Here is a 57,671-nt window from a genome sequence, read left to right as displayed (position 1 = left end):
TGGGCGGCGACGCGGTCGTGATCCCGAACGGTGTGGACGTCGACTTCTTCGCCAGGGCCGAGCCCGAGCCCGAGTGGCAGGGGGACACGATCGGCTTCATAGGGCGCATCGACGAACCGCGCAAAGGCCTGCCGGTGCTCATGAAGGCCCTGCCGAGGATCCTCGCCGCCCGCCCGCGGACACGCCTGCTGGTCGCGGGCCGGGGCGACGAGGAGGAGGCGGTCGAGACCCTCCCCGCCGAGCTGCGCCCGCGTGTGGAGTTCCTCGGCATGATCAGCGACCAGGACAAGGCCCGCCTGCTGCGCAGCGTCGACCTGTACGTGGCGCCCAACACGGGCGGCGAGAGCTTCGGCATCGTCCTCGTCGAGGCCATGTCGGCGGGCGCCCCGGTCCTCGCCTCCGACCTGGACGCCTTCGCACAGGTCCTCGACGGGGGAGCGGCCGGGGAACTGTTCGCCAACGAGGACGCCGACGCCCTCGCCGACGCGGCGGTACGCCTGCTGGCCGACCCGGACCGCCGAGCCGTACTGCGCGCGCGGGGAAGCGTCCACGTACGGCGCTTCGACTGGTCGACGGTCGGCGCGGACATCCTGTCCGTCTACGAAACGGTCACGGCGGGCGCGGCGGCGGTGGCGGCCGATGACCGGGCCACGGGGCTGCGGGCCCGGCTGGGGCTGGCGCGGGACTGAAACACGCCTGTCCGGCGATCGAGGACGAGGCCGTTCAGGCCGAAGCGGGGGTCCGGGGGCGGCAGCCCCAGCGACGGCCACGCGACCGGCGACCACGGCGGAGACAAGCACCGCGCAGCACCCCGGCGGACCCGGTCGAGCGCCCCGGTAGCCTTGCCGCCCGTGACCGCAACCCTCATCTGGATCCTCGTCGCCCTCCTCGCGATCGGCCTCTATCTGAGCTGGACCGCGGGACGGCTCGACCGGCTGCACTCCCGGATCGACGCGGCGCGCGCCGCGCTCGACGCCCAGCTGCTGCGACGCGCCTCGGTCACGCAGGAGCTGGCCACCTCGGGGGTACTCGACCCGGCCGCGTCGATCGTCCTGTACGAGGCCGCGCACGAGGCCCGGCAGGCCGAGGAGGAGCAGCGGGAGGTCGCCGAGAGCGAGCTGAGCCAGGCGCTGCGGGCCGTCTTCGCGGAGGCGCAGCAGGTCGACGCGGTGCGCCAGGCACCGGGCGGGGAGGCGGCGGCACAGGAGCTGACCGAGGCGGTGCGCCGGGTGCCGATGGCCCGCCGCTTCCACAACGACGCCGTACGCGCCGCGCGGGCGTTGCGGCGGCACCGCAAGGTGCGCTGGTTCCGCCTCGCCGGGCACGCCCCGTCTCCCCTGGCGTTCGAAATGGACGACGAGCCCCCGGCGGCGCTGACGGACCGTTCGGCGGCCTGAGGACACGGACGGCCGGAGACGGTGTCGTTCCCCGCCGCGACGCAGAACGATCCACCGGCTCTCCATTGGCCCTTGCGGTGGCCTGCACCCGTCCCGTTTCCTCGGTCCAGCAGAAATCCGTCTTTTCCCCAGTGAGGTCGAAACCCGTGTCCAGCGAGCTCTCCACCCCCCAGACCCCCGAGACCGGCACCGCCCGCGTCAAGCGCGGCATGGCCGAGCAGCTCAAGGGCGGCGTGATCATGGACGTCGTCACGCCGGAGCAGGCGAAGATCGCCGAGGACGCGGGCGCCGTCGCCGTCATGGCCCTGGAGCGGGTCCCGGCCGACATCCGCAAGGACGGCGGTGTGGCCCGCATGTCCGACCCGGACATGATCGAGGGCATCATCGACGCCGTCTCCATCCCGGTCATGGCGAAGTCCAGGATCGGCCACTTCGTCGAGGCCCAGGTCCTGCAGTCCCTCGGCGTCGACTACATCGACGAGTCCGAGGTCCTCACCCCGGCCGACGAGGTCAACCACTCCGACAAGTGGGCGTTCACCACGCCGTTCGTCTGTGGCGCCACCAACCTCGGTGAGGCGCTGCGCCGCATCGCCGAGGGCGCTGCGATGATCCGCTCCAAGGGCGAGGCCGGTACCGGCAACGTCGTCGAGGCCGTCCGCCACCTGCGCCAGATCAAGGGCGACATCGCCCGTCTGCGCGGCCTGGACAACCACGAGCTCTACGCCGCCGCCAAGGAGCTGCGCGCCCCCTACGAGCTGGTCAAGGAGGTCGCCGAGCTGGGCAAGCTCCCGGTCGTGCTGTTCTCCGCCGGCGGTGTCGCCACCCCCGCCGACGCCGCGCTGATGCGCCAGCTCGGCGCCGAGGGCGTCTTCGTCGGCTCCGGCATCTTCAAGTCCGGCGACCCGGCCAAGCGTGCCGCCGCCATCGTGAAGGCCACCACCTTCTACGACGACCCCAAGATCATCGCGGAGGCGTCCCGGAACCTCGGCGAGGCCATGGTCGGCATCAACTGCGACACCCTCCCCGAGTCCGAGCGCTACGCCACCCGCGGCTGGTGAGTCACCGCAGAGACAGCACGAGGACTGCACGAACACATGACTGACGCACCCGTCATAGGCGTCCTGGCCCTCCAGGGCGACGTACGGGAGCATCTCATCGCCCTGGCCGCGGCCGACGCCGTGGCCAGGCCGGTGCGGCGCCCCGAAGAGCTCGCCGAGGTCGACGGCCTCGTCCTCCCCGGCGGCGAGTCCACCACCATCTCCAAGCTGGCCGTCCTCTTCGGCGTGATGGAACCCCTCCGCGCGCGCGTGCGCGGCGGCATGCCCGTATACGGCACCTGCGCGGGCATGATCATGCTCGCCGACAAGATCCTCGACCCGCGCTCCGGCCAGGAGACCGTCGGCGGCATCGACATGATCGTGCGCCGCAACGCCTTCGGACGGCAGAACGAGTCCTTCGAGGCGGCCGTCGACGTCAGGGGCATCGAGGGCGATCCCGTGGAGGGCGTCTTCATCCGCGCCCCCTGGGTCGAGTCGGTCGGGGCCGGTGCCGAGGTGCTCGCCGAGCACGACGGCCACATCGTCGCCGTACGCCAGGGCAGCGCTCTCGCCACGTCCTTCCACCCGGAGCTGACCGGCGACCATCGTGTGCACGCCCTGTTCGTCGACATGGTGCGCGCCGACCGGGCACCGGACTCCTTGTAGGATCTCCAGGGGTCCCTCCAGCCGTTAAGGTCTGGGGGAGTTCGTTGCAGAGATGGGTTACGCGAAGGAGACAGGCAGATGTCCGGCCACTCTAAATGGGCCACGACGAAGCACAAGAAGGCCGTGATCGACGCCAAGCGCGGCAAGCTCTTCGCGAAGCTGATCAAGAACATCGAGGTCGCGGCCCGGACGGGCGGCGCCGACCCTGACGGCAACCCGACTCTCTACGACGCCATCCAGAAGGCGAAGAAGCAGTCGGTCCCGAACAAGAACATCGACTCCGCCGTAAAGCGCGGCGCGGGCCTGGAGGCCGGCGGCGCCGACTACGAGACGATCATGTACGAGGGCTATGGTCCGAACGGTGTCGCGGTGCTCATCGAGTGCCTCACCGACAACCGCAACCGCGCCGCCTCCGACGTCCGCGTGGCCATGACCCGCAACGGCGGCTCCATGGCCGACCCCGGCTCCGTCGCGTACCTGTTCAACCGCAAGGGCGTCGTGATCGTCCCCAAGGGCGAGCTGAGCGAGGACGACGTCCTGGGGGCCGTGCTCGACGCGGGTGCCGAGGAGGTCAACGACCTCGGCGAGAACTTCGAGGTCATCAGCGAGGCGACCGACCTGGTGGCGGTCCGCACCGCCCTCCAGGAGGCCGGGATCGACTACGACTCCGCCGAGGCCGACTTCGTCCCGACCATGCAGGTCCAGCTGGACGAGGAGGGCGCCAAGAAGATCTTCAAGCTGATCGACGCGCTCGAGGACAGCGACGACGTGCAGAACGTCTTCGCGAACTTCGACGTCAGCGACGAGATCATGGAGAAGGTCGACGCGTAACGCTGCCGCTGGGCTCGACGGGCCGACGGGGACACTCCCGTCGGCCCGTCGCTTTGCCGGTTGTTGTCGGTGGCACCCGATAGCCTGCACGAACTGGGGGTACCGCCCAGCGGTTGCTGGGGGAGAGCGAAGGGAGGGCCGCGTGCGCGTGCTGGGGGTGGACCCGGGGCTGACGCGATGCGGTGTCGGAGTGGTGGAGGGCGTGCCCGGGCGCACGCTGACCATGCTCGGCGTCGGCGTCGTGCGGACGCCCGTGGACGCCGGCCTCGGCCACCGGCTCGTCGCCGTCGAGCAGGGCATCGAACAGTGGCTGGACGAGCACCGGCCCGAGTTCGTCGCCGTCGAGCGCGTCTTCAGTCAGCACAACGTGCGGACGGTGATGGGCACCGCCCAGGCCAGTGCCGTCGCCATGCTGTGCGCGGCCCGCCGCGGCATCCCCGTCGCCCTGCACACCCCCAGCGAGGTCAAAGCGGCCGTCACCGGCACCGGGCGCGCCGACAAGGCCCAGGTCGGCGCGATGGTCACCCGGCTGCTGCGGCTGGACGCCCCGCCCAAGCCCGCCGACGCCGCCGACGCCCTCGCCCTCGCCATCTGCCACATCTGGCGCGCGCCCGCGCAGAACCGACTCCAGCAGGCCGTCGCCCTGCACGCCTCGAAGCACGTCACGAAAGGCCGTACCGCATGATCGCCTTCGTCAGCGGCCCGGTCGCCGCCCTCGCCCCGGACTCCGCGGTGGTCGAGGTGGGCGGCATGGGCATCGCCGTCCAGTGCACGCCGAACACACTCTCCGCACTCCGGGTCGGCCGGCAGGCGAAGCTCGCGACCTCCCTGGTCGTCCGGGAGGACTCACTGACCCTGTACGGCTTCGCGGACGACGACGAGCGCCAGGCCTTCGAGCTGCTGCAGACCGCGAGCGGCGTCGGCCCGCGCCTGGCGCAGTCGATGCTGGCGGTGCACTCGCCGGACGCCCTGCGCCGCGCCGTGGCGACGGGGGACGAGAAGGCGCTCACCGCCGTCCCCGGGATCGGCAAGAAGGGTGCCCAGAAGCTGCTCCTGGAGCTGAAGGACCGCCTGGGCGAGCCGGTCGGTGCGCCCGCGGCCGCCGCAGCGGCCGCCTCCGGCTGGCGCGACCAGCTGCACGCCGCCCTGGTCGGCCTCGGGTACGCGAACCGGGAGGCCGAGGAGGCGGTCGCCGCGGTCGCCCCGCAGGCCGAGGCCGCAGGAGGCACGCCCCAGGTCGGTGCCCTCCTCAAGGCGGCCCTGCAGACCCTGAACCGAGCCCGCTGAGCCAGCCAGGAGACGTCAAGTGAACTGGGACGACACGACCGACACCCCCGCTCCCGAGCGGCTGGTGGGCTCTGTCGCCGACGGTGAGGACCAGGCCGTCGAGGCCGCCCTGCGCCCCAAGGACCTGGACGAGTTCATCGGCCAGGAGAAGGTCCGCGAGCAGCTCGACCTGGTGCTGCGCGCCGCACGCGCGCGGGGCGCCACCGCCGACCACGTGCTCCTGTCCGGCGCCCCCGGACTCGGCAAGACGACCCTGTCGATGATCATCGCGGCCGAGATGGGTGCCCCCATCCGCATCACCAGCGGCCCCGCCATCCAGCACGCCGGCGACCTCGCCGCGATCCTCTCCTCCCTGCAGGAGGGCGAGGTCCTCTTCCTCGACGAGATCCACCGCATGTCGAGGCCCGCCGAGGAGATGCTCTACATGGCGATGGAGGACTTCCGCGTCGACGTGATCGTCGGCAAGGGCCCCGGGGCCACCGCCATCCCGCTGGAGCTGCCGCCGTTCACGCTGGTCGGCGCGACCACGCGCGCAGGCCTGCTGCCGCCTCCGCTGCGCGACCGCTTCGGCTTCACCGCACACATGGAGTTCTACGAGCCGGCCGAGCTGGAGCGCGTCATCCACCGCTCGGCGGGCCTGCTCGATGTGGAGATCGACCCCGAGGGCGCCGCGGAGATCGCCGGCCGCTCCCGCGGCACCCCCCGTATCGCCAACCGGTTGCTGCGCCGGGTTCGGGACTATGCCCAGGTCAAGGCCGACGGAGCCATCACCCGTGAGATCGCGGCGGCGGCCCTCGCCGTCTACGAGGTCGACGCGCGCGGCCTCGACCGCCTCGACCGCGCCGTCCTCGAGGCCCTGCTCAAACTGTTCGGCGGCGGCCCCGTCGGCCTGTCCACGCTCGCCGTCGCCGTGGGGGAGGAGCGGGAGACGGTGGAGGAGGTCGCCGAGCCCTTCCTGGTCAGGGAAGGACTGCTCGCCCGCACCCCCCGCGGACGGGTGGCGACACCGGCCGCCTGGGCGCACCTCGGGCTGACCGCACCACGCGGAGCGACCGGCGGAAACGGACAACAGGACCTGTTCAGGGCGTGACGGCGCGGGACTCGCACCGGCAGGAACCCGGGTGCCATGCTGAGCGTTGTTCCTTGCGTGCGGACTCGCTTAGACTCCGCCGATGCCGCCTCAGTGGGCGGCGCCCCATCACACCCCCATCCACCAGGCCGCCGTTCCAGCGGTCGTGCGAAGGAAACTCCGTCCCGTGAATATCGTGACCCTCCTCCCGTTCATCGTGCTCATCGGGGCCATGTTCCTGATGACCCGCTCGGCCAAGCGCAAGCAGCAGCAGGCAGCGGACATGCGCAATCAGCTGCAGCCCGGCAGCGGCGTCCGCACCATTGGGGGGATGTACGCGACGGTCAAGGAGGTCAACGACGACACCGTCCTCCTTGACGCGGGCCCTGGCGTGGAGCTGCTCTTCGCGAAGAACGCGATCGGCTCCGTCCTGAGCGACGACGAGTACAACCGCATCGTCCACGGCATCGAGCACGACCTGAAGGCCGACGGCGCCGTCGTGCCGGACGACGCCTCCTCCCTCACCGAGACCGACGAGACCGACGAGCCCGCCGCCGAGGCCTCTTCGGGCCCTGCCGACGACAAGGTCGACCTCGGCAAGAAGGACGCGGACGCCGCGACCGACGCGAAGGCCGACGAAGCAGAGCCGACGAAGACCGACGGCGAGTCCGACGCGAAGTGACCGCACCCCGGGCCAGGGCGCGCGATCGGCGCGTCCGGGCCCGGGCTGTGCGGTTTTCTCGCGGAATCCCGACACAATGGCATGGCCGCCCGTGCGCTGACCTCGCGCGCGGCGGCTCGAGAGGGAGTACGAGAAGGTGGCAGCACCGAAGAAGGGCCGAAGCGCGAGCGCCCAGAACAGGCCAGGGCGCTCGCTGGCCCTCATCCTGATCGCCATCGCGGCGCTCACCGGGGGAATGTTCGCCTCCGGGCACACCACTCCGCGTCTCGGCATCGACCTCGCCGGCGGCACCAGCATCACGCTGACGGCGATCAACGAGCCCGGTCAGCCCAACACGATCAACAAGACCAACATGGACACCGCGGTCGAGATCATGAACCGACGGGTCAACGGTCTGGGCGTGTCCGAGGCGGAGGTCCAGACCCAGGGCGACCGCAACATCATCGTCAACATTCCCCGGGGCACGAACTCCAAGGAGGCCCGGGAACAGGTCGGCACCACCGCCAAGCTGTACTTCCGTCCGGTCCTGCAGCGTGAGGCCTCCGGCCCCGCCGCCTCGGCGAGCCCGAGCCCCGGCTCCAGCGCGGGCGGCAGTGCCTCGCCCAGCCCGTCGAGCCCGGTGAGCAAGAGCAAGGTCACGTCCGGCTCCACGAGCCCGACGTCCTCCACCACATCGCAGGGCCGCCCCGTCACCGACGCGCTGAAGGCGACGTCCACCCCGTCCGTGAGCGCCTCCGCCAAGCCCTCCGCGAGCGCCAAGCCCTCCGCGAGCGCCAAGCCCTCCGCGAGCGCCTCGCCGTCCGCGAGCGCCGGCTCCGCCTCCGGTGGCGCGGCGAAGCTCCAGGCCCAGTACGCCACCCTCGACTGCTCCAAGCCCGACCAGCGCGCCACGGCCGGCAAGGGCGCCCAGAAGGGCGAGCCCACCGTCGCCTGCGGCAAGGACGGCAAGGTGTGGAACAAGTTCCTGCTCGGCCCGGTCGCGGTCGACGGCACGGAGGTCAAGAAGGCCCAGGCCGTCTACGACACGCAGGGTGCCGCCGGCTGGCAGGTCCAGATGACCTTCAACTCCAGCGGCGCGAAGAAGTTCGCCGACATCACCGGCCAGCTCTCGCAGAAGACGACCCCGCAGAACGAGTTCGCGATCGTCCTGGACGACGAGGTCGTCTCCCACCCGTACGTCCAGACCGCCATCACCGGCGGCAACGCGGAGATCTCCGGCAGCTTCACCCAGCAGGACGCCCAGAGCCTGTCCAACATGCTGTCCTACGGTGCGCTCCCGCTGTCCTTCAAGGAGTCGAGCGTCACCACGGTGACCGCCGCGCTCGGCGGTGAGCAGCTGCACGCCGGTCTGATCGCCGGCGCCATCGGCCTGGCCCTGGTCGTGATCTACCTGGTCGTCTACTACCGCGGCCTCGCGGCCATCGCCGTCGCGTCCCTCGCGGTGTCCGCGGTCCTCACCTACGTGATCATGTCGCTGCTCGGCCCGACCATCGGCTTCGCGCTGAACCTGCCCGCCGTGTGCGGCGCCATCGTCGCGATCGGCATCACCGCGGACTCGTTCATCGTGTACTTCGAACGCGTCCGGGACGAGATCCGCGAGGGCCGCTCCCTGCGCCCCGCCGTCGAACGCGGCTGGCCGCGCGCCCGGCGCACCATCCTGGTGTCCGACTTCGTGTCCTTCCTCGCCGCCGCGGTGCTCTTCATCGTCACCGTCGGCAAGGTCCAGGGCTTCGCGTTCACGCTCGGCCTGACGACCCTGCTCGACGTCGTGGTGGTCTTCCTGTTCACCAAGCCGCTGCTGACGATCCTGGCGCGCCGGCCGTTCTTCGCGAACGGCCACAGCTGGTCCGGCCTCGACCCCAAGCGCCTCGGCGCCAAGCCGCCCCTGCGGCGCACCCGTCGTCCCTCCGCCCCCGTCGACCCGAAGGAGGCGTGAGAGATGTCGAAGCTCGGCAACCTCGGCGCCCGGCTCCACCGAGGCGAGGTCGGTTACGACTTCGTCGGCAACCGCAAGATCTGGTACGGCATCTCGATCCTGATCACCATCACGGCCATCGTCGGCCTGGCGGTGCGCGGCCTGAACATGGGCATCGAGTTCCAGGGCGGAGCGGTCTTCACCACCCCGAAGACGAGTGTCTCGGTGGCCCAGGCCGAGACCTACGCCCACGACGCCTCCGGTCATCCCGCCGTGGTGCAGAAGCTCGGCACGGGCGGCCTGCGCATCCAGGTCGCCGGCATCGACACCGGCAAGTCCGACCAGATCAAGGACACCCTGGCCAAGGACCTGAGCGTCCCCACGGAGCAGATCAACGCCGACCTGGTCGGCCCCAGCTGGGGTGAGCAGATCGCCGGCAAGGCCTGGGAGGGCCTGGCGATCTTCATGGTGCTGGTCGTGATCTACCTGGCGATCGCCTTCGAGTGGCGCATGGCCCTGGCCGCGTTCGTCGCACTGATCCACGACATCACCATCACCACCGGCATCTACGCGCTCGTCGGCTTCGAGGTCACGTCCGGCACGGTGATCGGTCTGCTGACGATCCTCGGTTACTCGCTCTACGACACGGTCGTCGTCTTCGACAGCCTCAAGGAGCAGACGAAGGACATCACCAAGCAGACCCGCTGGACCTTCAGCGACGTCGCCAACAGCTCGATCAACAGCACCCTGGTGCGTTCCATCAACACCACGGTGGTGGCGCTGCTGCCGGTGGCGGGTCTGCTGTTCATCGGCGGCGGCTTCCTCGGCGCGGGCACGCTCAACGACATCTCGCTGTCGCTGTTCGTCGGCCTCGCGGCCGGTGCCTACTCCTCGATCTTCATCGCCACGCCGCTCGTCGCCGACCTCAAGGAGCGCGAGCCGCAGATGAAGGCCCTCAAGCGCCGCGTCCTCGCCAAGCGCGCGCAGGCCGCCGAGGCGGAGCCCGCCCGAGCGACGGCCGAGGACGACTCCCACACCGAAGAGCCGCAGGACGCCGCCCCGGCGGTCGTCGGCCAGCGCAGCCAGCCCGCGTCCCGCAACCGCGGTCGCGGCCGGCCCTCCGGGAAGCGCCGATGACCGAGACGACCGGCATACAGACACTCCTGCTCAGCCGTATCCGGGACGTGCCCGACCATCCGGAGCCGGGGGTGATGTTCAAGGACATCACCCCGCTGCTCGCGGACCCCGCGGCCTTCACCGCGCTCACCGACGCGCTGGCGGAGCTGACCGTGCGGCACGGCGCGACGAAGATCGTCGGCCTGGAGGCGCGCGGGTTCATCCTCGGCGCCCCGGTCGCCGTCCGTGCGGGCGTCGGCTTCGTCCCCGTGCGCAAGGCGGGCAAGCTGCCCGGAGCCACCCTGCGGCAGGCCTACGACCTGGAGTACGGCTCGGCGGAGATCGAGGTGCACGCCGAGGACCTGTCGGCGTCCGACCGCGTGATGGTCGTCGACGACGTCCTCGCCACCGGCGGCACCGCCGAGGCGTCCCTCCGGCTCATCCGCCGGGCGGGTGCCGAGGTCGCGGGTGTCTCCGTCCTCATGGAACTGGGCTTCCTCGGCGGCCGCGCCCGCCTGGAGCCGGCCCTGGCCGGGGCCCCGCTGGAGGCACTGCTCCAGGTCTGAGTTCCGCGCCGCACTCCCGGGGTGGAGGCCCCGGTCCGGCGGCAGCACACGGTGAGGCGGGCCCCGGAGGAATCCCGGGCCCGCCTCGTGCGTTGATCCGACAGCAGGCCGTCTCGCGGCCTGGGGGCGAGCCCGGAGCCCGGGATCGCTACCATGGGTGCTCCGGAGCCTGACCGGGGGACCCGGATCGCGCACGAGGAGCCCTCTTGCCAGACGAGGTCCAGCCACTGACCGCCGCCAAGCCCGACCCCGCGTCGAAGGCGGAGGCCACCCCCGCGCGCAGCGCGAAGAACGCCCCGCACGGGACGGTGGAGCACGCCCAGTCCGCGCCCGCCGACCAGGCGGCCGAGCAGCCGCGTCCCAAGCCGGCCCCTTCCGAGCGCACCCCGGCCGTCCGCCCGACGCCGCCCCCGCCCGTCCGCACCGGCTCCTCCAACCGCGTCCGGGCCCGGCTCGCCCGGCTCGGTGTGCAGCGCGCCAACCCGTACAACCCGGTCCTGGAGCCGCTGCTGCGGATAGTGCGCAGCAACGATCCGAAGATCGAGAACTCGACACTGCGCCAGATCGAGCGCGCCTACCAGGTCGCCGAGCGCTGGCACCGCGGCCAGAAGCGCAAGAGCGGCGACCCGTACATCACGCATCCGCTCGCGGTCACCACCATCCTCGCCGAACTCGGCATGGACCCGGCCACCCTGATGGCGGGCCTGCTGCACGACACGGTCGAGGACACCGAGTACGGCCTGGACCAGCTGCGCCGCGACTTCGGCGACACCGTCGCCCTGCTCGTCGACGGCGTCACCAAGCTGGACAAGGTCAAGTTCGGCGAGGCCGCACAGGCCGAGACCGTGCGCAAGATGGTCGTCGCCATGGCCAAGGACCCGCGCGTCCTGGTCATCAAGCTCGCCGACCGCCTGCACAACATGCGCACCATGCGCTACCTCAAGCGCGAGAAGCAGGAGAAGAAGGCGCGGGAGACCCTGGAGATCTACGCGCCGCTCGCCCACCGACTGGGCATGAACACCATCAAGTGGGAGCTGGAGGACCTCGCGTTCGCGATCCTCTACCCCAAGATGTACGACGAGATCGTCCGCCTGGTCGCCGAGCGTGCCCCCAAGCGCGACGAGTACCTGGCGATCGTCACCGACGAGGTCCAGGCCGACCTGCGCGCCGCCCGCATCAAGGCGACCGTGACCGGCCGCCCCAAGCACTACTACAGCGTCTACCAGAAGATGATCGTCCGCGGCCGTGACTTCGCGGAGATCTACGACCTGGTGGGCATCCGCGTCCTCGTCGACACCGTCCGCGACTGCTATGCGGCACTGGGCACGGTCCACGCCCGCTGGAACCCGGTTCCGGGGCGGTTCAAGGACTACATCGCGATGCCCAAGTTCAACATGTACCAGTCGCTGCACACCACGGTGATCGGCCCCAACGGCAAGCCGGTCGAACTGCAGATCCGCACGTTCGACATGCACCGCCGCGCCGAGTACGGCATCGCCGCGCACTGGAAGTACAAGCAGGAGGCCGTCGCCGGCGCCTCCAAGGTCCGTACCGACACGCCGCGTTCGAGCGCCAAGGACAAGGACGCCATCAACGACATGGCGTGGCTGCGGCAGTTGCTGGACTGGCAGAAGGAGACCGAGGACCCGAGCGAGTTCCTGGAGTCGCTGCGCTTCGACCTGTCCCGCAACGAGGTCTTCGTCTTCACCCCGAAGGGCGATGTGATAGCGCTGCCGGCCGGTGCCACCCCGGTCGACTTCGCCTACGCGGTCCACACGGAGGTCGGCCACCGGACGATAGGAGCCCGGGTCAACGGGCGCCTCGTCCCGCTGGAATCCACCCTGGACAACGGCGACCTGGTGGAGGTCTTCACCTCCAAGGCGCCCGGCGCGGGACCCTCCCGCGACTGGCTCGGCTTCGTGAAGTCGCCGCGTGCCCGCAACAAGATCCGGGCGTGGTTCTCCAAGGAGCGGCGCGACGAGGCGATCGAGCAGGGCAAGGACGCGATCGCGCGGGCGATGCGCAAGCAGAACCTGCCGATCCAGCGCATCCTGACCGGCGACTCGCTGGTCACCCTCGCCCATGAGATGCGCTACCCGGACATCTCGTCCCTGTACGCGGCGATCGGCGAGGGCCATGTCGCGGCCCAGAACGTCGTGCAGAAGCTGGTGCAGGCGCTCGGTGGCGAGGAGGCGGCCACCGAGGAGATCGACGAGGCCGTTCCGCCGTCGCGGGGCCGTGGCCGCAAGCGGCGCGCGAGCACCGATCCGGGTGTGGTCGTCAAGGGCGTCGAGGACGTCTGGGTCAAACTGGCCCGCTGCTGTACGCCCGTTCCCGGCGACCCGATCATCGGCTTCGTCACCCGTGGTAATGGCGTATCGGTTCACCGCAGTGACTGCGTCAACGTGGAGTCACTGTCGCGCGAGCCGGAGCGCATCCTCGACGTGGAGTGGGCACCCACCCAGTCGTCCGTATTCCTGGTCGCCATCCAGGTGGAGGCGCTGGACCGCTCGCGGCTGCTCTCGGACGTCACCCGGGTCCTGTCGGACCAGCACGTCAACATCCTCTCGGCGGCCGTCCAGACGTCCCGCGACCGCGTCGCGACCTCCCGCTTCACCTTCGAGATGGGCGACCCGAAGCACCTGGGCCATGTCCTGAAGGCGGTACGGGGTGTGGAGGGCGTCTACGACGTCTACCGCGTCACCTCGGCGCGTCGGCCGTAGCCGGACGCCACAGCGCACGAAACGGGCTCCCGTACCGGTGTACGAGAGCCCGTTTCGGCTTTTCCGCCGGTTGTGCCGGCCTGTCAGCCGCCGAACTCCTGCAGGCCCTTCAGAGCCTGGTCCAGGAGCGCCTGGCGACCCTCCAGCTCCCTCTCCAGCTTCTCGGCCTTCGCGGTGTTCCCCGCCGTCCGGGCCTGCTCGATCTGCGCCCGCAGCTTGTCCACGGCCGCCTGCAGCTGACCGGTCAGACCCGCCGCACGGGCCCGCGCCTCGGGGTTCGTGCGCCGCCACTCGGCCTCCTCGGCCTCCTGGATGGCCCGGTCGACGGCGTGCATCCGGCCCTCGACCCGCCCCCGGGCGTCCCGCGGCACATGCCCGATGGCCTCCCAGCGTTCGTTGATCGAGCGGAAGGCGGCCCGCGCGGCCTTCAGGTCCGTGATCGGCAGCAGCTTCTCCGCCTCCTCGGCCAGCTCCTCCTTCAGCTTGAGGTTCTCGGCCTGCTCGGCGTCCCGCTCCGCGAAGACCGAGCTGCGTGCGGCGAAGAACACGTCCTGGGCACCGCGGAACCGGTTCCACAGGTCGTCCTCGTGCTCCCGCTGCGCACGGCCCGCGGCCTTCCACTCGGCCATCAGCTCCCGGTAGCGGGCCGCCGTCGGCCCCCAGTCCGTCGAACCCGACAGCGCCTCGGCCTCGGCGACCAGCCTCTCCTTGGTCTTGCGGGCCTCCTCGCGCTGCGCGTCCAGCTGGGCGAAGTGCGCCTTGCGGCGCTTGGAGAACGCCGACCGGGCGTGCGAGAAGCGGTGCCACAGCTCGTCGTCCGACTTCCGGTCCAGCCGCGGCAGCCCCTTCCAGGTGTCCACCAGCGCCCGCAGCCGCTCACCGGCCGCCCGCCACTGGTCGGACTGCGCCAGCTGCTCCGCCTCCGCGACCAGCGCCTCCTTGGCGTGCCGGGCCTCGTCGGACTGCCGGGCCCGCTGCGCCTTGCGCTCCTCACGCCGCGCCTCGACGATCTCCACGAGCTTGTCCAGGCGGACGCGCAGCGCGGCCAGGTCGCCGACCGCGTGATGGGCGTCCACCTGCTCGCGCAGGTGGTCGATGGCGGCCATGGCGTCCTTCGCCGACAGGTCGGTGGTCTTCACTCGCTTCTCGAGGAGGCCGATCTCGACCACCAGGCCCTCGTACTTGCGCTCGAAGTAGGCCAGCGCCTCCTCCGGGGAGCCGGCCTGCCAGGAACCGACGACCTGCTCGCCATCGGCCGTCCGCACGTACACGGTCCCCGTCTCGTCGACGCGGCCCCATGGGTCGCTGCTCACAGCGCCTCCTCCACATGATGCCTGCGGGGAGCCTCAGCGCCCCCGGGCATCGTCCACAGTTTCGTCACGGCCAACATAGGCGACCGGCGGGGCGGCTGTCCGCATCCCGCGCGACCGAAATTCCGCTGTTGACGTTCAGGATTTCGTCACCGTCGCCTTGTTGATCACGACGGTCGCGTTCGGTGCCCCGTCGCCCTGACCCGTGCTCTCGCCGGCGGCTGCGATTTTCTTCAGCACCTTGATGCCGGCGGCGTCGATGGTGCCGAACGGTGTGTAGTTGGGCGGCAACTGGCTGTCCTGGTAGACGAGGAAGAACTGGCTGCCGCCGGAGTTGCGGCCCTGGTTGGTCGAGGCGTTGTACTGGTTGGCCATGGCCACGGTGCCCGCCGGATACACGTTGCCCTTCAGGCTCTTGTCCTTCAGGTTCTCGTCCGGGATCGTGTAGCCGGGGCCGCCCGTCCCGGTGCCCTGGGGGTCGCCGCACTGCAGCACGTAGATGCCGTTGGTGGTGAGCCGGTGGCACTTGGTGTGGTCGAAGAAGCCCTGCCCCGCGAGGAAGTTGAACGAGTTGACGGTGTGCGGGGCCGCCGCCGTCTTCAGTGCGATGTCGATGTCACCGCACGTCGTCGCCAGCTTCATCGTGTACTTCGCCGACGTGTCGATGGTCATCGCCGGCTCCTTCTTCCAGCTCAGCGACTTGACCTTGCCCGGGGCGGGCTTCGCGCAGGGGTCCGGCGCCTTGCCGGGCGGGGTGGCGCTCGGGGACACCTCGGCGCCCGCGTTGGCCTTCTTGCCGTCGTTCTTGAAGACCCCGGCCGTGTACGACACCACGCTGCCCACCAGCAACACGCCGAGGGCCGATGCGATCACGGAATTGCGCATCCGTGCCTTGCGCCGCGCCTCCGTACGCCGCTGCTGCTGCCGCAAGAACTTCTCCCGGGCGAGCTGTCGCCGCCGCTGTTCCTGGCTGACCACGGGGTTTTCTCCTCATGCCTCTCGTCCGCCGACCGGTACGCGTGCGTCCGGTGTGCCGACCGCATGCGTGTGCCCCGTACCGTATATGGGTTCGCTGAGGAATCGGCAGCGCCGGTAGGCTCTGACCCACAGCCAGTGACGCCCGAACGACACAACGAAGGACGATCGTGCTGATTGCCGGGTTCCCCGCCGGGGCCTGGGGGACCAACTGTTACCTGGTCGCCCCCGCCGCGGGTGAGGAGTGCGTGATCATCGACCCCGGCCACCAGGCCGCTCAGGGAGTCGAGGACGCGCTGAGGAAGCATCGGCTGAGGCCCGTCGCGGTCGTCCTCACCCACGGTCACATCGACCACGTGGCCTCGGTCGTCCCGGTGTGCGGGGCGCACGACGTGCCGGCGTGGATCCACCCCGACGACCGGTACATGATGAGCGATCCGGAGAAGGCGCTCGGGCGTTCCGTCGGGATGCCGCTGATGGGCGAGCTGACCGTGGGGGAGCCGGACGACGTCAGGGAACTGACCGACGGAGCGAAGCTCGAACTGGCGGGGCTCGAGCTGTCCGTCGCGCACGCGCCCGGCCATACCAAGGGGTCGGTGACCTTCGGCGTGCCCGAGGCGGCGGACGTCCCGCCGATCCTCTTCTCGGGCGACCTGCTGTTCGCCGGCTCCATCGGACGCACCGACCTGCCCGGCGGTGACATGGCCGAGATGCTCGATTCGCTGGCCCGCGTGTGCCTGCCGCTCGACGACTCGACCGTGGTGCTGTCCGGCCACGGCCCCCAGACGACCATCGGCCGCGAGCGCGCCACCAACCCGTATCTGCGGCAGGTGGCCGCCGGCCAGGGAGCCCAGGAGGCTCCCCGACGAGGAATGTGACGAGAGACCTTCCGTGAGCACCTTCAAGGCCCCCAAGGGCACGTACGACCTGATCCCGCCGGACTCAGCCACGTACCTGGCCGTCCGCGAGGCGATCGCGGCGCCGCTGCGCAACTCCGGCTACGGCTACATCGAGACGCCGGGCTTCGAGAACGTGGAGCTGTTCGCGCGCGGCGTGGGCGAGTCCACGGACATCGTGACGAAGGAGATGTACGCCTTCGAGACGAAGGGCGGCGACAAGCTGGCCCTGCGGCCCGAGGGCACGGCGTCCGTACTGCGTGCCGCCCTCGAGGCCAACCTGCACAAGGCGGGCAACCTGCCGGTGAAGCTCTGGTACTCGGGTTCGTACTACCGCTACGAGCGCCCGCAGAAGGGCCGCTACCGCCACTTCTCGCAGGTGGGCGCGGAGGCGATCGGCGCGGAGGACCCGGCGCTGGACGCCGAACTGATCATTCTGGCGGACCAGGCATACCGCTCGCTGGGCCTGCGGAACTTCCGCATCCTCCTGAACAGCCTGGGCGACAAGGAGTGCCGCCCGGTGTACCGCTCCGCGCTCCAGGACTTCCTGCGCGGCCTGGACCTGGACGAGGACACGCGCCGCCGTATCGAGATCAACCCGCTGCGGGTGCTGGACGACAAGCGCGAGTCGGTCCAGAAGCAGCTGGACGGTGCGCCGCTTCTGCGTGACTACCTGTGCGACGCGTGCAAGGCGTACCACGAGGAGGTCCGCGAGCTGATCACCGCGGCGGGCGTGGCCTTCGAGGACGACGCCAAGCTGGTGCGCGGTCTGGACTACTACACGCGTACGACGTTCGAGTTCGTCCACGACGGGCTGGGCTCGCAGTCCGCGGTGGGCGGCGGCGGACGCTACGACGGCCTCTCCGAGATGATCGGCGGTCCCGCGCTGCCGTCGGTGGGCTGGGCGCTGGGCGTCGACCGTACGGTGCTGGCACTGGAGGCCGAGGGCATCGAGCTGCAACTCCCGGCAAGCACCAGTGTGTTCGCGGTCCCGCTGGGCGAGGAGGCCCGCCGCGTTCTCTTCGCCAAGATCACGGAGCTGCGCAAGCTGGGTATCGCGGCGGACTTCGCCTACGGCGGCAAGGGACTGAAGGGCGCGATGAAGAACGCCAACCGCAGCGGCGCCCGCTACACGATCGTGGCCGGCGAGCGCGACCTCGCGGAGGGCGTGGTCCAGCTGAAGGACATGGAGACCGGGGACCAGGTCGCGGTCGCCGTCAACGAGATCGTGGCGGAACTGGAGTCCCGCCTGGGCTGACCCTCCGGGGGCGCAGCCCGTGTGGGCTCGCCCCCGCCGCCCCTGCCCCTCCCGTCCCCGGGGCTGCCGCCCCTGAGGCCTGTCCGCCTCGCGGCCCGGTCCTCAAGCGCCGCACGCCCTGAATCATGGCGGCCGGCGGCGTAGAGGTCAGCCCCTTCGGCGGTCGCCACAGGTCATCCCTCCGGCGTTTGAAACACTGCGGGATCAGCGCGAACGACACCAGCCGCATCCCGTCGGCCAGGATCGCCGACGGCAGGAACAGCGCCATCGCCCCGCCGAGGTACACAAGGGCCCGGCGCTCATCGGGCGGATCCTCCCGGAGCAGCCCGCGCCCCAGCACCACGTACCAGGGCACGAGCGCCGCCACCAACCCGCGGGGTGCCCTCGGCGACCATCCGGCCCCGGGCGACGACCGCCAGCCGGTGCGCCAGAGCCTCCGCCTCCTCCAGGTAGTGCGTGGTGAGCAGGATCGTGGTGCCCTCGTCCGCGAGCAGACGGATCAGCTCCCAGAACCGGCGCCGGGCCGCCGGGTCGAAACCGGTCGTCGGCTCGTCCAGGAGCAGCAGCTCGGGGTCGCCGATCACACCGAGGGCCACGTCGAGGCGGCGGCGCTGGCCGCCGGAGAGCGCCTTGATCCGGCTGCTCGCCTTCGCCTCGAGGCCCACCAGCGCGATGACCTGCTCCGGGTCGCGCGGACGCGGGTAGTAGCGCGCGAAGTGCCGCACCGTCTCGCGGACCGTCAACTCCGCGGGCGCCGATTCGTCCTGCCAGACGATTCCCACTTTCGAGCGCCACGCGCGCGTGCCCCCCCGCCGGGTCCACCCCGAGCACGGACACCTCGCCCCCGTCCCGGTCGCGGTTGCCCTGGAGGATCTCCACGGTGGTGGTCTTGCCCGCGCCGTTGGGCCCGAGCAGGCCGAACACCTCGCCGCGCCGGATTCCCAGATCGATTCCGTCGACCGCGGTCACGTCCCCGTACTGCTTGCGCAGCCCCCGTACGTCCACCGCGAGCCCGTTCGCTTGTGTGGTCATACGGCGAGCCTCGGCCGGAACCGAGCGTTCCGGGACGACCGTGCGTACTTCCTTATGTCCATCGAACGGTGGACACACGCGTGCGTGCGGCACAATGAGCCCAACCCCGCAGGTTCACCTCTCGAGCATCGGAAGCGGCGTGATGAGCAAGACGACGGTCAAGGACGTCTCCACCGGATCCACCGAGCCGGCGAGCACCCGGTCGTCCGGAACAGTGGGCGGCAGTCGCGCGTTCGCCCTGCTGCTGGTGATCACCGGTGCGGCCGGTCTGCTCGCCGCGTGGGTCATCACGATCGACAAGGTCAAGATCCTCGAGGGCAAGGTGAGCGGTAAGACGTTCACCCCCAGCTGCAGCATCAACCCGATCGTGTCCTGCGGCAGTGTCATGGAGAGCAAGCAGGCCTCCGTCTTCGGCTTCCCCAACCCGATGCTCGGCCTGGTCTGCTACGGCATCGTCATCTGCGTCGGTATGAGCCTGCTCGCCCGCGCCCGCTTCCCCCGCTGGTACTGGCTGACGTTCAACTTCGGCACGCTCTTCGGCGTCTGCTTCGTCACCTGGCTGCAGTTCCAGTCGCTGTACCGGATCAACGCACTGTGCCTGTGGTGCTCGCTGGCCTGGGTCGCCACGATCACCATGTTCTGGTACGTGACCTCGTTCAACGTCCGCAACGACTTCCTGCCCGCCCCCCGCCCGATCAAGAACTTCCTCGGCGAGTTCACCTGGGTCCTGCCTGTCACGCACTGCGGTGTCATCGCCATGCTGATCCTGACCCGGTGGGGCAGCCAGCTCTGGGCGTGAGCCCCGGCCCGGGGGCGTTGTCGGTGCCGTGACTTAGGGTTTCCTCGTGGAGCCCGACCTGTTCACCGCCGCCGCAGAAGAACGCCAGGAGAAGGACCCGAGCACCAGCCCCCTGGCGGTCCGCATGCGCCCGCGCACCCTCGACGAGGTGGTGGGCCAGCAGCACCTGCTCAAGCCCGGATCACCACTGCGCAGACTGGTCGGCGAGGGCGGCGGCGGCCCCGCCGGGCCCTCCTCGGTGATCCTGTGGGGCCCGCCCGGCACCGGCAAGACGACGCTCGCGTACGTCGTCTCCAAGGCCACCAACAAGCGGTTCGTGGAGCTGTCGGCGATCACGGCGGGTGTGAAGGAGGTCCGCGCGGTCATCGACGGCGCCCGTCGCGCCAGCGGAGGCTTCGGCAAGGAGACCGTCCTCTTCCTGGACGAGATCCACCGCTTCAGCAAGGCCCAGCAGGACTCCCTGCTCCCCGCCGTCGAGAACCGCTGGGTGACCCTGATCGCCGCGACCACCGAGAACCCGTACTTCTCGGTCATCTCCCCGCTGCTGTCCCGCTCCCTCCTGCTCACCCTCGAACCGCTCACGGACGACGACGTGCGCGGCCTGATCCGCCGCGCGCTGACCGACGAGCGCGGCCTCAAGGGTGCCGTCACCCTCCCCGAGGACACCGAGAACCACCTGCTGCGGATCGCCGGCGGCGACGCCCGGCGGGCCCTGACCGCCCTGGAGGCCGCCGCCGGAGCCGCCCTGGACAAGGGCGAGACGGTGATCGGCCTCACGACGCTGGAGGAGACCGTCGACCGGGCCGCCGTCACCTACGACCGCGACGGCGACCAGCACTACGACGTGGCCAGCGCCCTCATCAAGTCGATCCGGGGCTCGGACGTCGACGCGGCCCTGCACTACCTGGCCCGGATGATCGAGGCCGGGGAGGACCCCCGCTTCATCGCCCGCCGCCTGATGATCTCCGCCAGCGAGGACATCGGCCTCGCCGACCCGAACGCGCTGCCGATCGCCGTCGCCGCCGCCCAGGCCGTCGCCATGATCGGTTTCCCGGAGGCCGCGCTCACCCTCAGCCACGCCACCATCGCCCTCGCCCTGGCCCCGAAGTCGAACGCGGCGACCACGGCGATAGGCGCGGCCCTGGAGGACGTTCGTAAGGGACTGGCCGGACCCGTGCCCGCGCACCTGCGCGACGGCCACTACAAGGGCGCGGCCAAGCTCGGCCACGCCCAGGGGTACGTCTACCCGCACGACCTGCCGGAGGGCATCGCCGCCCAGCAGTACGCCCCGGACGCGCTGAAGGACCGCGAGTACTACACCCCGACCCGGCACGGCGCCGAGGCGCGGTACGCGGACGCGGTCGAGTGGACCCGCAAGCACCTCGGTCGCAGGCAGTTCTAGTGGGCCTGTAGACTGAGCCGAAGTGCTGAGTTCCGCGCAGTCAGAGCGGGACACCCAGCCGGAGTCCGGTCCATGCGGATGGACTCCAGGAGCGTCGCGCACCGTCGAACGGTGTCGCGGGCAGCCCACCACCGCCCAGAGCTCTGGGAGAGGTAGGTGGGCCACTCGCGTGCTGCACGTATGTGCCCAGACCAGGGGAGCGGCTGCCCGGCAGGTCCCATGCGGACCCGGCGGGATTCCCCGGCTGCGGATGCGACCTCCCCCGACTCTGACAAGCCGGAAAACCAGGAAAGAGACAAAGACAGTGGCGAACCAGTCCCGCCCCAAGGTCAAGAAGTCGCGTGCCCTCGGCATCGCGCTGACCCCGAAGGCCGTCAAGTACTTCGAGGCCCGCCCCTACCCGCCGGGTGAGCACGGTCGCGGCCGCAAGCAGAACTCGGACTACAAGGTCCGTCTGCTGGAGAAGCAGCGTCTGCGCGCGCAGTACGACGTGTCCGAGCGCCAGCTCGTCCGCGCCTACGAGCGTGCCTCCAAGGTTCAGGGCAAGACCGGTGAGGCCCTGATCATCGAGCTCGAGCGCCGTCTCGACGCGCTGGTCCTGCGTTCGGGCATCGCCCGCACCATCTACCAGGCCCGCCAGATGGTCGTCCACGGCCACATCGAGGTCAACGGCCACAAGGTCGACAAGCCGTCGTACCGCGTCCGTCCCGACGACGTCGTGATGGTCCGCGAGCGCAGCCGTGACAAGGCGCTCTTCCAGGTCGCCCGCGAGGGTGGCTTCGCCCCCGACGGCGAGACCCCGCGCTACCTCCAGGTGAACCTCAAGGCTCTTGCGTTCCGCCTGGACCGCGACCCGAACCGCAAGGAGATCCCGGTGATCTGCGACGAGCAGCTCGTCGTCGAGTACTACGCCCGCTGATCACTTTCCGGCGGACGTAGCACCCCACCTCGCGAGCCCGTCGTCCTCCCGCCCCTCCCGGCGGAAGGACGACGGGCTTTCGCGTCGGCTCCGCCCGAGCCCGTCGTCCGCCGCCCCCTTCGGGTCCGGCCCCAATCCGGTACGGAGCGGCCGCCCGGGCGCGATAGGCTCGGGGAACCGACTTTTCGATGTTCAGGCACGTTCCAGGGAGCGGGTGGCGCAACGGTGTCCGGTGGAGAGGTGGCCGGGATCCTGGTGGCCGTCTTCTGGGCGATCCTGGTCTCCTTCCTCGCCGTCGCGCTGGCGAGGCTGGCCCAGACGCTCAAGGCGGCCACCAAGCTGGTGGCGGACGTGACCGACCAGGCCGTCCCGCTGCTGTCCGACGCCTCCGCCGCGGTGCGCTCCGCGCAGACCCAGATCGACCGGGTCGACGCGATCGCATCGGACGTCCAGGAGGTCACCTCCAACGCCTCCGCACTGTCGACGACCGTCGCGTCGACCTTCGGCGGCCCCCTGGTGAAGGTCGCGGCCTTCGGCTACGGCGTCCGCCGGGCGATCGCCGGCCGACGGGAGGACGTGCCCGCCAAGGCCCCCCGACGTACCGTGATCGTGGGCCGCACCGTCCCGTCGGCGCGACGGGCGAAGCGGAAGAAGGACTAGCGATGTTCCGCCGTACGTTCTGGTTCACCACAGGCGTCGCCGCCGGTGTGTGGGCCACCACCAAGGTCAACCGCAAGCTGAAGCAGCTGACCCCCGAGAGCCTGTCCGTGACAGCGGCGAACAAGGCGATCGAGGCCGGCCACCGGCTCAAGGACCGCGCGGTGGAATTCGCCCTCGACGTCCGCGACAACATGAACCGGCGGGAGGCCGAACTCGGCGACGCCCTCGGTCTGAACGCCCCCGTCGAAGCCGAACTCCCCGGCCCCCGGCGGCACGCCGCCATCGAGAACCGCAACAGCCCGAAGTACGTCGAGACCACGGCGTACTCGTACAACCGGAATGAGGACCACTGATGGAGTCGGCTGAGATCCGCCGTCGCTGGCTGAGCTTCTTCGAGGAGCGCGGGCACACCGTCGTCCCTTCGGCGTCGCTCATCGCGGACGACCCGACTCTGCTGCTCGTCCCGGCCGGCATGGTGCCCTTCAAGCCCTACTTCCTGGGCGAGGTCAAGCCGCCCTACCCGCGCGCCACCAGCGTGCAGAAGTGCGTGCGCACGCCCGACATCGAAGAGGTCGGCAAGACCACGCGGCACGGCACGTTCTTCCAGATGTGCGGCAACTTCTCCTTCGGCGACTACTTCAAGGAGGGCGCCATCAAGCTCGCCTGGGAGCTGCTCACCGCGCCCCAGGACAAGGGTGGTTACGGTCTCGAGCCGGACCGGCTGTGGATCACCGTCTACAAGGACGACGACGAGGCCGAGCAGATCTGGCGCGACGTCGTCGGCGTCCCCGCCGAGCGCATCCAGCGCCTCGGCATGAAGGACAACTTCTGGTCCATGGGCGTTCCCGGTCCGTGCGGCCCCTGTTCCGAGATCAACTACGACCGCGGCCCCGAGTTCGGCGTCGAGGGCGGCCCCGCCGTCAACGACGAGCGGTACGTGGAGATCTGGAACCTCGTCTTCATGCAGTACGAGCGCGGTGAGGGCACTGGCAAGGACAACTTCGAGATCCTCGGGGACCTGCCGAGCAAGAACATCGACACGGGCCTCGGCCTCGAGCGGCTCGCCATGATTCTGCAGGGTGTGCAGAACATGTACGAGATCGACACCTCCATGGCCGTGATCAACAAGGCCACCGAGCTGACCGGTGTCCGCTACGGCGACGCCCACGACTCGGACGTGTCCCTGCGCGTGGTCACCGACCACATGCGCACCGCCACCATGCTCATCGGTGACGGGGTCACCCCTGGCAACGAGGGCCGCGGTTACGTCCTGCGCCGCATCATGCGCCGCGCCATCCGCAACATGCGCCTGCTCGGCGCCACCGGCCCGGTCGTCAAGGACCTCCTCGACACCGTGATCGAGATGATGGGCCAGCAGTACCCCGAGCTGGTCACCGACCGCGAGCGGATCGAGAAGGTCGCCCTCGCCGAGGAGGCCCGCTTCCTCAAGACCCTCAACGCCGGTACGAACGTCCTGGACACCGCCGTCGCCGAGACCAAGGCCGCCGGTTCCACCGTGCTGCCCGGCGACAAGGCGTTCCTGCTCCACGACACCTGGGGCTTCCCGATCGACCTCACCCTCGAGATGGCCGCCGAGCAGGGCCTCTCCGTGGACGAGGACGGCTTCCGCCGCCTGATGAAGGAGCAGCGGGAGCGCGCCAAGGCCGACGCCCAGGCCAAGAAGACCGGCCACGCCGACCTCGGCGCCTACCGCGAGATCGCCGACACCGCCGGCGAGACCGACTTCATCGGCTACACCGACACCGAGGGCGAGTCCACCGTCGTCGGCATCCTCGTCGACGGAGTCTCCTCGCCGGCCGCCACCGAGGGCGACGAGGTCGAGATCGTCCTCGACCGCACGCCGTTCTACGCCGAGGGCGGCGGCCAGATCGGCGACACCGGCCGGATCAGGGTCGACTCCGGTGCCGTGATCGAGGTCCGCGACACCCAGAAGCCGGTCCCGGGCGTGTACGTGCACAAGGGCGTCGTGCAGGTCGGCGAGGTGACGGTCGGCGCCAAGGCCCACGCCTCGATCGACCACCGTCGCCGCAAGGCCATCGCCCGTGCCCACTCGGCCACGCACCTCACCCACCAGGCTCTGCGCGACGCCCTCGGCCCGACAGCCGCCCAGGCCGGTTCCGAGAACCAGCCCGGCCGCTTCCGCTTCGACTTCGGCGCCCCGTCCGCCGTCCCGACGGCCGTGATGACGGACGTCGAGCAGAAGATCAACGAGGTGCTGGCCCGCGACCTCGACGTGCACGCCGAGGTGATGGGCATCGACGAGGCCAAGAAGCAGGGCGCCATCGCGGAGTTCGGCGAGAAGTACGGCGAGCGCGTGCGCGTCGTGACCATCGGCGACTTCTCCAAGGAGCTGTGCGGCGGCACCCATGTGCACAACACCGCCCAGCTGGGCCTGGTGAAGCTGCTCGGCGAGTCCTCCATCGGCTCCGGTGTGCGCCGGATCGAGGCCCTGGTCGGCGTGGACGCCTACAACTTCCTGGCCCGTGAGCACACGGTCGTCAACCAGCTGACCGAACTGATCAAGGGCCGCCCGGAGGAGCTGCCCGAGAAGGTCTCCGGCATGCTCGCCCGGCTGAAGGACGCCGAGAAGGAGATCGAGAAGTTCCGCGCCGAGAAGGTGCTGCAGGCCGCCGCCGGGCTCGCCGAGTCCGCCAGGGACATCCACGGCGTCGCCGTCGTCACCGGACGGGTCCCGGACGGCACCACCCCCGACGACCTGCGCAAGCTGGTCCTCGACGTGCGCGGCCGCATCCAGGGCGGCCGGGCCGCCGTGGTGGCCCTGTTCACGGTCAACAACGGCAAGCCGCTCACGGTCATCGCCACCAACGAGGCCGCCCGCGAGCGCGGCCTCAAGGCCGGTGACCTGGTCCGCACGGCCGCCAAGACCCTCGGTGGCGGCGGTGGCGGCAAGCCGGACGTCGCCCAGGGCGGCGGCCAGAACCCGGCCGCCGTCGGTGAGGCCGTCGACGCCGTGGAGCGTCTGGTCGCCGAGACCGCCAAGTAAAGAACCGGTCAAGAAACGGTCGTGAAGATGAGAAGAGGACGCCGACTCGCGATCGACGTCGGTGACGCCCGTATCGGGGTCGCCTCCTGCGACCCCGACGGGATCCTCGCCACTCCGGTGGAAACGGTCCCGGGGCGGGACGTCCCGGCCGCCCGGCGGCGACTGAAGCAGCTCGTCGAGGAGTACGAGCCGATCGAGGTCGTCGTCGGACTCCCTCGTTCCCTCAAGGGGGGCGAGGGCCCGGCGGCGGTCAAGGTCCGTGGCTTCGCGCAGGAACTGGCGCGCGTGATCGTGCCGGTTCCGGTCAGACTGGTGGATGAGCGCATGACCACGGTGACGGCCGGTCAGGGACTGCGCGCCTCCGGCGTGAAGACCAGGAAGGGCCGCTCCGTGATCGATCAGGCAGCCGCCGTCATCATCCTGCAACAGGCCCTGGAATCCGAACGGGTGTCAGGTAAAGCACCCGGCGAAGGCGTCGAAGTGGTCATCTGATCGCGATACGGTAACGTTCCGCGCGATGCGATGGTGTTCGAACAGCCACCGCACAGAAAGAGGCGGGACGGGAGCCGGGGCACAGAGCCGCGGGACCTGAGGCCTCGCGGCTCTAGGGGATCGATGACTGAGTATGGCCGGGGCTCAGGCTCCGCACCGTGGCATCCGGAGGACCCGTTGTACGGGGACGGCGGATGGGGAGGACACGAGGGCCCCGCGGCTCCGTCCCCCTACGGCGGCCAGCACCACCCGGAGCAGCCGCAGCAGCACTACGGCGACTGGGGAGGCGGCCCGCAGGGCACGCACCCTGGGCAGCAGGGCTACCAGCAGTACGCGGACCAGCAGCAGTACCAGCAGTACCAGCAGCCGGGACAGCATCCGGACGGACAGCGGTACGACGCCCAGGCGCAGCACGAACAGCAGTACCCGGGCGGGCAGGGGCAGCAGTACCCGGGCGGGCAGGGGCAGCAGTACCCGGGCGGGCACGAGCAGCACTACCCCGGTCAGGGACAGCACGGCCACGGCAACGGGGGCTGGGACGGCAGCGGGCAGGCCCATGTGCCGTACGCCCCCGACCCATCGGACCCCTACGGCGCCCAGCCCGGTGCGTACGGCGGCGAGCAGCCCGACTTCTACCAGACGCCCGACGCGTATCCGCCGCCGGAGCCGCCGAACCGGCGGCGCGCCGAGCCGGAACCGAAGACGGACTGGGATCCCGACCCGGAAGAGGACGAGCACGCCTTCTTCGCGGACGGCGACGACGAGGACGACTTCGACGACGAGCCGGACGGCCGGCGGGGCCGCGGTGACCGGAAGGGACGCGGCGGCAAGACCGCCAAGGGAAAGAAGCGCCGCAACGGATGCGCCTGCCTGGTGGTCGTGCTGGTCTTGGGCGGCGGTGTCGGCACAGTCGGATATTTCGGGTACCAGTTCTACCAAAATCGTTTCGGCGCGGCGCCCGACTACGTCGGCGAGGGCGACGGCCAACAGGTCACGGTCACCATCCCGAAGGGCGCCGGCGGCTACACCATCGGCCGGGTGCTGAAACAGGCCGGTGTCGTCAAGAGCGTCGACGCGTTCGTCGCGGCACAGGAGCAGAACCCCGACGGCAAGACCATCCAGGCGGGCACGTACACGCTGAACGAGCACATGTCCGCGGCCGCCGCCGTACAGCTGATGCTCAGCCCCAAGAGCAAGAACAACCTGATCATCGCGGAGGGCTGGCGCAACACCAAGGTCTACGCGGCGATCGACCAGCGGCTGCAGCTCAAACCGGGAACCACCCAGGAGGTCGCCAAGAAGAAGTGGTCGACCTTCGGGCTGCCCGACTGGGCCAATACGAACAAGGACATCAAGGACCCCCTGGAGGGGTTCCTCTACCCTTCCGCCTATCCGGTCTCCAAGGGCATGAAGCCCGAGGACGTCCTGAAGCAGATGGTCGACACGGCCAAGGAGAAGTACGCCGCCTTCGGCATCCAGGCCAGGGCCAAGAGCCTCAGCCTGCAGAACCCGCTGCAGGTCCTGACCGTCGCGAGCCTCGTGCAGGCCGAGGGCAAGTACAAGCACGACTTCGAGAAGGTCGCGACGGTCGTCTACAACCGACTCAAGCCGGACAACACCGAGACCTACGGTCTGCTCGACTTCGACTCCACGGTCAACTACCTGCGCGGCCAGTCCAAGCTCGACACCGGGTCGGTCAACGCTCTGCGCCAGATCAACGATCCGTACAACACGTACAAGATCAAGGGTCTGCCGCCCGGGCCGATCGACAACCCCGGCGAGGTGGCGATCAAGGCCGCCCTCGACCCGGCCAAGGGCAACTGGTACTACTTCGTCTCGATCAACGAGAACACAACGCTCTTCGCCGAGACAAACGAGGAGCAGAACCGCAACCGCGAGAAGTACCTCGAAGAGCAGAAGAAGGGTCAGTAAGGCTCATGACGGGCACCGCCGGCAAGCGCCGGGCCGCCGTCCTCGGCTCCCCGATCGCCCACTCCCTCTCGCCGGTGCTGCACCGCGCCGCCTACCAGGAGCTGGGACTGAAGGACTGGTCCTACGACCGGTTCGAGGTCGACGAACAGGCGCTGCCCGGTTTCCTCGCCGACCTCGGACCCGAGTGGGCGGGACTGTCGCTGACCATGCCGCTCAAGCGGGCGGTCATCCCGCTGCTCGACTCGGTCAGCGACACGGCGGCGGCGGTGGAAGCCGTGAACACCGTCGTGTTCACCGAGGACGGGCGGCGCGTCGGGGACAACACCGACATCCCCGGCATGGTCGCCGCCCTGCGTGAGCGGGGCATCGAGGAGGTCGGCTCCGCCGCGATCCTCGGCGCGGGCGCCACCGCCTCCTCCGCACTGGCCGCGCTGGCCCGGATCTGCACCGGACCCGTGGTCGCCTACGTCCGCAGCGGGGCCCGGGCCGCCGAGATGCGGCAGTGGGGCGAGCGGCTCGACGTCGACATCCGCACCGCCGACTGGGCGGACGCCCACCGGGCACTGAGTGCACCGCTGGTCGTCGCCACCACGCCGGCAGGGACCACGGACGCGCTGACCGCCGCCGTCCCGGAGTGCCCCGCGACCCTGTTCGACGTGCTCTACGACCCCTGGCCCACGGCCCTCGCGGCACGCTGGTCCGCGTCCGGCGGTGCCGTCGTCAGCGGTCTCGACCTGCTGGTCCACCAGGCAGTGCTCCAGGTCGAACAGATGACGGGCCGCGCCCCGGCCCCGCTGGACGCCATGCGCAAGGCGGGGGAGCACGCCCTGGCGGCCCGGTAGGCGAAAGCCCCCGGCCACGTCCGCCTGATGGACCTGGAGCCGGTCGCGCCACCGGACGTGGGAGGATCGGAGGTGGCGGGACAGGGCCGCGCACCCGGTCGCGCCGTCGCCGTACGCGAGGACGCGCGTACGCAGGGCAGTACCAGGGCGCGAGCACGGAGGAGCATCGTTGAGCAGGTTGCGCTGGCTGACCGCGGGTGAGTCCCATGGTCCCGCACTTGTCGCGACGCTGGAGGGTCTTCCCGCCGGCGTGCCGATCACCACGGAGATGGTGGCGGACCACCTGGCGAGGCGGCGGCTCGGCTATGGACGCGGTGCGCGGATGAAGTTCGAGCGGGACGAGGTCACGTTCCTGGGCGGTGTCCGGCACGGTCTCACCATGGGCTCCCCGGTGGCGATCATGGTCGGCAACACCGAGTGGCCCAAGTGGGAGCAGGTGATGGCGGCCGACCCGGTGGACCCCGAGGTGCTGGCCGGCCTGGCGCGCAACGCGCCGCTGACCCGGCCGCGTCCGGGCCACGCCGATCTGGCCGGGATGCAGAAGTACGGGTTCGACGAGGCGCGCCCGGTGCTCGAGCGGGCCTCGGCGCGGGAGACGGCGGCCCGTGTCGCGCTCGGCGCGGTGGCGCGGTCGTACCTGAAGGAGACGGCCGGGATCGAGATCGTCAGTCATGTGATCGAGCTGGCCTCCGCCAAGGCGCCCTACGGGGTCTACCCGACCCCGGAGGATGTCGAGAAGCTGGACGCGGACCCGGTGCGGTGCCTGGATGCGGATGCGTCGAAGGCGATGGTCGCGGAGATCGATCAGGCGCACAAGGACGGCGACACGCTCGGTGGCGTGGTGGAGGTCCTGGCCTACGGGGTGCCGGTGGGGCTCGGGTCGCATGTGCACTGGGACCGGCGGCTGGACGCGCGGCTCGCGGCGGCGCTCATGGGGATCCAGGCGATCAAGGGCGTCGAGGTCGGTGACGGGTTCGAGCTGGCGCGGGTGCCGGGCTCGAAGGCGCACGACGAGATCCTCACCACCCCCGAGGGCATCAAGCGCGCCACGGGCCGCTCCGGCGGTACGGAGGGCGGTCTGACCACCGGTGAGCTGTTGCGGGTGCGGGCCGCGATGAAGCCGATCGCGACGGTGCCGCGGGCGCTGAGGACTGTGGACGTATCCACCGGTGAGGCGGCGCAGGCCCACCACCAGCGCTCGGACGTGTGCGCGGTCCCGGCGGCCGGGATCGTCGCGGAGGCCATGGTCGCGCTCGTCCTCGCCGACGCCGTGGCGGAGAAGTTCGGCGGTGACAGCGTGGTCGAGACCCGCCGCAATGTGCGCGGTTACCTCGACAGCCTGGCGATCCGGTGAGTGCCGTGCCGGTGGTCGTGCTGGTCGGCCCGATGGGCGTCGGGAAGTCGACCGTGGGGCAGTTGCTGGCCGAGCGGCTGGGGGTCGGCTACCGCGACACGGACGAGGACATCGTGGCCGAGCAGGGCCGGTCCGTCGCCGACATCTTCGTGGACGAGGGTGAGCCGGCCTTCCGCGCTCTGGAGAAGGCTGCGGTGCACAGGGCGCTGGCCGAGCACGAGGGCGTTCTGGCGCTGGGGGGCGGTGCGATCCTCGACGAGGAGACCCGCACGCTGCTCGCCGCGCACCGTGTCGTCTACCTCGCGATGGACGTCGAGGAGGCGGTCAAGCGCACCGGGCTGAACACGGCCCGTCCGCTGCTGGCGGTCAACCCGCGCCGGCAGTGGCGGGAGCTGATGGATGCCCGCCGCCACCTGTACGAGGAGGTCGCGACGGCCGTCGTGGCCACCGACGGACGCAGCCCCGAAGAGGTCGCCCAAGCGGTCCTTGACGCACTGGAGTGGAAAGAAGCATGAGCGAGGCAGTGACGCGGATCCAGGTCGGCGGCACCGCGGGCACCGACCCCTACGAGGTCCTGGTGGGCCGCCGGCTCCTGGGCGAGCTGGCCGGCTTGGTCGGGCAGAAGGCCAGGCGGGTCGCGGTGATCCACCCCGAGGCGCTGGCCGAGACGGGCGAGGCGCTGCGCGCCGACCTGGCCGAGCAGGGCCATGAGACCGTGGCCATCCAGGTGCCCAACGCGGAGGAGGCCAAGACCGCCGAGGTCGCCGCCTACTGCTGGAAGGCGCTGGGCCGGTCGGGGTTCACCCGCACCGACGTCATCGTGGGGGTCGGTGGCGGTGCGACCACCGATCTGGCCGGGTTCGTGGCCGCGACCTGGCTGCGCGGGGTGCGTTGGATCGCGATCCCGACCACGGTGCTGGCGATGGTGGACGCGGCGGTCGGCGGCAAGACCGGTATCAACACCGCCGAGGGCAAGAACCTGGTCGGTGCCTTCCACCCGCCCGCCGGTGTGCTGTGCGACCTGGCGGCGCTGGACTCCCTGCCGGTCAACGACTACGTCTCCGGGCTGGCCGAGGTCATCAAGGCCGGTTTCATCGCAGACCCGGTGATCCTGGATCTGATCGAGGCCGACCCCGAGGCCGCCCGGACCCCGGCCGGGCCGCACACCGCGGAGCTGATCGAGCGCTCCATCCGGGTCAAGGCGCAGGTCGTCTCCGCCGACTTGAAGGAGTCGGGGCTGAGGGAGATCCTCAACTACGGGCACACGCTCGGCCACGCGATCGAGAAGAACGAGCGGTACACGTGGCGGCACGGCGCCGCCGTGGCCGTCGGTATGCACTTCGCGGCCGAACTCGGGCGGCTGGCAGGCCGGTTGGACGACGCGACCGCCGACCGGCACCGCGCCATCCTGCAGGCGGTCGGTCTGCCGCTGCACTACCGCTACGACCAGTGGCCCAAGCTGCTGGACACCATGAAGGTCGACAAGAAGTCCCGCGGCGACCTGCTGCGCTTCATCGTCCTGGACGGCCTGGCCAAGCCCACCGTGCTCGAAGGCCCCGATCCGGCCGTCCTGCTCGCCGCCTACGGCGAAGTCGGCCAGTAGCTCCGTCCGGCCGGGGCGGCCGACTCGTTCCCCCTGGGGACCGGGTGCCCGACTCGCCTGCGGGGAGGGGCACTTCGGGCCGCCCCCGGCCGTTCACACAACGGCGGCCGGGGACGGTACCGTTCGGTAGGGAGCGGGGTCCCCCGCTGCCGGTTCGAACGCCTGCGAGCCCCAACACGAGACGGAGTGGCCACCGGATGCAGCACGCAGTGGGAGCTCCGCTGCCGCCGCCCCACCAGCCGGGGCACGGCCCGGCGACCACCTGGTCACCGGCCGCACACCACCCGGGACAGCCGGGCGCCCACCCGGGCCCCGCACCGCAGACCACGCCCACGCCCGGCTTCACGGCGCCACCGGTGTCCCCCGGGGCACCTCCCGCCCACCTCCCGCCGCACCACACGCCCGGCCTGCCCCCGCAGGACCCCACCGGCCACGTGCGGCTCCCGCCGGGCGCCCCGGTCGGCGGGAGCGCACCGCCCGCTGCCGACGCGCCCGACCCCGCGTCCGCCACGCTCGCCGTGCTGCTCATCGGTCCCGCGGGAGCCGGTAAGACCAGCGTCGCGAAGTACTGGGCCGAGCACCGCCGGGTACCCACGGCACACATCAGCCTCGACGACGTCCGCGAGTGGGTGCGTTCGGGCTTCGCCGACCCGCAGTCGGGGTGGAACGACAACTCGGAGGCCCAGTACCGCCTCGCCCGCCGCACCTGCGGCTTCGCGGCGCGGAACTTCCTGGCCAACGGCATCTCGTGCATCCTGGACGATGCCGTCTTCCCGGATCGCCCCGTGGTCGGCCTCGGTGGCTGGAAACGGCATGTGGGCCCCGGCTTGCTGCCGGTCGTCCTGCTGCCCGGCCTGGAGATCGTCCTGGAACGCAACGCGGAGCGCACGGGCAACCGCAGGCTCACCGACGAAGAGGTCGCCCGCATCCACGGCCGCATGGCCGGCTGGTACGGCTCCGGCCTGCCGATCATCGACAACTCCCAGCTCGACGTGGAGGGGACGGCTCGCGTCCTGGACGAGGTCCTGGCCCGCGCCCTCGCGAGTCCGCCTAAGTGGTGAGGTCGTAACGGAAGGCCTCCTCCGGGTGTCTGCCGCCCGTCCGGCCCTCTGGACCGGCGATATCCGGCCACCGCTCGTAGGCTCGGGTCATGTCAGAGGTGTACGCGGCCCGCCGGGAGCGGCTCAGGGAACGCTGCAGCGCGGGTGGCGGCGGGACGGCGTTGATCTCCCGCCCGGCCAACGTCCGGTATCTCGCGGGCACCGCGCCCAGGGGCGCCGTCCTGCTGCTGGGCGTGGGCGAGGACGTGCTGCTGTGCGCCGGACCGCCGGAGGAGAACCCCGCGGAGGGGCGGCCCGACCAGGCGCTGCGGGTGCGCCTTCTGCCGGTGACCGGCGGCGACACCGCCGTCGCCGCCGCCGACCTGGCCTCGGCGCAGGGTGCCGAGTCCCTGGCGGTGGAGGAGCACCATCTCACCGTCGCCCGGCACCGCTCGCTGCGCTCGGTCGCGCCGAAGCTGCGGCTGACCGATCTCGGCGGCGCGGTGGAGCAGCTGAGGGTCGTCAAGGACGAGGAGGAGATCGCCCTCCTCAGGATCGGCGCGGAGATCGTCGACCAGGCCCTGAGCGAACTGCTGGAGTCGATCCTCGTCGGCCGTACCGAGCGCCACCTCGCCCTGGAACTGGAGCGGCGCCTCGTCGACCACGGCGCCGACGGGCCCGCCTTCGCCACCTCCGTCGCCACCGGACCGAACGCAGGCCGTCGCGGCCACCGCCCCACCGACCGGCGGGTGGAGGAGGGCGACTTCCTCTCCGTCTGCCTGGGTGCCGCCTACCGCGGCTACCGCTGCGAGATCGGTCGCACCTTCGTCATCGGCACCTCGCCCGCCGACTGGCAGATCGAGCTGTACGACCTGGTCTTCGCCGCTCAGCGGGCCGGACGCCAGGCCCTCGCCCCCGGCGCCGCGTACCGCGACGTGGACCGGGCCGCCCGCCAGGTGCTGGACTCCGCGGGATACGGCGGGGCGCTGCCACCGCTGACCGGGCACGGCGTGGGACTCGAAATCGACGAGGACCCTCAGTTGGCCCCCGCGGCCATGGGTAAACTGGACGCTTGCGTGCCGGTCACCGTCGAACCGGGGGTCCACCTCCCGGGCCGGGGCGGTGTCCGGATCGATGACACGCTCGTCGTGCGCCCCGAGGCGGACGGCGGACCCGAGCTACTCACCATCACGACCAAGGAGCTTCTCGCTCTGTAGAGCGCTGCCCCGGGGTCGTACGTCAGTCCAGGAGATTCCGCAACCGTGGCTTCCACGAACGACCTCAAGAACGGCATGGTGCTCAAGCTCGAAGGCGGCCAGCTCTGGTCCGTCGTCGAGTTCCAGCACGTCAAGCCCGGCAAGGGCCCCGCTTTCGTGCGCACCAAGCTCAAGAACGTGCTCTCCGGCAAGGTCGTCGACAAGACGTTCAACGCCGGTGTCAAGGTCGAGACGGCCACTGTCGACAAGCGCGACATGCAGTTCTCGTACATGGACGGCGAGTACTTCGTCTTCATGGACCTGGAGACCTACGACCAGCTCCATGTCGACCGCAAGGCCGTCGGTGACGCCGCCAACTTCCTGATCGAGGGTTTCACCGCCACCGTCGCGCAGCACGAGGGCGAGGTGCTCTTCGTCGAGCTCCCGGCCGCCGTCGAGCTGACCATCGCGGAGACCGAGCCGGGCGTCCAGGGCGACCGCTCCACGGGCGGCACCAAGCCCGCCACGCTGGAGACCGGCCACCAGATCCAGGTCCCGCTCTTCATCACCACCGGTGAGAAGATCAAGGTCGACACCCGCACGAGCGACTACCTCGGCCGGGTGAACAGCTAACCGTGGCTGCCCGTAACACGGCCCGTAAGCGCGCTTTCCAGATCCTCTTCGAAGGTGACCAGCGCGGGGCCGACGTCCTGACGGTCCTCGCGGACTGGATCCGGCACTCGCGGAACGACACCCGGCAGCCGCCGGTGAGCGAGTACACCATGCAGCTGGTCGAGGGCTACGCGCAGCACGCCAAGCGCATCGACGAGCTGATCGCGCAGTACGCGGTGGGCTGGACGCTGGACCGGATGCCGGTGGTCGACCGCAACATCCTGCGCCTCGGCGCCTACGAGCTGATCTGGGTCGACGAGACGCCGGACGCCGTGGTGCTGGACGAGATGGTGCAGCTCGCCAAGGAGTTCTCCACAGAGGAGTCCCCGTCGTTCGTCAACGGCCTCCTCGGCCGGCTGAAGGACCTCAAGCCGTCGTTGCGCCGTGACGAGAGTTGAACGAGCCGAAGACGTACCCGAATACGCCGGAGGGCCCGCAGCGCGTGTGCTGCGGGCCCTCCGGCGTACTCAGCGAGATGGCCGCGACATGGCCGAACGTGCCGCCGGGGTGGCCGGGCCCATACGGTTCCGACCACCCCGGCGGCACGTTTCTGCTGGGACCTGGGCGGTCAGCTCTCCTCGTGGGAGGCCACCGCGCGGCGCGCGTCCGCGTCCAGGACTCCCCAGCTGATCAGCTGCTCGGTCAGGACGGAGGGCGACTGGTCGTAGATGACCGCGAGCGTGCGCAGGTCGTCCTGGCGGATCGACAGCACCTTGCCGTTGTAGTCACCGCGCTGTGACTGGATCGTCGCGGCGTACCGCTGAAGCGGGCCCGCCTTCTCCGCCGGCACGTTGGCCAGGCGCTCCAGGTCCAGAACCAGCTTCGGCGGCGGCTCGGCGGCTCCACCCGGGGTGGTGCCGGGCAGCAGCTCCTGCACCGGGACCCCGTAGAAATCCGCCAGCTCGGCCAGGCGCTGCACGGTGACGGCGCGGTCCCCGCGCTCGTACGAACCGACCACGACCGCCTTCCAGCGTCCCTGGGACTTCTCCTCCACACCGTGGAGGGAAAGGCCCTGCTGGGTGCGGATCGCCCGGAGCTTGGCCCCGAGCTGTTTGGCGTATTCGCTGGACATATAGCTCCCCGGACACGGTGTCGACGTGCGGCTCGGCCGCGCGGCTGGTGACTCACTGTGAGGTTACGCAGCGTGACTCTTCCCCGTCAAGCCGAATGGTCCGCACCGACCCTTCCGTGGTAGGCGGCGTGCGGAGGCGCCGGACGGGTGACGCGGTGCGCCAGGCGGGTGACCGGGCTCCGGCTGCGGGCTGGTACTGTGTATGGCGCAATTCCGACGTCCTTTAAGGTCCGTCCCGTGAGGCGGAGAAGGAGGTCCGTTTCGTATGGACACGCGGCATTCCGATGCTCGGCCCGTCCTCGAAGGCCCTGACATCGCGCGGGTGCTGACCCGCATCGCCCACGAGATCGTCGAGCGCGCCAAGGGCGCCGACGACGTGGTGCTCCTCGGCATTCCCACCCGAGGCGTCTTCCTCGCCCGGCGGCTCGCCGACAAGCTCGAGCAGATCACCGGCCGCAAGGTCCCGGTCGGCTCCCTCGACATCACCATGTACCGCGACGACCTGCGCATGCAGCCGCCGCGTGCGCTGGCCCGCACCGAGATCCCCGGTGACGGCATCGACGGCCGCCTCGTCGTCCTCGTCGACGACGTGCTGTTCTCCGGCCGCACCATCCGCGCCGCCCTCGACGCCCTGAACGACATCGGGCGTCCCCGCGCGGTCCAGCTCGCGGTCCTCGTCGACCGCGGCCACCGCGAACTGCCGATCCGCGCCGACTACGTCGGCAAGAACCTCCCCACGTCGCTGCGGGAGACGGTCAAGGTCCAGCTCGCCGAGGAGGACGGTCGCGACACCGTGCTGCTCGGCGCGAAGCAGACCGTCCAAGGCGCACAGCACTAGCACTCCGGCGTACGTCGAGCTGCCGTACGCCCTTCGAGTGCGCCCCGGCACGCGCCCGTCTGTACCAAATCTCCCGATAATCCGCCTTACGGAGCCTGAAAAGATGCAGCGTCATCTCATCTCGGCCGCCGACCTCACCCGCGACGACGCCGTCCTGATCCTCGACACCGCCGAGGAGATGGCCCGGGTCGCCGACCGGCCGATCAAGAAGCTGCCGACCCTGCGCGGCCGCACCGTCGTCAACCTCTTCTTCGAGGACTCCACCCGCACCCGGATCTCCTTCGAGGCCGCCGAGAAGCGCCTGTCCGCGGACGTGATCAACTTCTCCGCCAAGGGGTCCAGCGTGTCCAAGGGGGAGTCCCTGAAGGACACCGCCCAGACCCTGGAGGCCATGGGCGTCGACGCCGTCGTCATCCGGCACGGCGCCTCCGGAGCCCCCTACCGCCTGGCCACCTCCGGCTGGATCGACGCCGCCGTCATCAACGCCGGCGACGGCACCCACCAGCACCCCACCCAGGCCCTGCTCGACGCCTTCACCATGCGCCGCCGCCTGGTCGGCCGGGACGTCGGCATGGGGCGCGACCTGGCCGGCAAGCGCATCACGATCGTCGGCGACGTACTGCACAGCCGGGTCGCCCGCTCCAACGTCGACCTGCTGCACACCCTCGGCGCCGAGGTCACGCTCGTCGCCCCGCCGACCCTGCTGCCGGTCGGCATCGGCTCCTGGCCCTGCGAGATCTCCTACGACCTCGACAGCGCACTGCCCAAGTCCGACGCGGTGATGATGCTCCGCGTCCAGCGGGAGCGCATGAACGCCGCCTTCTTTCCGACCGAGCGCGAGTACGCGCGGCGCTACGGCCTCGACGCCGACCGCATGGCGAAGATGCCCGACCACGCGATCGTGATGCACCCCGGCCCGATGGTCCGCGGCATGGAGATCACCGCCGAGGTCGCCGACTCCGACCGCTGCACCGTCGTCGAGCAGGTGGCGAACGGCGTCTCCATCCGTATGGCGGTCCTGTACCTGCTGCTGGGCGGCGCCGTGTTCGATGCGAAGAACGTTCCCGCCGAGACCACCCGTACCGAGGAGAAGTAGAACCCATGAGCAAGACCCTGATCCGTGGTGCGAAGGTGCTCGGCGGCGAGCCGCAGGACGTGCTGATCGACGGCGAGGTCGTCGAGGCGGTCGGTACCGGCCTGTCCGCCGAGGGCGCGGAGGTCGTCGAGGCCGGCGGCAAGGTGCTGCTCCCCGGCCTCGTCGACCTGCACACCCACCTGCGCGAGCCCGGCCGCGAGGACTCCGAGACCGTCCTGACCGGTACCCGGGCCGCCGCGAAGGGCGGCTATACCGCCGTGTTCGCGATGGCCAACACCTTCCCGGTCGCCGACACCGCCGGTGTCGTCGAGCAGGTGTACCGGCTGGGCCGGGAGCACGGCTACTGCGACGTGCAGCCCATCGGCGCCGTCACGGTCGGCCTGGAGGGCAAGAAGCTCGCGGAGCTGGGCGCCATGCACGAGTCGGCGGCCGGCGTCACCGTCTTCTCCGACGACGGCAAGTGCGTCGACGACGCGGTGATCATGCGCCGGGCGCTGGAGTACGTGAAGGCCTTCGGCGGCGTCGTCGCCCAGCACGCGCAGGAGCCGCGGCTGACCGAGGGCGCCCAGATGAACGAGGGCGTCGTCTCCGCCGAGCTGGGCCTCGGCGGCTGGCCGGCCGTCGCCGAGGAGTCGATCATCGCGCGCGACGTGCTGCTCGCCGACCACGTCGGCTCCCGCGTCCACATCTGCCACCTGTCGACCGCCGGGTCCGTCGAGATCGTCCGCTGGGCCAAGTCCCGCGGCATCGACGTCACCGCCGAGGTCACCCCGCACCACCTCCTCCTCACCGACGAGCTGGTGCGCAGCTACAACCCGGTCTACAAGGTCAACCCGCCGCTGCGCACCGAGCGCGACGTGCTGGCGCTGCGCGAGGCGCTCGCCGACGGCACGATCGACATCGTCGCCACCGACCACGCCCCGCACCCGCACGAGGACAAGGACTGCGAGTGGGCCGCCGCCGCCATGGGCATGGTGGGCCTGGAGACCGCGCTGTCGGTGGTCCAGGAGACGATGGTCGACACCGGGTTGCTCGACTGGGCGGGCGTCGCCGAGCGCATGTCCTTCAAGCCCGCGAGGATCGGCCGGGCCACCGGCCACGGCCGCCCCGTCTCGGCAGGTGAGCCCGCCAACCTCACGCTCGTCGACACGGCATACCGTGGAGCGGTGGACCCCGCGGGCTTCGCCTCGCGCAGCCGCAACACCCCCTACGAGGGCCGTCAGCTGCCGGGCCGTGTCACGCACACCTGGCTGCGGGGCAAGGCCACGCTCGTCGACGGGAAGCTCACGTGACACCTGTACTCCTGTTCGCAGCCGAGAAGAAGTCGGCCCAGGTCACCGACTGGACCGACCGCATCGGCTGGCTTGTCGGACTCGCCCTGTTCGTCGCGCTCGTCTACTGGCTGATGCGCGAGGGCTGGAAGTGGCGCGGCACCCTGCAGAGCGACCTGCCGGAGCTGCCGACCGCGCCCGGGGAGCCCGGCGAGGCGAAGCTGACGATGAGCGGCCGCTACCACGGCTCCACCACCGCCGGGCAGTGGCTGGACCGCATCGTGGCCCACGGCCTGGGCACCCGCAGCCGCGTCGAACTCGCGCTGACGGACGCGGGCCTGGACGTCGTACGCCCCGGGGCCGCGGACTTCTTCGTCCCCGCCGCAGCCCTGCGTGAGGCCCGGCTCGACAAGGGCATCGCCGGCAAGGTCCTCACCGAGGGCGGCCTGCTGGTCGTGACCTGGGCACACGGCGACAAGCTGATCGACTCGGGCTTCCGCTCGGACCGCGCGGCCGAGCACCACGACTGGGTCGACACCCTGAACCAGATGATCCACAAGACGGAAGGCGCACGATGACGACCTCCACCAGGGGAGCCGGAAAGTCTCCCGCCGTACTCGTCCTGGAGGACGGCCGGGTCTTCCGCGGCCGCGCCTACGGGGCCGTGGGGGTGACCTTCGGCGAAGCCGTGTTCTCCACCGGCATGACCGGCTACCAGGAGACCCTCACCGACCCGTCCTACCACCGCCAGGTCGTGGTCATGACCGCTCCGCACGTCGGCAACACCGGCGTGAACGACGAGGACCCCGAGTCGAAGCGGATCTGGGTCGCCGGCTACGTCGTACGGGACCCCGCGCGCACGCCCTCCAGCTGGCGCGCCGAGCGCTCGCTCGACGAGGAGCTGCGGGCGCAGGGCGTCGTCGGCATCAGCGGCATCGACACCCGGGCCCTGACCCGCCACCTGCGCGAGCGCGGTGCCATGCGCGTCGGCATCTTCTCCGGCCAGGCCCTGCCCGACCAGACCACCATGCTCGCCGAGGTGCGCCGGGCGCCGGAGATGAAGGGCGCGGACCTCTCCGCCGAGGTCGCCACCACCGAGCCGTACGTCGTCCCGGCGATCGGCGAGAGGAAGTTCACCGTCGCCGCGGTCGACCTCGGCATCAAGGGCATGACCCCGCACCGCATGGCCGAGCGCGGCATCGAGGTGCACGTCCTGCCCGCGACGGCGTCCGTCGACGACGTCTACGCCGTGAACCCGGACGGCGTGTTCTTCTCCAACGGCCCAGGTGACCCGGCCACCGCCGACCACGCGGTCTCCGTCATGCGGGCGGTCCTGGAGCGCGGCACGCCCCTGTTCGGCATCTGCTTCGGCAACCAGATCCTCGGCCGCGCCCTCGGCTTCGGCACCTACAAGCTGAAGTACGGCCACCGCGGCATCAACCAGCCGGTGCAGGACCGTACGACCGGGAAGGTCGAGGTCACCGCGCACAACCACGGCTTCGCCGTCGACGCCCCGCTCGACAAGGTCTCCGACACCCCGTACGGCCGCGCCGAGGTCTCCCACGTCTGCCTCAACGACAACGTGGTGGAGGGCCTCCAGCTGCTCGACAAGCCGGCGTTCAGCGTCCAGTACCACCCCGAAGCGGCCGCCGGTCCCCATGACGCCGCCTACCTGTTCGACCGCTTCGTATCCCTGATGGAGGGCCAGCGTGCCTAAGCGCACCGATATCCAGTCCGTCCTGGTCATCGGCTCCGGCCCGATCGTCATCGGCCAGGCCGCCGAGTTCGACTACTCCGGCACCCAGGCGTGCCGCGTCCTGAAGGCCGAGGGCCTCAGGGTCGTCCTCGTCAACTCCAACCCGGCGACGATCATGACCGACCCGGAGATCGCCGACGCCACCTACGTCGAGCCGATCACGCCGGACTTCGTCGAGAAGATCATCGCCAAGGAGCGCCCCGACGCGCTGCTGCCCACCCTCGGCGGCCAGACGGCCCTCAACACGGCCATCAGGCTGCACGAGAAGGGCGTCCTGGAGAAGTACGGCGTCGAGCTGATCGGCGCCAAGGTGGAGGCCATCCACAAGGGCGAGGACCGCGACCAGTTCAAGGAGGTCGTGGAGGAGGTCCGCAAGAAGATCGGGCACGGCGAGTCGGCCCGTTCGGTGATCTGCCACTCCATGGACGACGTCCTCGCCGGCGTCGAGGAGCTGGGCGGCTACCCGGTCGTCGTCCGCCCCTCCTTCACCATGGGCGGCGCCGGCTCCGGCTTCGCGCACGACGAGGAGGAGCTGCGCCGCATCGCCGGCACCGGCCTCGCGCTCTCCCCGACCACCGAGGTGCTCCTGGAGGAGTCCATCCTCGGCTGGAAGGAGTACGAGCTGGAGCTGATGCGCGACAAGCACGACAACGTCGTGGTCGTCTGCTCCATCGAGAACTTCGACCCGATGGGCGTGCACACCGGTGACTCCATCACCGTCGCCCCGGCCATGACGCTCACCGACCGCGAGTACCAGATCCTGCGGGACATCGGCATCGCCGTGATCCGCGAGGTCGGTGTCGACACCGGTGGCTGCAACATCCAGTTCGCGGTGAACCCCGAGGACGGCCGTGTGATCGTCATCGAGATGAACCCGCGCGTGTCGCGTTCGTCGGCTCTGGCATCCAAGGCAACCGGATTCCCGATCGCGAAGATCGCGGCCAAGCTCGCCGTCGGCTACACCCTCGACGAGATCCCCAACGACATCACGCAGGAGACTCCGGCCTCCTTCGAGCCGACCCTCGACTATGTGGTCGTCAAGGCACCGCGATTCGCGTTCGAGAAGTTCCCGAGCGCCGACAACACGCTGACCACGACCATGAAGTCGGTCGGCGAGGCCATGGCGATCGGCCGCAACTTCACCGAGGCGTTCCAGAAGGCGCTGCGCTCGCTGGAGAAGAAGGGCAGCCAGTTCACGTTCGTGGGTGAGCCCGGGGACAAGGGCGAGCTGCTGCGTGAGGCCGTGCGCCCCACCGACGGGCGGATCAACACGGTCATGCAGGCCATCCGCGCGGGCGCCACGCCGGAGGAGGTCTTCGAGTTCACGAAGATCGACCCGTGGTTCGTCGACCAGCTCTTCCTCATCAAGGAGATCGCGGACGAGCTCGCCGCGGCCGACCGCCTGGACGCGGACCTGCTCGCCGAGGCCAAGCGGCACGGCTTCTCCGACCAGCAGATCGCCGAGATCCGGGGCCTGCGCGAGGACGTGGTGCGCGCGGTGCGGCACGCGCTCGGCGTGCGCCCGGTGTACAAGACGGTCGACACCTGTGCCGCCGAGTTCGCTGCGAAGACGCCGTACTTCTACTCCTCCTACGACGAGGAGAGCGAGGTCGCGCCCCGCGAGAAGCCCGCGGTGATCATCCTGGGCTCCGGCCCGAACCGCATCGGTCAGGGCATCGAGTTCGACTACTCCTGCGTGCACGCCTCCTTCGCGCTGTCGGATGCCGGGTACGAGACCGTGATGGTCAACTGCAACCCGGAGACGGTCTCCACGGACTACGACACCTCCGACCGTCTCTACTTCGAGCCGCTGACGCTCGAGGACGTGCTGGAGATCGTCCACGCCGAGCAGCAGGCCGGTCCGGTCGCCGGGGTCGTGGTCCAGCTCGGCGGGCAGACCCCGCTGGGCCTCGCGCAGGCGCTGAAGGACAACGGCGTGCCGATCGTGGGCACCTCGCCGGAGGCGATCCACGCCGCCGAGGACCGAGGCGCCTTCGGCCGCGTGCTCGCGGAGGCGGGCCTTCCGGCCCCCAAGCACGGCACCGCGACCACCTTCGAGGAGGCCAAGGCCATCGCGGACGAGATCGGCTACCCGGTCCTCGTCCGGCCGTCCTACGTCCTCGGTGGACGCGGCATGGAGATTGTCTACGACGAGGCCCGCCTCTCCTCGTACATCGCCGAGTCGACCGAGATCAGCCCCTCCCGGCCGGTGCTGGTCGACCGCTTCCTCGACGACGCCATCGAGATCGACGTCGACGCGCTCTACGACGGCGAGGAGCTGTACCTCGGCGGCGTCATGGAGCACATCGAGGAGGCCGGCATCCACTCCGGCGACTCGGCGTGCGCCCTTCCCCCGATCACGCTCGGCGGCTTCGACATCAAGCGCCTGCGCGCCTCCACCGAGGCCATCGCGCGAGGTGTCGGCGTCCGCGGCCTGATCAACATCCAGTTCGCGATGGCGGGGGACATCCTCTACGTCCTGGAGGCCAACCCGCGCGCCTCCCGCACGGTCCCCTTCACCTCGAAGGCGACCGCGGTGCCGCTCGCCAAGGCCGCCGCCCGGATCTCCCTGGGCGCGACCATCGCCGAGCTGCGCGAGGAGGGCCTGCTGCCGAAGAACGGCGACGGCGGCGAGCTGCCGCTGGACGCGCCGATCTCCGTCAAGGAGGCCGTGATGCCGTGGTCGCGGTTCCGCGACATCTACGGCCGGGGCGTCGACACGGTCCTCGGCCCGGAGATGCGCTCCACCGGCGAGGTCATGGGCATCGACTCCGTCTTCGGCACGGCGTACGCCAAGTCGCAGGCGGGTGCCTACGGGCCGCTGCCCACCAAGGGCCGCGCGTTCATCTCGGTCGCCAACCGCGACAAGCGTTCGATGATCTTCCCGGCGCGTGAGCTGGTCGCGCACGGCTTCGAGCTGCTCGCCACCTCCGGCACCGCGGAGGTCCTCAAGCGCAACGGCATCAACGCCGCCGTCGTGCGCAAGCAGTCCGACGGCCCGGGCCCGAACGGCGAGAAGACCATCGTCCAGATGATCCACGACGGCGAGGTGGACCTCATCGTCAACACCCCGTACGGCACCGGCGGCCGCCTCGACGGCTACGACATCCGCACGGCCGCGGTGGCCCGCTCCGTGCCCTGCCTGACGACGGTGCAGGCGCTCGCCGCGGCGGTCCAGGGCATCGACGCGCTCAACCACGGCGACGTGGGCGTCCGTTCGCTCCAGGAACACGCGGAACACCTGACCGCGGCCCGCGACTAGCAGCCGGCGAGGGGGACACCGGAAACGGTGTCCCCCTCTTCATGAGGACTCCCGCCCTCATGAGGACTTCTGAGGACTCCCAAGACATGTACAAGCTCTTCTTCCGCCTGGTCTTCCGGCGGATGGACCCCGAGCAGGCCCACCACCTGGCCTTCCGCTGGATCCGCCTGGCCGCCCGCATCCCCGTGCTGCGCACCCTCCTCGCGGCCGCCCTCGCGCCCCGCTACCAGGAGCTCCGCACGGAGGCCTTCGGGCTGCGCATGCACGGCCCGTTCGGGCTGGCCGCCGGCTTCGACAAGAACGCCGTCGCGATCGACGGGATGTCGATGCTGGGCTTCGACCACGTCGAGATCGGCACGGTGACCGGCCAGGCGCAGCCGGGCAACCCCAGGAAGCGGCTCTTCCGCCTCGTCCGGGACCGTGCCCTGATCAACCGCATGGGTTTCAACAACGAGGGGTCGCTGGCCGTCGCCGCGCGCCTGGCGTCCCGTACGCCCGTCTTCAAGACGGTCGTGGGCGTCAACATCGGCAAGACGAAGGTCGTCCCGGAGGCCGAGGCCGCCCAGGACTACGTGGCGTCGACCGAGCGGCTCGCGCCCTACGCCGACTACCTGGTCGTCAACGTCTCCTCCCCGAACACCCCCGGCCTGCGCAACCTCCAGGCCACCGAGGCGTTGCGCCCGCTGCTGACCGCCGTCCGCGAGGCCGCCGACCGCACCGTCCGCGCACGGCGCGTGCCGCTCCTGGTGAAGATCGCGCCCGACCTCGCCGACGAGGACATCGACGCCGTCGCCGACCTGGCGGTGGAGCTCGGCCTGGACGGGATCATCGCCACGAACACCACCATCGCCCGGGAGGGCCTCGGCCTGAGGTCGGAGCCCTCACTGGTGAAGGAGACCGGTGGGCTCTCCGGCGCTCCGCTGAAGACGCGCTCCCTTCAGGTGCTGCGCCGCCTCTACGCGCGCGTGGGCGACCGCATCACCCTGGTGGGCGTCGGCGGTATCGAGGACGCCGAGGACGCCTGGCAGCGCATCCTGGCCGGTGCCACGCTGGTTCAGGGCTACAGCGCCTTCGTCTACGAGGGCCCCTTCTGGGCCCGCGCCATCCACAAGGGGCTCGTCGCGCGCCTCCGTACGAGCCCGTACGCCACCCTCGCCGACGCGGTCGGCGCCGACGTGAGGAAACCCGCATGACAGCTCTGGAGCCCTTCGGCGCCCGTCTGCGCCGTGCCATGGACGAGCGCGGCCCGCTGTGCGTCGGGATCGACCCGCACGCCTCGCTGCTCACCGAGTGGGGCCTGAACGACGACGTCGCCGGGCTGGAGCGGTTCAGCCGCACGGTCGTGGAGGCCGTGGCCGACCGGGTCGCCGTGCTCAAGCCGCAGAGCGCGTTCTTCGAGCGGTTCGGGTCGCACGGCATCGCCGTGCTGGAGAAGGCGGTCGCCGAGGCACGGGCGGCCGGGGCCCTGGTCGTGATGGACGCCAAGCGCGGCGACATCGGCTCGACCATGGCCGCGTACGCCGAGTCCTTCCTGCACAAGGACGCCCCGCTGTTCTCCGACGCGCTCACGGTCTCGCCGTACCTCGGCTACGGCTCCCTGAAGCCGGCGGTGGAGCTGGCCCGGGAGAGCGGCGCCGGGCTGTTCGTGCTGGCCCTGACCTCCAACCCGGAGGGCGGCGAGGTGCAGCACGCCCTGCGGGCCGACGGACGGAACGTCGGGGCGGCCATGCTCGCGCATCTCGCGGCCGAGAACGCGGGGGAGGAACCCCTCGGCTCCTTCGGCGCGGTCGTCGGCGCCACGCTCGGCGACCTGTCGTCGTACGACCTGGACATCAACGGGCCGCTGCTCGCCCCCGGCATCGGCGCCCAGGGGGCCACTGCGGCCGACCTCCCGGCGGTGTTCGGCGCCGCGGTGCACAACGTCGTCCCGAACGTGAGCCGAGGTGTTCTTCGTCACGGTCCCGACGCCGTCGCACTGCGTGACGCCGCGCAACGCTTCGCCGACGAGATCAGGGGCGTCCTGAACGGCGGCTAGGCGTCCTTCGGGGGCACATGGACGCGCGGAAGAGTCCTCCAGGGCGCCCGGAGGGCCGGCTACATCCTCAAATCCGGGGCAATATGTCCGAAAAGTCCGCCTCAGCGGAGGCTGACCAGGACTTTTCCGCTGTTCTCGCTGACTCTGGCGGACTTGCCCGCTAGTCTCCGACGAGTGGGGGCAGCTCCCGCGCCCTCAAGGCAGTGGGGGAGAACGGGCAAGCGTGTTGCTCGTGGCTCCCCTGGTGTGGGGCGACTAGGTTCCTCACCGGTCCGTATCCGACAGTTCGACATCCGAGGTGACGTAGGCGTGGCTCTTCCGCCCCTTACCCCCGAACAGCGCGCAGCCGCGCTCGAAAAGGCCGCCGCGGCTCGCCGGGAGCGGGCCGAGGTCAAGAATCGACTGAAGCACTCCGGCGCCTCCCTTCACGAGGTCATCAAGCAGGGCCAGGAGAACGACGTCATCGGCAAGATGAAGGTCTCCGCCCTGCTCGAGTCCCTGCCGGGCGTGGGCAAGGTCCGCGCCAAGCAGATCATGGAGCGACTGGGTATCTCCGAGAGCCGCCGCGTGCGGGGTCTCGGTTCGAACCAGATCGCCTCCCTGGAACGCGAGTTCGGCGGCGCCGCCAGCTGAGTCCGGGGCACTCCGGATTTGCTGGAATAATCGCTGCATGAGTGAACGTCCGCGACTGACCGTGCTCTCCGGCCCCTCGGGGGTCGGCAAGAGCACGGTCGTCGCCCATATGCGCAAGGCACACCCCGCGGTCTGGCTCTCGGTGTCGGCGACGACCCGCGCGCCCCGCCCCGGTGAGCGGCATGGAGTCCACTACTTCTTCGTCACCGACGACGAGATGGACAAGCTGATCGCCAACGGCGAGCTGCTGGAGTGGGCCGAGTTCGCCGGCAACCGCTACGGGACGCCGCGAGCGGCCGTGATCGAGCACCTGGAGGCCGGGGTGCCGGTCCTCCTGGAGATCGACCTCCAGGGTGCCCGGCAGGTCCGCGAGTCCATGCCGGAGGCACAGCTGGTGTTCCTGGCTCCCCCCTCCTGGGAGGAGCTCGTGCGCAGGCTCACCGGGCGGGGCACCGAGCCGCCCGCGGTCATCGAGCGTCGCCTGGAGGCGGCCAGGACCGAGCTCGCGGCCGAGCCGGAGTTCGACCAGACGCTGGTCAACACCTCGGTCGAGGATGTGGCGCGCGAGCTGCTAGCCTTGATGAACGTTGTGTGATCAGGGTTGTCTGATCGGGTTCTGCCCGATCGGTACTGATCTTTCCCCATCTTTCGGAAGGTAGAGCGTGTCCTCTTCCATCACCGCGCCCGAGGGCATCATCAACCCGCCGATCGACGAGCTCCTCGAGGCCACCGACTCGAAGTACAGCCTCGTGATCTACGCGGCCAAGCGGGCCCGCCAGATCAACGCGTACTACTCGCAGCTCGGTGAGGGTCTCCTTGAGTACGTCGGTCCGCTCGTGGACACCCACGTCCATGAGAAGCCGCTCTCGATCGCTCTGCGCGAGATCAACGCGGGTCTGCTGACCTCCGAGTCCATCGAGGGCCCGGCCCAGTGACCACGTGGTGGCAGTAAGTAGTATGTACTGACCACGACAGGCTTTTCCACAGGCCCGACAGCGCGACTGTCGGGCCTGTGGTGTCTTATGGACGCGTACGCCGATGAGCCGCGGCGTTCAGATGTCGAGTGCGGGGAGGCCCGGTGGGCAAGCCGAAGGTCGTTCTGGGGGTCAGTGGCGGCATCGCCGCGTACAAGGCGTGCGAGCTGCTGCGCAGACTGACCGAGTCCGGGCACGACGTCCGTGTCGTGCCGACCGCCTCCGCCCTGCACTTCGTCGGTGCCCCCACCTGGTCCGCCCTCTCCGGCAACCCGGTCTCCACGCAGGTATGGGACGACGTCCACGAGGTCCCGCACGTCCGCATCGGCCAGAGCGCCGACCTGGTGGTGGTGGCCCCGGCCACCGCCGACACGCTGGCCAGGGCGGCTCACGGCCTCGCCGACGACCTGCTGACCAACACGCTCCTCACGGCCCGCTGCCCGGTCGTCTTCGCGCCGGCCATGCACACGGAGATGTGGGAGCACCCGGCCACACAGGAGAACGTGGCGACGCTGCGCCGCCGCGGCGCGGTCGTCATCGAACCGGCGGTCGGCCGGCTGACCGGGGTCGACACCGGCAAGGGCCGGCTGCCCGAGCCCGCCGAGATCTTCGAGGTCTGCCGCCGGGTGCTCGCCCGGGGTGTCACCGAACCCGACCTCGCGGGACGGCACGTCGTCGTCAGCGCCGGCGGCACGCGCGAGCCCCTGGACCCCGTCCGCTTCCTCGGCAACCGTTCCTCCGGCAAGCAGGGCTACGCCCTCGCGCGCACCGCCGCGGCCCGGGGCGCCCGGGTCACGCTGATCGCCGCCAACACCGGACTGCCCGACCCGGCCGGAGCGGACGTCATACCGGTGGAGACCGCGGTGCAACTGCGTGAGGCGGTGCTGAAGGCCGCCGCCGACGCGGACGCCGTGGTGATGGCGGCGGCGGTGGCGGACTTCCGTCCGGCGGTCTACGCACCGGGCAAGATCAAGAAGAAGGACGGGCAGGACCCCGAGCCCATCGCCCTGGTCCGCAACCCGGACATCCTCGCGGAGATCTCGGCGGACCGTGTCCGCCCGGACCAGATCATCGTCGGCTTCGCCGCGGAGACCGACGACGTGCTGGCGAACGGCCGGGCGAAGCTGGCGCGCAAGGGCTGCGACCTGCTTGTGGTGAACGAGGTGGGGGAGCGCAAGACGTTCGGCTCGGAGGAGAACGAGGCGGTCGTGCTGGGCGCCGACGGCAGCGAGACCGCAGTGCCGCACGGGCCGAAGGAAGCCCTGGCCGACGCGGTGTGGGACCTTGTCTCACACCGGCTCACCTGAACGTGTCCGGCGCTTCACGGCTCGTTCAAGCCTCGGACATTGGCGCGTGGCGACCTTGGAAACACCGCAGGGCATTCGGCAGAATGCCGGTGCCGCAGGTCACGGGACTCCCGAGAGGCGAGACACCTGGGCCGGTGGCAGAGCGCGACCGATAAACTGTTCTCGGACGTGGCCGGGCGCAGCCTCCGACCCGTCCGCCCATGATCAGCCAGCAGCCGCTGCAACCCCAGGGAGCGTTGTGTCCCGTCGCCTGTTCACCTCGGAGTCCGTGACCGAGGGCCACCCCGACAAGATCGCTGACCAGATCAGTGACACCATTCTCGACGCGCTTCTGCGTGAGGACCCGACGTCCCGGGTCGCCGTGGAGACGCTGATCACGACCGGCCTGGTGCACGTGGCCGGTGAGGTCACGACCAAGGCGTACGCGGACATCGCGACGCTGGTACGCAACAAGATCCTCGAGATCGGCTACGACTCGTCGAAGAAGGGCTTCGACGGCGCGTCCTGTGGTGTGTCGGTGTCGATCGGCGCGCAGTCCCCGGACATCGCGCAGGGTGTGGACGCGGCGTACGAGTCCCGGGTCGAGGGCGACGAGGACGAACTGGACCGGCAGGGCGCCGGTGACCAGGGCCTGATGTTCGGCTACGCGTCGGACGAGACGCCGACGCTGATGCCGCTGCCGGTCTTCCTGGCGCACCGCCTGTCCAAGCGCCTGTCCGACGTCCGCAAGAACGGCACCATCCCCTACCTGCGCCCCGACGGCAAGACCCAGGTCACCATCGAGTACGACGGTGACAAGGCGGTCCGCCTGGACACCGTGGTCGTCTCCTCGCAGCACGCGAGCGACATCGACCTGGACTCCCTGCTGGCCCCCGACATCCGCGAGTTCGTGGTCGAGCCGGAGCTGAAGGCGCTGCTGGACGACGGCATCAAGCTGGAGACGGACGGCTACCGCCTGCTGGTCAACCCCACCGGCCGCTTCGAGGTCGGCGGCCCGATGGGCGACGCGGGCCTGACCGGCCGCAAGATCATCATCGACACCTACGGCGGCATGGCCCGCCACGGCGGTGGTGCGTTCTCCGGCAAGGACCCGTCCAAGGTGGACCGCTCGGCGGCGTACGCGATGCGCTGGGTCGCCAAGAACGTGGTCGCGGCGGGCCTCGCCTCCCGCTGCGAGGTCCAGGTGGCGTACGCGATCGGCAAGGCCGAGCCGGTGGGTCTGTTCGTCGAGACCTTCGGCACGGCCAAGGTCGACGCCGAGCGGATCGAGAACGCGATCAACGAGGTCTTCGACCTCCGCCCGGCCGCGATCATCCGCGACCTCGACCTCCTCCGCCCCATCTACGCCCAGACCGCGGCCTACGGGCACTTCGGCCGTGAGCTGCCGGACTTCACCTGGGAGCGCACGGACCGGGTGGAGGCCCTGCGCAAGGCGGCGGGTCTGTAAGCCCTCCAGCGCGTCTGTCACGAGGTCCGGCACCCTTCGCGGTGGCCGGGCCTCGGTGCGTGGAACGGGGCCGTCAGAGCGGTGGCAGGGGCCTTGGCCGGCCGAGTCGTCTCGGCGCACGCCGGTGTCAGTGGCTTTTGGTAAGAATGCAGGCGTGAGCAGCGAGGACGGGCAGCAGCGGGCGCGCGGGCCGGAAGCCGCGCCCCCCGAGCAGCTTGCCCTGCTGCGGGACGCGGTCCGCCAGGCCAAGGCGCCCCGGGCCAAGCCGCGGACCTGGCGGGGCGCCTCGCTCGCCAAGGAACTGCCCGTCGCGCGCGTGGTGGTCGACAAGGGCGTGCTGCACCTGGACCGCTACTTCGACTACGCCGTTCCGGAGGAGCTCGACGCGGTCGCACGGCCCGGAGTCAGGGTCCGGGTGCGGTTCGGGGCCGGGGGGCGTTCGGTGCGGGAGGGGAGGCGCGAGGGCGGCGGGCTCATCGACGGTTTTCTGGTCGAGCGGGTGGCCGAGTCCGACTACTCCGGGCCCCTCGCGGCGCTCGCGCAGGTCGTGTCCCCCGAACCCGTCCTCTCGCCCGAGCTGCTGGGCCTCGCCCGTGCCGTCGCCGACCGTTATGCCGGCAGCCTCGCGGACGTGCTGCAGCTCGCGGTCCCGCCGCGGCACGCACGCGCCGAGGCCGCGGAGCCGGGCACACCGCCCGCGCCTCCGTCCGTGCCGGAGCCCGGGTCGTGGCGGCGGTACGGACGGGGCGCGCAGTTCCTGGCGTCGCTGGCCTCCGGCGGTGTGCCCCGAGCCGTATGGACGGCCCTGCCCGGGCCCCGGTGGGCACAGGAGATCGCCCGCGCCGTCCAGGCCACGCTCGCCTCCGGGCGGGGGGCCCTGGTCGTCGTGCCCGCCGGACGGGCCGCGGCGCGGGTCGACTCCGCACTGCGGGAGCTGATCGGGGAAGGACAGCACGCGGTGCTGACCGCCGACGCCGGGCCGGAGCGGCGCTACCGGGAGTGGCTCGCCGTACGGCGCGGGGCCGTGCGGGCCGTCGTCGGGACCCGGGCCGCCATGTTCGCCCCCGTACGGAACCTGGGGCTCGTCGTCGTGTGGGACGACGGGGACGCCGGCCACAGCGACGACCACGCCCCCTTCCCGCATGTTCGCGAGGTGCTGGAGCTGCGCGCCACCCGCGAGAAGTGCGGCTTCCTGCTGGGGAGCCGGGGCTGCACCGTCGAGGCCGCCCAGCTGGTGGCGAGCGGATGGGCCGCCCCCCTGGTCGCCGACCGCGACCAGGTGCGCGCCGCCGCGCCGCTGGTACGGACGGTGGGCGACGGGGACCTCGCACGCGACGAGGCGGCGCGGGCGGCACGGCTGCCGACTCTCGCCTGGGAGGTCGCGCGGGAGGGACTGCGGCACGGGCCGGTTCTGGTCCAGGTGCCCCGGCGCGGCTATGTGCCCCGGATGGCCTGCGCGCAGTGCCGGGCCCCCGCGCGCTGCCGGCACTGCGCCGGGCCGCTGACGGGGCAGGAGGCCGGGGAGCTGAGGTGCGGATGGTGCGGGCGGGAGGAGAACGCCTGGCACTGTCCGCAGTGCGGCGGGTTCAGGCTGAGGGCCCGGATCGTGGGGGCGCGGCGGACCGCCGAGGAGCTGGGACGGGCCTTCCCGGCCGTGCCGGTGCGCACCTCGGGACGTGAGCAGGTGCTGGACACGGTGCCGGGGACACCGGCCCTGGTCGTGAGCACCCCGGGAGCCGAGCCCGTCGCCGAGGGCGGGTACGCCGCTGCGCTGCTCCTGGACGGCTGGGCCATGCTGGGGCGGCCCGACCTGCGGGCGGGCGAGGAGGCGCTGCGGCGGTGGATCGGCGCGAGCGCGCTGGTGAGACCCCAGTCCGTGGGCGGCACGGTCGTGATCGTCGCCGAGCCGACGCTGCGGCCCGTGCAGGCACTCGTCCGGTGGGATCCCGTCGGGCACGCGGTGCGGGAACTGGCCGAGCGGGCGGAGCTGGGTTTTCCGCCGGTGTCGCGAATGGCGGCGGTGTCGGGACCGGCCGAGGCAGTCGCGGACTTTCTCACCGGTGCTCGACTTCCGCCCGCCGCCGAGGTGTTGGGACCGGTGCCGCTGCCGGTCACCGAAGCCGGGCAGCCCCGCAGGGTCGGGGGACCGCCGCCCGGAGAGCGCTGGGAGCGGGCGCTGGTCCGCGTACCGCCCGGGAGCGGGGCCGCACTGGCGACCGCCCTGAAGACCGCGCTGGCCGGCCGGACGGCACGGGCCGGCGGCGAGGCGGTACGGATCCGGATCGATCCGCCGGACATCGGCTGACGGTCCGCCGTCGAGCCCGGGACATCGGGGAGCGAGCCGACGGTCGTGCTGATCGGGACGGGGCTGCCTCCCGGTGCGGTCCGGGAGGCAGAGGGGGCGCCTCAGCCGTTGCGCGGCCCGGGGAAGGCGGTCGGCCTCGCCTCGTCGCGCAGGGTGGGGCTGCCCGCCGTCGGCTGGGTCGGCATCGAGCGGGCCGCGGGCACCGCGGGGATACCCGTGCCCACGCTGATCGTGCGAGTACCGGACGGTTCCCCCGCGTGGTCGGACTCGGCGGCAGCCTGCGCGGCGGCACGGCGCGCGCCGTAACGGCGGTGGACCGCCTGCTTGGTCACTCCGAGCGCGGAACCCACGGCGTCCCACGAGAAACCGAGCGAGCGGTCGAAGTCCACTGCCGCGGTGACCAGGGTCTCGACACTGTCCCGCAGCTCCTGGGCGAGACGGACGGTCGGGGCGGGGGCGCGTCCGTAGACGACGAAGCCCGTGGACGGGCCGGAGCGCCGCGGACGGTAGACGTTGCCCAACTGGGCGGTGAGGGTGCGCAGTGCGTCCACCTGCCGGCGGACCCGCTCGATGTCCCGCACCAGCAAGTGCAGGCTGGCCCGGGCCTGGGCGTCGTGGGTTGCGTGGTCGGCCATGAACAAGCCTCTCGAACCGGCGTTGAAAAGGATCGGGCCGCTCCAGCGGCCCGCTTGTGGTCAACTCTGTCTTGACCAACGCGCATTCGGTCCTGTGGTCACGCTGCGGGGGCGTAAGAGCATATGCGTACGCCCCCGGCGGATGGCGTGCGCTGCGAGCCCCCACCTGCGGTCGGGCGCGCCCCGCTCCGCCTAGACTGGTGCGCCGCCCACGGCCGGGCCCGCCCGGACGTGTGGATCCGTCAGAATTCCCGCCCGAGAGGCCGTCACCCACCCATGAGGCTCGTCTTCGCAGGTACTCCCGAGGTCGCCGTTCCCGCGCTGGACGCTCTGATCGCGTCGGACCGGCACGAGGTGGCCGCCGTCGTCACCCGGCCCGACGCACCGGCCGGGCGCGGGCGCAGGCTCGTCGCAAGCCCCGTCGCCGAGCGCGCGGAGGAGGCCGGCATCGAGGTCCTCAAGCCGAACCGGCCCCGGGACGAGGACTTCCTCGCGCGCCTGAGGGAGATCGCACCCGACTGCTGCCCCGTCGTCGCCTATGGTGCGCTCCTGCCCCCCGTCGCCCTCGACATCCCCGCCCACGGCTGGGTCAACCTGCACTTCTCCCTGCTGCCCGCCTGGCGCGGCGCCGCCCCCGTGCAGCACTCCGTCATGGCGGGCGACGAGATCACCGGCGCCTCCACCTTCCTCATCGAAGAGGGCCTGGACTCCGGTCCCGTCTACGGCACCGTCACCGAGCGGATCCGGCCCACCGACACCAGTGGCGACCTGCTCACCCGTCTCGCCTTCGCCGGTGCCGGACTGCTCGAGGCCACCATGGACGGCATCGAGGACGGCACCCTCAAGGCCGTGCCGCAGCCCGCAGAGGGTGTCACGCTCGCCCCGAAGATCACCGTCGAGGACGCCCAGGTCGACTGGTCCGCGCCCGCGCTGCGCGTCGACCGAGTGGTACGCGCCTGCACCCCCGCGCCCGGCGCCTGGACCACCTTCCGCGGCGAGCGTCTCAAGCTCATCCAGGTCACACCCCGGCCCGAGATCACGGATCTCGCGCCCGGGCGCCTGTCCGTCGGCAAGAACAACGTGTACGCCGGCACCGGTTCGCACGCGGTCGAACTGGTGTGGGTGCAGGCCCAGGGCAAGAAGCCGATGAAGGCCGCGGACTGGGCCCGCGGGGTACGGATCGGCGGCGCCGAGACTCTGAGCGGCTGATCCGGCCGACCTCCCCGCCGGCCCGAAATCCCACGGAAGTACGCTGAAAGCGCACGCCGTCCCTCAACCGGAGCACCTTTTCGTGAGCGAGCAGTCCCGCCGTCCCCGCAAGTCCGGCAAGCCCTACCGCCGGCCCAAGAAGGACCCCGTTCGTATTCTCGCCTTCGATGCCTTGCGCGCGGTGGACGAGCGCGACGCGTACGCCAACCTGGTTCTGCCGCCGCTGCTGCGCAAGGCGCGTGAGAGGGGTGACATCGACGGGCGGGACGCGGCCCTCGCCACCGAGCTGGTGTACGGGACACTGCGCCGGCAGGGCACGTACGACGCCATACTCTCCGCCTGCATCGACCGGCCGCTGCGGGACGTCGACCCGCCGGTGCTCGACGTGCTGAGCCTGGGCGTCCACCAGTTGCTCGGTACGCGGATCCCCACCCACGCCGCCGTGTCCGCGACCGTGGAGCTCGCGCGTGTCGTGCTCGGCGACGGGCGGGCCAGGTTCGTCAACGCCGTTCTGCGCAAGGTCGCCCAGGACGACCTCGACGCCTGGCTGGAGCGGGTGGCACCCCCGTACGAGGAGGACCCCGAGGACCATCTCGCCGTCGTGCACTCGCACCCGCGCTGGGTCGTCTCCGCCCTGTGGGACTCCCTGGGCGGCGGACGTGCCGGCATGGAGGAACTCCTCGCGGCGGACAACGAGCGCCCCCAGGTCACCCTCGTCGCCCGGCCCGGCCGCACCACCACCGAGGAACTCCTGAACGAGCCCGCCGCGGTGCCGGGCCGCTGGTCGCCCTACGCCGTCCGGCTCACCGAGGGCGGCGAGCCCGGCTCGGTCAAGGCCGTGCACGAGGGCCGTGCCGGCGTCCAGGACGAGGGCAGCCAGCTCGTCGCGCTCGCCCTCGCGAACGCCTCCCTCGAAGGTCCCGACAGGACCTGGCTGGACGGATGCGCCGGACCCGGTGGCAAGGCCGCCCTGCTCGCCGCCCTGGCCGCCGAGCGCGGAGCCGTGCTGCTGGCGTCCGAGAAGCAGCCGCACCGGGCCGGCCTGGTGGCGAAGGCGCTGGCCGGGAACCCCGGGCCGTACCAGGTCGTCGCAGCCGACGGCACCAGGCCGCCCTGGCGCCCCGGCACCTTCGACCGCGTCCTGATGGACGTGCCCTGCACCGGCCTCGGCGCCCTGCGCCGCCGCCCCGAGGCGCGCTGGCGCCGCCGGCCCGAGGACCTCGACGGATTCGCCCCGCTGCAGCGCGGCCTGCTGCGCACGGCTCTGGAGTCCGTACGGGTCGGAGGCGTCGTCGGCTACGCCACCTGCTCCCCGCACCTCGCCGAGACCCGCGCGGTGGTCGACGACGTCCTCAAGCAGTACCGCGACACCGAACTCATCGACGCCCGGCCGCTGCTGCCCGGCGTGCCGGGTCTGGGCGACGGCCCCGACATCCAGCTCTGGCCGCATCTGCACGGCACGGACGCGATGTACCTGGCCCTCATCCGCCGCACCGGCTGAATCCGCGCCACCCCGTGCGGTGGCCGCCGAGGCGGGCCGCGACCCCGGCGGTGGCCGTGCCGGCGGGGCTCGCGGCGCGGACCGATGAGTTCTGGCCGGGTACCGGCGAGAGCAACCGGTTCGGGGCATGGCAGGCTTGGGGCATGGCCGTGCAGATCAACCCCAGCATCCTGTCCGCCGACTTCTCCCGTCTCGCCGAGGAGGCGAAGGCCGTGGAGGGCGCCGACTGGCTCCACGTGGACGTGATGGACAACCACTTCGTCCCCAACCTCACGCTCGGCGTGCCGGTCGTGGAGTCCCTGTCCCGGTCGACGGACACCCCGCTGGACTGCCATCTGATGATCGAGGAAGCCGACCGGTGGGCACCTCAGTACGTCGAAGCGGGTGCCTCCTCCGTCACCTTCCACGTCGAGGCGGCCGCGGCCCCGGTGCGGCTCGCCCGCGAGATCCGCGCCAAGGGTGCCCGGGCCTCCATGGCCCTCAAGCCCGCGACGCCCATCGAGCCGTACGAGGACCTGCTGCCCGAGCTGGACATGCTGCTGATCATGACGGTCGAGCCCGGCTTCGGCGGCCAGGCGTTCCTGGACATCATGCTGCCCAAGATCCGCCGCACCCGTGAGCTGATCGGCAAGCACGGTCTGGAGCTGTGGCTGCAGGTCGACGGCGGGGTCTCGGCCTCCACCATCGAACAGTGCGCGGAGGCGGGGGCGGATGTCTTCGTGGCCGGCTCGGCGGTGTACGGGGCGGCCGACCCGGCCGCCGCGGTACGTGCATTGCGCACCCAGGCGCAGCAGGCGACGGCCCGGGCCTCCTGGGCGTGCGACGAGTGAGACAACGGAACCTGAACGCCGACCGTCCGGGCTGATCGACCACGCCGGATCTGCAAGGATGAACGGCGAATGCAGAGTGTGAACAGCAGTGAGGAGATGGCCGTGTCGGGTATGTCGGCGGGCCGGTCAGCCATGCGGATGGGACCCGCTGAGCTGGTGCAGGCGGCGGCCATGGCCCGTCGCTTCTATCTCGAGGGAAAATCCAAGATCCAGATCGCGGAGGAGTTCGGCGTCAGCCGCTTCAAGGTGGCCCGGGTCCTGGAGACCGCCCTCGAACGGGATCTCGTGCGTATCGAGATCCGTGTGCCGGCCGAGCTGGACGCCGAGCGCTCCGACGCGCTGCGCGCCCGCTACGGCCTCAGGCACGCCGTCGTGGTCGAGTCCCCGGCCGAGGCCGAGGAGTCGCCCGACCCGGAGAACCTCGGCGAGGTGGCCGCCGACCTGCTCGGGGAGCTGGTCACCGAGGGGGATGTGCTGGGCCTGGCCTGGGGACGTTCCACGATCCACATGGCGGCGGCCCTCGACCGGCTGCCACCGTGCACGGTGGTGCAGCTGACGGGGGTGTACGACGCCGGGACCTCCGAGCGCGGCTCGGTGGAGGCCGTGCGCCGTGCAGCACAGGTCTCGGGCGGCGACGCCCACCCCATCTACGCGCCGATGCTGCTGCCGGACGCGGCGACCGCGGCGGCCCTGCGCAACCAGACGGGGATCGCCCGCGCCTTCGAGTACTTCGACAAGGTGACGGTCGCCTGTGTCTCCATCGGCTCCTGGGAGCCCGGCATCTCGACGGTGCACGACATGCTC

53 protein-coding genes and 1 pseudogene (2 of these 54 running past the window's edge) are annotated in these 57,671 nt (G+C 71.0%); 49 read left to right on the top strand and 5 right to left on the bottom strand.

The window, feature by feature from the left end; genetic code table 11:
• The 13 genes from AC5WS8_RS11590 to AC5WS8_RS11530 form a co-directional block, all read left to right on the top strand.
• Nucleotides 1-689 carry the 3' portion of a glycosyltransferase family 4 protein gene (locus tag AC5WS8_RS11590; protein ID WP_496103250.1) on the top strand. 475 nt of this gene lie to the left of the window's left edge, so only the last 689 of its 1,164 coding nucleotides appear in the window; the start codon falls outside the window, past its left edge; the stop codon is at nt 687-689.
• Between the two features lie 162 nt (nt 690-851).
• Nucleotides 852-1,397 (top strand): LemA family protein, encoded by a 546-nt coding sequence (locus tag AC5WS8_RS11585; protein WP_496103249.1) that lies wholly within the window; start codon nt 852-854, stop codon nt 1,395-1,397.
• Between the two features lie 146 nt (nt 1,398-1,543).
• Nucleotides 1,544-2,455, top strand: coding sequence for a pyridoxal 5'-phosphate synthase lyase subunit PdxS (gene pdxS, locus AC5WS8_RS11580; protein WP_496103248.1), 912 nt, complete (start codon nt 1,544-1,546; stop codon nt 2,453-2,455).
• A gap of 36 nt (nt 2,456-2,491) precedes the next feature.
• Complete coding sequence (gene pdxT / locus AC5WS8_RS11575; RefSeq protein WP_496103247.1) at nt 2,492-3,100, top strand: pyridoxal 5'-phosphate synthase glutaminase subunit PdxT; 609 nt, start codon at nt 2,492-2,494, stop codon at nt 3,098-3,100.
• Nucleotides 3,101-3,178: 78 nt separating this feature from the next.
• Nucleotides 3,179-3,931 (top strand): YebC/PmpR family DNA-binding transcriptional regulator, encoded by a 753-nt coding sequence (locus tag AC5WS8_RS11570; protein ID WP_496103246.1) that lies wholly within the window; start codon nt 3,179-3,181, stop codon nt 3,929-3,931.
• 142 nt (nt 3,932-4,073) lie between these two features.
• Complete coding sequence (ruvC, locus tag AC5WS8_RS11565) at nt 4,074-4,616, top strand: crossover junction endodeoxyribonuclease RuvC (protein WP_496103245.1); 543 nt, start codon at nt 4,074-4,076, stop codon at nt 4,614-4,616.
• Nucleotides 4,613-5,218: a Holliday junction branch migration protein RuvA gene (ruvA, locus tag AC5WS8_RS11560; RefSeq protein ID WP_496103244.1), complete on the top strand. Its 606-nt coding sequence runs from the start codon at nt 4,613-4,615 to the stop codon at nt 5,216-5,218. The genes ruvC and ruvA overlap by 4 nt, the downstream gene beginning before the upstream one ends.
• A 19-nt stretch (nt 5,219-5,237) precedes the next feature.
• Nucleotides 5,238-6,308, top strand: coding sequence for a Holliday junction branch migration DNA helicase RuvB (gene ruvB / locus AC5WS8_RS11555; protein WP_496103243.1), 1,071 nt, complete (start codon nt 5,238-5,240; stop codon nt 6,306-6,308).
• Nucleotides 6,309-6,474: 166 nt separating this feature from the next.
• Nucleotides 6,475-6,969: a preprotein translocase subunit YajC gene (gene yajC / locus AC5WS8_RS11550; protein ID WP_496103242.1), complete on the top strand. Its 495-nt coding sequence runs from the start codon at nt 6,475-6,477 to the stop codon at nt 6,967-6,969.
• Between the two features lie 136 nt (nt 6,970-7,105).
• A complete protein-coding gene (secD, locus tag AC5WS8_RS11545; protein WP_496103241.1) occupies nt 7,106-8,905 on the top strand; it encodes a protein translocase subunit SecD in 1,800 nt (599 codons plus the stop codon).
• Nucleotides 8,906-8,908: 3 nt separating this feature from the next.
• Nucleotides 8,909-10,021, top strand: coding sequence for a protein translocase subunit SecF (secF, locus tag AC5WS8_RS11540; RefSeq protein ID WP_496103240.1), 1,113 nt, complete (start codon nt 8,909-8,911; stop codon nt 10,019-10,021).
• The gene (locus AC5WS8_RS11535; protein WP_496103239.1) at nt 10,018-10,566 is read left to right on the top strand and encodes an adenine phosphoribosyltransferase; all 549 of its coding nucleotides are present in this window, start codon (nt 10,018-10,020) and stop codon (nt 10,564-10,566) included. The genes secF and AC5WS8_RS11535 overlap by 4 nt, the downstream gene beginning before the upstream one ends.
• 206 nt (nt 10,567-10,772) lie before the next feature.
• Nucleotides 10,773-13,289 carry a RelA/SpoT family protein gene (locus tag AC5WS8_RS11530; RefSeq protein WP_496103238.1) on the top strand — a complete coding sequence of 839 codons (2,517 nt, stop codon included), beginning with the start codon at nt 10,773-10,775 and terminating at the stop codon, nt 13,287-13,289.
• A gap of 83 nt (nt 13,290-13,372) precedes the next feature.
• On the opposite strand, the gene AC5WS8_RS11525 is transcribed toward AC5WS8_RS11530, so the two are convergent.
• On the bottom strand, nt 13,373-14,602 hold the full coding sequence (locus AC5WS8_RS11525; protein WP_496103237.1) for a DUF349 domain-containing protein: 1,230 nt from the start codon (nt 14,600-14,602) through the stop codon (nt 13,373-13,375).
• Between the two features lie 135 nt (nt 14,603-14,737).
• Nucleotides 14,738-15,577 carry a peptidylprolyl isomerase gene (locus tag AC5WS8_RS11520; protein ID WP_496103236.1) on the bottom strand — a complete coding sequence of 280 codons (840 nt, stop codon included), beginning with the start codon at nt 15,575-15,577 and terminating at the stop codon, nt 14,738-14,740.
• Nucleotides 15,578-15,744: 167 nt separating this feature from the next.
• On the opposite strand from AC5WS8_RS11520, the gene AC5WS8_RS11515 reads away from it, so the two are divergent.
• Together AC5WS8_RS11515 and hisS are read left to right on the top strand one after the other, a co-directional pair.
• Entirely contained in the window at nt 15,745-16,452 is a 708-nt protein-coding gene (locus tag AC5WS8_RS11515) for an MBL fold metallo-hydrolase (protein ID WP_496103235.1), read from the top strand.
• A gap of 13 nt (nt 16,453-16,465) precedes the next feature.
• Nucleotides 16,466-17,728 (top strand): histidine--tRNA ligase, encoded by a 1,263-nt coding sequence (gene hisS, locus AC5WS8_RS11510; RefSeq protein WP_496103234.1) that lies wholly within the window; start codon nt 16,466-16,468, stop codon nt 17,726-17,728.
• Nucleotides 17,729-18,084: 356 nt separating this feature from the next.
• Here the strand turns inward: hisS and AC5WS8_RS11505 are convergent.
• Nucleotides 18,085-18,760: pseudogene (locus AC5WS8_RS11505) on the bottom strand (ABC transporter ATP-binding protein); the annotation flags it as partial.
• 142 nt (nt 18,761-18,902) lie between these two features.
• Between AC5WS8_RS11505 and AC5WS8_RS11500 the strand changes: the two are divergent.
• The 16 genes from AC5WS8_RS11500 (at nt 18,903) to nusB (ending at nt 35,094) form a co-directional block, all read left to right on the top strand.
• Nucleotides 18,903-19,559 carry a vitamin K epoxide reductase family protein gene (locus tag AC5WS8_RS11500; protein ID WP_496103233.1) on the top strand — a complete coding sequence of 219 codons (657 nt, stop codon included), beginning with the start codon at nt 18,903-18,905 and terminating at the stop codon, nt 19,557-19,559.
• A gap of 46 nt (nt 19,560-19,605) precedes the next feature.
• The gene (locus AC5WS8_RS11495) at nt 19,606-20,961 is read left to right on the top strand and encodes a replication-associated recombination protein A (protein ID WP_496103232.1); all 1,356 of its coding nucleotides are present in this window, start codon (nt 19,606-19,608) and stop codon (nt 20,959-20,961) included.
• A 304-nt stretch (nt 20,962-21,265) separates the two neighbouring features.
• Nucleotides 21,266-21,880: a 30S ribosomal protein S4 gene (rpsD, locus tag AC5WS8_RS11490; RefSeq protein ID WP_366025408.1), complete on the top strand. Its 615-nt coding sequence runs from the start codon at nt 21,266-21,268 to the stop codon at nt 21,878-21,880.
• A gap of 225 nt (nt 21,881-22,105) precedes the next feature.
• Nucleotides 22,106-22,540: a DUF948 domain-containing protein gene (locus AC5WS8_RS11485; RefSeq protein ID WP_496103231.1), complete on the top strand. Its 435-nt coding sequence runs from the start codon at nt 22,106-22,108 to the stop codon at nt 22,538-22,540.
• Nucleotides 22,541-22,542: 2 nt separating this feature from the next.
• Nucleotides 22,543-22,893, top strand: a complete 351-nt coding sequence (locus AC5WS8_RS11480) for a hypothetical protein (protein WP_496103230.1) — start codon at nt 22,543-22,545, stop codon at nt 22,891-22,893.
• Nucleotides 22,893-25,565 carry an alanine--tRNA ligase gene (gene alaS / locus AC5WS8_RS11475; protein WP_496103229.1) on the top strand — a complete coding sequence of 891 codons (2,673 nt, stop codon included), beginning with the start codon at nt 22,893-22,895 and terminating at the stop codon, nt 25,563-25,565. The genes AC5WS8_RS11480 and alaS overlap by 1 nt, the downstream gene beginning before the upstream one ends.
• A gap of 27 nt (nt 25,566-25,592) precedes the next feature.
• Entirely contained in the window at nt 25,593-26,057 is a 465-nt protein-coding gene (ruvX, locus tag AC5WS8_RS11470; RefSeq protein WP_496103525.1) for a Holliday junction resolvase RuvX, read from the top strand.
• 123 nt (nt 26,058-26,180) lie between these two features.
• Nucleotides 26,181-27,989, top strand: coding sequence for an endolytic transglycosylase MltG (gene mltG / locus AC5WS8_RS11465; RefSeq protein WP_496103228.1), 1,809 nt, complete (start codon nt 26,181-26,183; stop codon nt 27,987-27,989).
• A gap of 5 nt (nt 27,990-27,994) precedes the next feature.
• Nucleotides 27,995-28,831, top strand: coding sequence for a shikimate dehydrogenase (locus AC5WS8_RS11460; RefSeq protein ID WP_496103227.1), 837 nt, complete (start codon nt 27,995-27,997; stop codon nt 28,829-28,831).
• 169 nt (nt 28,832-29,000) lie between these two features.
• Nucleotides 29,001-30,185 carry a chorismate synthase gene (aroC, locus tag AC5WS8_RS11455; protein WP_496103226.1) on the top strand — a complete coding sequence of 395 codons (1,185 nt, stop codon included), beginning with the start codon at nt 29,001-29,003 and terminating at the stop codon, nt 30,183-30,185.
• Between the two features lie 32 nt (nt 30,186-30,217).
• Nucleotides 30,218-30,700 carry a shikimate kinase gene (locus AC5WS8_RS11450; RefSeq protein WP_496103524.1) on the top strand — a complete coding sequence of 161 codons (483 nt, stop codon included), beginning with the start codon at nt 30,218-30,220 and terminating at the stop codon, nt 30,698-30,700.
• A complete protein-coding gene (gene aroB / locus AC5WS8_RS11445) occupies nt 30,697-31,788 on the top strand; it encodes a 3-dehydroquinate synthase (RefSeq protein WP_496103225.1) in 1,092 nt (363 codons plus the stop codon). The genes AC5WS8_RS11450 and aroB overlap by 4 nt, the downstream gene beginning before the upstream one ends.
• Nucleotides 31,789-31,985: 197 nt before the next feature.
• Complete coding sequence (locus tag AC5WS8_RS11440; protein WP_496103224.1) at nt 31,986-32,849, top strand: Pro-rich N-terminal domain-containing protein; 864 nt, start codon at nt 31,986-31,988, stop codon at nt 32,847-32,849.
• Between the two features lie 89 nt (nt 32,850-32,938).
• Entirely contained in the window at nt 32,939-34,045 is a 1,107-nt protein-coding gene (locus tag AC5WS8_RS11435; protein ID WP_496103223.1) for an aminopeptidase P family protein, read from the top strand.
• 45 nt (nt 34,046-34,090) lie between these two features.
• Entirely contained in the window at nt 34,091-34,657 is a 567-nt protein-coding gene (gene efp, locus AC5WS8_RS11430) for an elongation factor P (protein ID WP_388999383.1), read from the top strand.
• Nucleotides 34,658-34,659: 2 nt separating this feature from the next.
• Nucleotides 34,660-35,094, top strand: a complete 435-nt coding sequence (gene nusB / locus AC5WS8_RS11425) for a transcription antitermination factor NusB (protein WP_496103222.1) — start codon at nt 34,660-34,662, stop codon at nt 35,092-35,094.
• Between the two features lie 170 nt (nt 35,095-35,264).
• Here nusB and bldD read toward each other — a convergent pair whose 3' ends face one another.
• The gene (gene bldD, locus AC5WS8_RS11420; RefSeq protein WP_103844821.1) at nt 35,265-35,768 is read right to left on the bottom strand and encodes a transcriptional regulator BldD; all 504 of its coding nucleotides are present in this window, start codon (nt 35,766-35,768) and stop codon (nt 35,265-35,267) included.
• Nucleotides 35,769-36,033: 265 nt separating this feature from the next.
• Between bldD and pyrR the strand changes: the two genes are divergently transcribed.
• From pyrR to AC5WS8_RS11350, 14 genes are all read left to right on the top strand, one after another.
• Nucleotides 36,034-36,606 carry a bifunctional pyr operon transcriptional regulator/uracil phosphoribosyltransferase PyrR gene (gene pyrR / locus AC5WS8_RS11415; RefSeq protein WP_496103221.1) on the top strand — a complete coding sequence of 191 codons (573 nt, stop codon included), beginning with the start codon at nt 36,034-36,036 and terminating at the stop codon, nt 36,604-36,606.
• A 103-nt stretch (nt 36,607-36,709) separates the two neighbouring features.
• On the top strand, nt 36,710-37,702 hold the full coding sequence (locus tag AC5WS8_RS11410; protein ID WP_496103220.1) for an aspartate carbamoyltransferase catalytic subunit: 993 nt from the start codon (nt 36,710-36,712) through the stop codon (nt 37,700-37,702).
• Nucleotides 37,703-37,707: 5 nt separating this feature from the next.
• On the top strand, nt 37,708-38,994 hold the full coding sequence (locus AC5WS8_RS11405) for a dihydroorotase (RefSeq protein ID WP_496103219.1): 1,287 nt from the start codon (nt 37,708-37,710) through the stop codon (nt 38,992-38,994).
• On the top strand, nt 38,991-39,551 hold the full coding sequence (locus tag AC5WS8_RS11400) for a PH-like domain-containing protein (protein ID WP_496103218.1): 561 nt from the start codon (nt 38,991-38,993) through the stop codon (nt 39,549-39,551). The genes AC5WS8_RS11405 and AC5WS8_RS11400 overlap by 4 nt, the downstream gene beginning before the upstream one ends.
• Nucleotides 39,548-40,690: a glutamine-hydrolyzing carbamoyl-phosphate synthase small subunit gene (carA, locus tag AC5WS8_RS11395; RefSeq protein WP_496103217.1), complete on the top strand. Its 1,143-nt coding sequence runs from the start codon at nt 39,548-39,550 to the stop codon at nt 40,688-40,690. Before AC5WS8_RS11400 ends, carA begins: the two co-directional genes overlap by 4 nt.
• Nucleotides 40,683-43,991 carry a carbamoyl-phosphate synthase large subunit gene (gene carB / locus AC5WS8_RS11390; protein WP_496103216.1) on the top strand — a complete coding sequence of 1,103 codons (3,309 nt, stop codon included), beginning with the start codon at nt 40,683-40,685 and terminating at the stop codon, nt 43,989-43,991. Before carA ends, carB begins: the two co-directional genes overlap by 8 nt.
• Nucleotides 43,992-44,077: 86 nt before the next feature.
• The gene (locus AC5WS8_RS11385; RefSeq protein ID WP_496103523.1) at nt 44,078-45,184 is read left to right on the top strand and encodes a quinone-dependent dihydroorotate dehydrogenase; all 1,107 of its coding nucleotides are present in this window, start codon (nt 44,078-44,080) and stop codon (nt 45,182-45,184) included.
• On the top strand, nt 45,181-46,026 hold the full coding sequence (pyrF, locus tag AC5WS8_RS11380) for an orotidine-5'-phosphate decarboxylase (RefSeq protein WP_496103215.1): 846 nt from the start codon (nt 45,181-45,183) through the stop codon (nt 46,024-46,026). The genes AC5WS8_RS11385 and pyrF overlap by 4 nt, the downstream gene beginning before the upstream one ends.
• 309 nt (nt 46,027-46,335) lie before the next feature.
• On the top strand, nt 46,336-46,659 hold the full coding sequence (locus AC5WS8_RS11375; RefSeq protein ID WP_055492888.1) for an integration host factor: 324 nt from the start codon (nt 46,336-46,338) through the stop codon (nt 46,657-46,659).
• 37 nt (nt 46,660-46,696) lie between these two features.
• The gene (gene gmk, locus AC5WS8_RS11370) at nt 46,697-47,254 is read left to right on the top strand and encodes a guanylate kinase (protein WP_496103214.1); all 558 of its coding nucleotides are present in this window, start codon (nt 46,697-46,699) and stop codon (nt 47,252-47,254) included.
• Between the two features lie 67 nt (nt 47,255-47,321).
• Entirely contained in the window at nt 47,322-47,594 is a 273-nt protein-coding gene (rpoZ, locus tag AC5WS8_RS11365; protein ID WP_030412017.1) for a DNA-directed RNA polymerase subunit omega, read from the top strand.
• A gap of 143 nt (nt 47,595-47,737) precedes the next feature.
• On the top strand, nt 47,738-48,940 hold the full coding sequence (gene coaBC, locus AC5WS8_RS11360) for a bifunctional phosphopantothenoylcysteine decarboxylase/phosphopantothenate--cysteine ligase CoaBC (RefSeq protein WP_496103213.1): 1,203 nt from the start codon (nt 47,738-47,740) through the stop codon (nt 48,938-48,940).
• 238 nt (nt 48,941-49,178) lie between these two features.
• Complete coding sequence (gene metK / locus AC5WS8_RS11355) at nt 49,179-50,387, top strand: methionine adenosyltransferase (protein WP_496103212.1); 1,209 nt, start codon at nt 49,179-49,181, stop codon at nt 50,385-50,387.
• Nucleotides 50,388-50,541: 154 nt separating this feature from the next.
• The gene (locus AC5WS8_RS11350) at nt 50,542-52,692 is read left to right on the top strand and encodes a primosomal protein N' (protein WP_496103211.1); all 2,151 of its coding nucleotides are present in this window, start codon (nt 50,542-50,544) and stop codon (nt 52,690-52,692) included.
• A gap of 101 nt (nt 52,693-52,793) precedes the next feature.
• Here AC5WS8_RS11350 and AC5WS8_RS11345 read toward each other — a convergent pair whose 3' ends face one another.
• Nucleotides 52,794-53,327 (bottom strand): hypothetical protein, encoded by a 534-nt coding sequence (locus AC5WS8_RS11345; RefSeq protein ID WP_496103210.1) that lies wholly within the window; start codon nt 53,325-53,327, stop codon nt 52,794-52,796.
• 276 nt (nt 53,328-53,603) lie between these two features.
• On the opposite strand from AC5WS8_RS11345, the gene fmt reads away from it, so the two are divergent.
• The 4 genes from fmt to AC5WS8_RS11325 all read left to right on the top strand — a co-directional run.
• The gene (fmt, locus tag AC5WS8_RS11340) at nt 53,604-54,536 is read left to right on the top strand and encodes a methionyl-tRNA formyltransferase (protein ID WP_496103209.1); all 933 of its coding nucleotides are present in this window, start codon (nt 53,604-53,606) and stop codon (nt 54,534-54,536) included.
• Nucleotides 54,537-54,618: 82 nt separating this feature from the next.
• Nucleotides 54,619-56,037, top strand: a complete 1,419-nt coding sequence (locus tag AC5WS8_RS11335; RefSeq protein WP_496103208.1) for an RsmB/NOP family class I SAM-dependent RNA methyltransferase — start codon at nt 54,619-54,621, stop codon at nt 56,035-56,037.
• Nucleotides 56,038-56,180: 143 nt separating this feature from the next.
• A complete protein-coding gene (gene rpe / locus AC5WS8_RS11330) occupies nt 56,181-56,867 on the top strand; it encodes a ribulose-phosphate 3-epimerase (protein ID WP_496103207.1) in 687 nt (228 codons plus the stop codon).
• A gap of 78 nt (nt 56,868-56,945) precedes the next feature.
• A protein-coding gene (locus tag AC5WS8_RS11325; protein ID WP_496103522.1) for a sugar-binding transcriptional regulator crosses the window boundary here: on the top strand, nt 56,946-57,671 show its 5' portion. 318 nt of this gene lie beyond the right edge of the window; 726 of the gene's 1,044 nt are visible here — the first part of the coding sequence; the start codon lies at nt 56,946-56,948; the stop codon falls past the right edge of the window.

This window comes from Streptomyces sp. PTL18 (assembly GCF_059510295.1).
The sequence above is the reverse complement of the archived record's forward strand: the minus strand, read 5'-3'. Positions and strand labels throughout refer to the sequence as shown.

What these genes read in the sequence shown, in the direction of transcription:
- alaS (WP_496103229.1), top strand. Translation starts at nt 22,893, where the DNA reads ATGGAGTCGGCTGAGATCCGCCGTCGCTGGCTGAGCTTCTTCGAGGAG.
- carA (WP_496103217.1), top strand. Translation starts at nt 39,548, where the DNA reads ATGACGACCTCCACCAGGGGAGCCGGAAAGTCTCCCGCCGTACTCGTC.
- AC5WS8_RS11410 (WP_496103220.1), top strand. Translation starts at nt 36,710, where the DNA reads ATGCAGCGTCATCTCATCTCGGCCGCCGACCTCACCCGCGACGACGCC.
- secF (WP_496103240.1), top strand. Translation starts at nt 8,909, where the DNA reads ATGTCGAAGCTCGGCAACCTCGGCGCCCGGCTCCACCGAGGCGAGGTC.
- AC5WS8_RS11385 (WP_496103523.1), top strand. Translation starts at nt 44,078, where the DNA reads ATGTACAAGCTCTTCTTCCGCCTGGTCTTCCGGCGGATGGACCCCGAG.
- pyrR (WP_496103221.1), top strand. Translation starts at nt 36,034, where the DNA reads ATGGACACGCGGCATTCCGATGCTCGGCCCGTCCTCGAAGGCCCTGAC.
- ruvA (WP_496103244.1), top strand. Translation starts at nt 4,613, where the DNA reads ATGATCGCCTTCGTCAGCGGCCCGGTCGCCGCCCTCGCCCCGGACTCC.
- pyrF (WP_496103215.1), top strand. Translation starts at nt 45,181, where the DNA reads ATGACAGCTCTGGAGCCCTTCGGCGCCCGTCTGCGCCGTGCCATGGAC.
- gmk (WP_496103214.1), top strand. Translation starts at nt 46,697, where the DNA reads ATGAGTGAACGTCCGCGACTGACCGTGCTCTCCGGCCCCTCGGGGGTC.
- mltG (WP_496103228.1), top strand. Translation starts at nt 26,181, where the DNA reads ATGACTGAGTATGGCCGGGGCTCAGGCTCCGCACCGTGGCATCCGGAG.
- AC5WS8_RS11500 (WP_496103233.1), top strand. Translation starts at nt 18,903, where the DNA reads ATGAGCAAGACGACGGTCAAGGACGTCTCCACCGGATCCACCGAGCCG.
- bldD (WP_103844821.1), bottom strand. Translation starts at nt 35,768, where the DNA reads ATGTCCAGCGAATACGCCAAACAGCTCGGGGCCAAGCTCCGGGCGATC.
- AC5WS8_RS11405 (WP_496103219.1), top strand. Translation starts at nt 37,708, where the DNA reads ATGAGCAAGACCCTGATCCGTGGTGCGAAGGTGCTCGGCGGCGAGCCG.
- ruvX (WP_496103525.1), top strand. Translation starts at nt 25,593, where the DNA reads ATGAGAAGAGGACGCCGACTCGCGATCGACGTCGGTGACGCCCGTATC.
- AC5WS8_RS11440 (WP_496103224.1), top strand. Translation starts at nt 31,986, where the DNA reads ATGCAGCACGCAGTGGGAGCTCCGCTGCCGCCGCCCCACCAGCCGGGG.
- aroB (WP_496103225.1), top strand. Translation starts at nt 30,697, where the DNA reads ATGAGCGAGGCAGTGACGCGGATCCAGGTCGGCGGCACCGCGGGCACC.
- AC5WS8_RS11450 (WP_496103524.1), top strand. Translation starts at nt 30,218, where the DNA reads ATGGGCGTCGGGAAGTCGACCGTGGGGCAGTTGCTGGCCGAGCGGCTG.
- AC5WS8_RS11480 (WP_496103230.1), top strand. Translation starts at nt 22,543, where the DNA reads ATGTTCCGCCGTACGTTCTGGTTCACCACAGGCGTCGCCGCCGGTGTG.
- AC5WS8_RS11435 (WP_496103223.1), top strand. Translation starts at nt 32,939, where the DNA reads ATGTCAGAGGTGTACGCGGCCCGCCGGGAGCGGCTCAGGGAACGCTGC.
- AC5WS8_RS11460 (WP_496103227.1), top strand. Translation starts at nt 27,995, where the DNA reads ATGACGGGCACCGCCGGCAAGCGCCGGGCCGCCGTCCTCGGCTCCCCG.
- AC5WS8_RS11570 (WP_496103246.1), top strand. Translation starts at nt 3,179, where the DNA reads ATGTCCGGCCACTCTAAATGGGCCACGACGAAGCACAAGAAGGCCGTG.
- AC5WS8_RS11345 (WP_496103210.1), bottom strand. Translation starts at nt 53,327, where the DNA reads ATGGCCGACCACGCAACCCACGACGCCCAGGCCCGGGCCAGCCTGCAC.
- fmt (WP_496103209.1), top strand. Translation starts at nt 53,604, where the DNA reads ATGAGGCTCGTCTTCGCAGGTACTCCCGAGGTCGCCGTTCCCGCGCTG.
- pdxT (WP_496103247.1), top strand. Translation starts at nt 2,492, where the DNA reads ATGACTGACGCACCCGTCATAGGCGTCCTGGCCCTCCAGGGCGACGTA.
- rpe (WP_496103207.1), top strand. Translation starts at nt 56,181, where the DNA reads ATGGCCGTGCAGATCAACCCCAGCATCCTGTCCGCCGACTTCTCCCGT.
- AC5WS8_RS11535 (WP_496103239.1), top strand. Translation starts at nt 10,018, where the DNA reads ATGACCGAGACGACCGGCATACAGACACTCCTGCTCAGCCGTATCCGG.